The 56,381-nt window shown below is 73.1% G+C and carries 50 protein-coding genes and 1 pseudogene (2 of these 51 cut by a window edge); 23 read left to right on the top strand and 28 right to left on the bottom strand.

Annotation, left to right across the window (positions count from 1 at the left end):
• Positions 1-667: the 5' portion of a hypothetical protein gene (locus C6W10_RS11125; protein WP_107257996.1), read on the bottom strand. Its footprint begins 62 nt before the window's first position; 667 of the gene's 729 nt are visible here — the first part of the coding sequence; its start codon is at positions 665-667; its stop codon lies off the left edge, out of view.
• Between the two features lie 109 nt (positions 668-776).
• Positions 777-3,062, bottom strand: coding sequence for a UvrD-helicase domain-containing protein (locus C6W10_RS11120; RefSeq protein WP_107257995.1), 2,286 nt, complete (start codon positions 3,060-3,062; stop codon positions 777-779).
• Positions 3,063-3,329: 267 nt separating this feature from the next.
• On the opposite strand from C6W10_RS11120, the gene C6W10_RS11115 reads away from it, so the two are divergent.
• Both C6W10_RS11115 and C6W10_RS11110 read left to right on the top strand, forming a co-directional pair.
• On the top strand, positions 3,330-3,695 hold the full coding sequence (locus C6W10_RS11115; protein ID WP_107257994.1) for a hypothetical protein: 366 nt from the start codon (positions 3,330-3,332) through the stop codon (positions 3,693-3,695).
• Positions 3,688-4,131: a hypothetical protein gene (locus tag C6W10_RS11110; protein ID WP_369938233.1), complete on the top strand. Its 444-nt coding sequence runs from the start codon at positions 3,688-3,690 to the stop codon at positions 4,129-4,131. Before C6W10_RS11115 ends, C6W10_RS11110 begins: the two co-directional genes overlap by 8 nt.
• A 22-nt stretch (positions 4,132-4,153) precedes the next feature.
• Here C6W10_RS11110 and C6W10_RS11105 read toward each other — a convergent pair whose 3' ends face one another.
• Positions 4,154-5,809: an alpha-amylase family protein gene (locus C6W10_RS11105; RefSeq protein WP_107257993.1), complete on the bottom strand. Its 1,656-nt coding sequence runs from the start codon at positions 5,807-5,809 to the stop codon at positions 4,154-4,156.
• A gap of 162 nt (positions 5,810-5,971) precedes the next feature.
• Here C6W10_RS11105 and C6W10_RS11100 point away from each other — a divergent pair, with 162 nt between their 5' ends.
• Positions 5,972-6,634 (top strand): DedA family protein, encoded by a 663-nt coding sequence (locus tag C6W10_RS11100; RefSeq protein ID WP_107257992.1) that lies wholly within the window; start codon positions 5,972-5,974, stop codon positions 6,632-6,634.
• Between the two features lie 80 nt (positions 6,635-6,714).
• Here the strand turns inward: C6W10_RS11100 and C6W10_RS11095 are convergent, their stop codons facing one another.
• Together C6W10_RS11095 and C6W10_RS11090 are read right to left on the bottom strand one after the other, a co-directional pair.
• Entirely contained in the window at positions 6,715-8,106 is a 1,392-nt protein-coding gene (locus C6W10_RS11095) for a chitinase (protein WP_107263850.1), read from the bottom strand.
• Positions 8,107-8,373: 267 nt separating this feature from the next.
• Positions 8,374-9,804, bottom strand: a complete 1,431-nt coding sequence (locus tag C6W10_RS11090; protein WP_107257991.1) for a carbohydrate-binding protein — start codon at positions 9,802-9,804, stop codon at positions 8,374-8,376.
• Between the two features lie 334 nt (positions 9,805-10,138).
• Between C6W10_RS11090 and C6W10_RS11085 the strand changes: the two genes are divergently transcribed.
• The 3 genes from C6W10_RS11085 to C6W10_RS11075 are packed head-to-tail and all read left to right on the top strand — an operon-like array spanning position 10,139 to position 13,305.
• Positions 10,139-11,299, top strand: a complete 1,161-nt coding sequence (locus tag C6W10_RS11085) for a glutamate--cysteine ligase (RefSeq protein WP_107263849.1) — start codon at positions 10,139-10,141, stop codon at positions 11,297-11,299.
• Positions 11,292-12,662, top strand: a complete 1,371-nt coding sequence (locus tag C6W10_RS11080) for an FAD-dependent oxidoreductase (RefSeq protein ID WP_107257990.1) — start codon at positions 11,292-11,294, stop codon at positions 12,660-12,662. The genes C6W10_RS11085 and C6W10_RS11080 overlap by 8 nt, the downstream gene beginning before the upstream one ends.
• Positions 12,663-12,705: 43 nt before the next feature.
• Positions 12,706-13,305, top strand: coding sequence for a DUF1707 domain-containing protein (locus tag C6W10_RS11075; protein WP_107257989.1), 600 nt, complete (start codon positions 12,706-12,708; stop codon positions 13,303-13,305).
• Positions 13,306-13,318: 13 nt separating this feature from the next.
• Here C6W10_RS11075 and C6W10_RS11070 read toward each other — a convergent pair whose 3' ends face one another.
• Complete coding sequence (locus C6W10_RS11070) at positions 13,319-14,590, bottom strand: ArsB/NhaD family transporter (RefSeq protein ID WP_107257988.1); 1,272 nt, start codon at positions 14,588-14,590, stop codon at positions 13,319-13,321.
• 201 nt (positions 14,591-14,791) lie between these two features.
• Here C6W10_RS11070 and C6W10_RS11065 point away from each other — a divergent pair, with 201 nt between their 5' ends.
• The 3 genes from C6W10_RS11065 to C6W10_RS11055 are packed head-to-tail and all read left to right on the top strand — an operon-like array spanning position 14,792 to position 16,754.
• Positions 14,792-15,151 (top strand): GntR family transcriptional regulator, encoded by a 360-nt coding sequence (locus C6W10_RS11065; protein WP_107257987.1) that lies wholly within the window; start codon positions 14,792-14,794, stop codon positions 15,149-15,151.
• Complete coding sequence (locus C6W10_RS11060; protein ID WP_234361698.1) at positions 15,133-16,065, top strand: ABC transporter ATP-binding protein; 933 nt, start codon at positions 15,133-15,135, stop codon at positions 16,063-16,065. The genes C6W10_RS11065 and C6W10_RS11060 overlap by 19 nt, the downstream gene beginning before the upstream one ends.
• Positions 16,062-16,754, top strand: coding sequence for a hypothetical protein (locus tag C6W10_RS11055; protein ID WP_107257985.1), 693 nt, complete (start codon positions 16,062-16,064; stop codon positions 16,752-16,754). Before C6W10_RS11060 ends, C6W10_RS11055 begins: the two co-directional genes overlap by 4 nt.
• 30 nt (positions 16,755-16,784) lie before the next feature.
• Here the strand turns inward: C6W10_RS11055 and C6W10_RS11050 are convergent, their stop codons facing one another.
• Positions 16,785-17,618 carry an Fpg/Nei family DNA glycosylase gene (locus C6W10_RS11050; RefSeq protein ID WP_107257984.1) on the bottom strand — a complete coding sequence of 278 codons (834 nt, stop codon included), beginning with the start codon at positions 17,616-17,618 and terminating at the stop codon, positions 16,785-16,787.
• A gap of 35 nt (positions 17,619-17,653) precedes the next feature.
• Entirely contained in the window at positions 17,654-18,064 is a 411-nt protein-coding gene (locus C6W10_RS11045) for a VOC family protein (protein WP_107263848.1), read from the bottom strand.
• 176 nt (positions 18,065-18,240) lie between these two features.
• Here C6W10_RS11045 and C6W10_RS11040 point away from each other — a divergent pair, with 176 nt between their 5' ends.
• On the top strand, positions 18,241-18,621 hold the full coding sequence (locus tag C6W10_RS11040; protein ID WP_107257983.1) for a hypothetical protein: 381 nt from the start codon (positions 18,241-18,243) through the stop codon (positions 18,619-18,621).
• 46 nt (positions 18,622-18,667) lie between these two features.
• Here C6W10_RS11040 and C6W10_RS11035 read toward each other — a convergent pair whose 3' ends face one another.
• Positions 18,668-20,398, bottom strand: a complete 1,731-nt coding sequence (locus C6W10_RS11035) for an ABC transporter ATP-binding protein (protein ID WP_107257982.1) — start codon at positions 20,396-20,398, stop codon at positions 18,668-18,670.
• On the bottom strand, positions 20,395-22,293 hold the full coding sequence (locus tag C6W10_RS38475) for an ABC transporter ATP-binding protein (RefSeq protein ID WP_234361697.1): 1,899 nt from the start codon (positions 22,291-22,293) through the stop codon (positions 20,395-20,397). Before C6W10_RS38475 ends, C6W10_RS11035 begins: the two co-directional genes overlap by 4 nt.
• 96 nt (positions 22,294-22,389) lie before the next feature.
• Between C6W10_RS38475 and C6W10_RS11020 the strand changes: the two genes are divergently transcribed.
• Positions 22,390-22,776 (top strand): glyoxalase/bleomycin resistance/extradiol dioxygenase family protein, encoded by a 387-nt coding sequence (locus C6W10_RS11020; RefSeq protein ID WP_107257981.1) that lies wholly within the window; start codon positions 22,390-22,392, stop codon positions 22,774-22,776.
• 128 nt (positions 22,777-22,904) lie between these two features.
• Here C6W10_RS11020 and C6W10_RS11015 read toward each other — a convergent pair whose 3' ends face one another.
• The gene (locus tag C6W10_RS11015; RefSeq protein WP_107257980.1) at positions 22,905-23,504 is read right to left on the bottom strand and encodes a GNAT family N-acetyltransferase; all 600 of its coding nucleotides are present in this window, start codon (positions 23,502-23,504) and stop codon (positions 22,905-22,907) included.
• Between the two features lie 175 nt (positions 23,505-23,679).
• Here C6W10_RS11015 and C6W10_RS11010 point away from each other — a divergent pair, with 175 nt between their 5' ends.
• The 3 genes from C6W10_RS11010 (at position 23,680) to C6W10_RS11000 (ending at position 27,122) form a co-directional block, all read left to right on the top strand.
• Positions 23,680-25,839 (top strand): glycosyl hydrolase family 28-related protein, encoded by a 2,160-nt coding sequence (locus C6W10_RS11010; RefSeq protein ID WP_234361696.1) that lies wholly within the window; start codon positions 23,680-23,682, stop codon positions 25,837-25,839.
• Positions 25,840-26,010: 171 nt separating this feature from the next.
• Positions 26,011-26,655, top strand: coding sequence for a hypothetical protein (locus C6W10_RS11005; protein ID WP_107257979.1), 645 nt, complete (start codon positions 26,011-26,013; stop codon positions 26,653-26,655).
• On the top strand, positions 26,652-27,122 hold the full coding sequence (locus C6W10_RS11000; protein WP_107257978.1) for a hypothetical protein: 471 nt from the start codon (positions 26,652-26,654) through the stop codon (positions 27,120-27,122). The genes C6W10_RS11005 and C6W10_RS11000 overlap by 4 nt, the downstream gene beginning before the upstream one ends.
• Before the next feature lie 164 nt (positions 27,123-27,286).
• Here the strand turns inward: C6W10_RS11000 and C6W10_RS10995 are convergent, their stop codons facing one another.
• The 3 genes and pseudogenes from C6W10_RS10995 to C6W10_RS10985 form a co-directional block, all read right to left on the bottom strand.
• Positions 27,287-27,613: a hypothetical protein gene (locus C6W10_RS10995; RefSeq protein ID WP_107257977.1), complete on the bottom strand. Its 327-nt coding sequence runs from the start codon at positions 27,611-27,613 to the stop codon at positions 27,287-27,289.
• Between the two features lie 86 nt (positions 27,614-27,699).
• Positions 27,700-27,906 carry a DUF397 domain-containing protein gene (locus tag C6W10_RS10990; protein WP_107263845.1) on the bottom strand — a complete coding sequence of 69 codons (207 nt, stop codon included), beginning with the start codon at positions 27,904-27,906 and terminating at the stop codon, positions 27,700-27,702.
• Positions 27,906-28,797 (bottom strand): annotated as a pseudogene (locus C6W10_RS10985) (helix-turn-helix domain-containing protein). Before C6W10_RS10985 ends, C6W10_RS10990 begins: the two are co-directional and overlap by 1 nt.
• 254 nt (positions 28,798-29,051) lie before the next feature.
• Here C6W10_RS10985 and C6W10_RS10980 point away from each other — a divergent pair.
• Positions 29,052-30,632: a nucleotidyl transferase AbiEii/AbiGii toxin family protein gene (locus tag C6W10_RS10980; RefSeq protein ID WP_107257976.1), complete on the top strand. Its 1,581-nt coding sequence runs from the start codon at positions 29,052-29,054 to the stop codon at positions 30,630-30,632.
• 305 nt (positions 30,633-30,937) lie between these two features.
• On the opposite strand, the gene C6W10_RS10975 is transcribed toward C6W10_RS10980, so the two are convergent.
• Positions 30,938-31,825, bottom strand: coding sequence for a helix-turn-helix transcriptional regulator (locus C6W10_RS10975; protein ID WP_107257975.1), 888 nt, complete (start codon positions 31,823-31,825; stop codon positions 30,938-30,940).
• Between the two features lie 165 nt (positions 31,826-31,990).
• Here C6W10_RS10975 and C6W10_RS39685 point away from each other — a divergent pair, with 165 nt between their 5' ends.
• Positions 31,991-32,422: a hypothetical protein gene (locus C6W10_RS39685; RefSeq protein ID WP_369938223.1), complete on the top strand. Its 432-nt coding sequence runs from the start codon at positions 31,991-31,993 to the stop codon at positions 32,420-32,422.
• Positions 32,419-32,751 (top strand): hypothetical protein, encoded by a 333-nt coding sequence (locus C6W10_RS10965; RefSeq protein ID WP_107257974.1) that lies wholly within the window; start codon positions 32,419-32,421, stop codon positions 32,749-32,751. Before C6W10_RS39685 ends, C6W10_RS10965 begins: the two co-directional genes overlap by 4 nt.
• A gap of 177 nt (positions 32,752-32,928) precedes the next feature.
• Here the strand turns inward: C6W10_RS10965 and C6W10_RS10960 are convergent, their stop codons facing one another.
• On the bottom strand, positions 32,929-33,312 hold the full coding sequence (locus tag C6W10_RS10960; RefSeq protein ID WP_159104541.1) for a hypothetical protein: 384 nt from the start codon (positions 33,310-33,312) through the stop codon (positions 32,929-32,931).
• A gap of 82 nt (positions 33,313-33,394) precedes the next feature.
• On the opposite strand from C6W10_RS10960, the gene C6W10_RS10955 reads away from it, so the two are divergent.
• From C6W10_RS10955 to rocD, 3 genes are all read left to right on the top strand, one after another.
• Positions 33,395-34,141 (top strand): DUF4190 domain-containing protein, encoded by a 747-nt coding sequence (locus C6W10_RS10955; RefSeq protein WP_234361695.1) that lies wholly within the window; start codon positions 33,395-33,397, stop codon positions 34,139-34,141.
• A gap of 434 nt (positions 34,142-34,575) precedes the next feature.
• The gene (gene ddaH, locus C6W10_RS10950; RefSeq protein ID WP_107257972.1) at positions 34,576-35,433 is read left to right on the top strand and encodes a dimethylargininase; all 858 of its coding nucleotides are present in this window, start codon (positions 34,576-34,578) and stop codon (positions 35,431-35,433) included.
• Positions 35,434-35,471: 38 nt separating this feature from the next.
• Entirely contained in the window at positions 35,472-36,698 is a 1,227-nt protein-coding gene (rocD, locus tag C6W10_RS10945) for an ornithine--oxo-acid transaminase (RefSeq protein WP_304598419.1), read from the top strand.
• A gap of 50 nt (positions 36,699-36,748) precedes the next feature.
• Here rocD and C6W10_RS10940 read toward each other — a convergent pair whose 3' ends face one another.
• Positions 36,749-37,897 carry an FHA domain-containing protein gene (locus C6W10_RS10940; RefSeq protein ID WP_107257971.1) on the bottom strand — a complete coding sequence of 383 codons (1,149 nt, stop codon included), beginning with the start codon at positions 37,895-37,897 and terminating at the stop codon, positions 36,749-36,751.
• Positions 37,894-38,187, bottom strand: coding sequence for a 4a-hydroxytetrahydrobiopterin dehydratase (locus C6W10_RS10935; protein WP_107257970.1), 294 nt, complete (start codon positions 38,185-38,187; stop codon positions 37,894-37,896). The genes C6W10_RS10940 and C6W10_RS10935 overlap by 4 nt, the downstream gene beginning before the upstream one ends.
• Before the next feature lie 253 nt (positions 38,188-38,440).
• On the opposite strand from C6W10_RS10935, the gene C6W10_RS10930 reads away from it, so the two are divergent.
• Positions 38,441-39,208, top strand: coding sequence for a hypothetical protein (locus C6W10_RS10930; RefSeq protein WP_107257969.1), 768 nt, complete (start codon positions 38,441-38,443; stop codon positions 39,206-39,208).
• Between the two features lie 75 nt (positions 39,209-39,283).
• Here C6W10_RS10930 and C6W10_RS10925 read toward each other — a convergent pair whose 3' ends face one another.
• From C6W10_RS10925 to C6W10_RS10905, 5 genes are all read right to left on the bottom strand, one after another.
• Entirely contained in the window at positions 39,284-40,345 is a 1,062-nt protein-coding gene (locus C6W10_RS10925; RefSeq protein ID WP_107257968.1) for an acyl-CoA desaturase, read from the bottom strand.
• 143 nt (positions 40,346-40,488) lie between these two features.
• Positions 40,489-44,184 carry an SCO7613 C-terminal domain-containing membrane protein gene (locus C6W10_RS10920; protein WP_107257967.1) on the bottom strand — a complete coding sequence of 1,232 codons (3,696 nt, stop codon included), beginning with the start codon at positions 44,182-44,184 and terminating at the stop codon, positions 40,489-40,491.
• Positions 44,185-44,288: 104 nt separating this feature from the next.
• Entirely contained in the window at positions 44,289-44,609 is a 321-nt protein-coding gene (gene cutA / locus C6W10_RS10915; protein WP_107263842.1) for a divalent-cation tolerance protein CutA, read from the bottom strand.
• Between the two features lie 10 nt (positions 44,610-44,619).
• On the bottom strand, positions 44,620-45,681 hold the full coding sequence (locus C6W10_RS10910) for a 1-acyl-sn-glycerol-3-phosphate acyltransferase (protein WP_107257966.1): 1,062 nt from the start codon (positions 45,679-45,681) through the stop codon (positions 44,620-44,622).
• Complete coding sequence (locus C6W10_RS10905; RefSeq protein WP_107263841.1) at positions 45,681-46,517, bottom strand: patatin-like phospholipase family protein; 837 nt, start codon at positions 46,515-46,517, stop codon at positions 45,681-45,683. The genes C6W10_RS10910 and C6W10_RS10905 overlap by 1 nt, the downstream gene beginning before the upstream one ends.
• Positions 46,518-46,796: 279 nt before the next feature.
• Here C6W10_RS10905 and C6W10_RS37235 point away from each other — a divergent pair, with 279 nt between their 5' ends.
• Entirely contained in the window at positions 46,797-48,788 is a 1,992-nt protein-coding gene (locus C6W10_RS37235) for a serine/threonine-protein kinase (RefSeq protein WP_159104540.1), read from the top strand.
• Positions 48,785-48,925, top strand: a complete 141-nt coding sequence (locus tag C6W10_RS10895) for a hypothetical protein (protein ID WP_199853909.1) — start codon at positions 48,785-48,787, stop codon at positions 48,923-48,925. Before C6W10_RS37235 ends, C6W10_RS10895 begins: the two co-directional genes overlap by 4 nt.
• A 61-nt stretch (positions 48,926-48,986) precedes the next feature.
• Here the strand turns inward: C6W10_RS10895 and C6W10_RS10890 are convergent, their stop codons facing one another.
• The 5 genes from C6W10_RS10890 to C6W10_RS10870 form a co-directional block, all read right to left on the bottom strand.
• Positions 48,987-50,315 carry an ABC transporter ATP-binding protein gene (locus tag C6W10_RS10890; RefSeq protein WP_234359490.1) on the bottom strand — a complete coding sequence of 443 codons (1,329 nt, stop codon included), beginning with the start codon at positions 50,313-50,315 and terminating at the stop codon, positions 48,987-48,989.
• 225 nt (positions 50,316-50,540) lie between these two features.
• On the bottom strand, positions 50,541-51,533 hold the full coding sequence (locus C6W10_RS10885) for a hypothetical protein (RefSeq protein WP_107257964.1): 993 nt from the start codon (positions 51,531-51,533) through the stop codon (positions 50,541-50,543).
• Between the two features lie 86 nt (positions 51,534-51,619).
• Complete coding sequence (locus tag C6W10_RS10880) at positions 51,620-51,835, bottom strand: hypothetical protein (RefSeq protein WP_107257963.1); 216 nt, start codon at positions 51,833-51,835, stop codon at positions 51,620-51,622.
• Positions 51,836-51,844: 9 nt separating this feature from the next.
• Positions 51,845-55,267: a cyclic nucleotide-binding protein gene (locus tag C6W10_RS10875; protein WP_159104539.1), complete on the bottom strand. Its 3,423-nt coding sequence runs from the start codon at positions 55,265-55,267 to the stop codon at positions 51,845-51,847.
• 129 nt (positions 55,268-55,396) lie between these two features.
• A protein-coding gene (locus tag C6W10_RS10870) for a glycosyltransferase family 4 protein (RefSeq protein ID WP_369931390.1) crosses the window boundary here: on the bottom strand, positions 55,397-56,381 show its 3' portion. 128 nt of this gene lie beyond the right edge of the window; only the last 985 of its 1,113 coding nucleotides appear in the window; the start codon falls outside the window, past its right edge — the gene reads right to left on this strand; it ends in the stop codon at positions 55,397-55,399.

Here is a 56,381-nt window from a genome sequence, read left to right as displayed (position 1 = left end):
CGGTGTGGTAGGCCTCCCGCGCCTCGGCGACCGACCGGTTCGCCTCGGAGAGCAGTTCCCAGGCGGCCGCCTCGGCGCTGCTGACCTCCTGCTCGGCGCGCCGGGCCAGCGCGGCGGTCCGGTCGTACGCCCGGCGCGCCTCGGCCAGCCGCATCCGGGCGAGGTCGAGCAGCCGCTCCCGCTCCTCCTGCGCCGGGTCCCAGTTTCCGGTACGCCGGAACACCTCACGAAGTTGCGGCAGTGAGAGATCCCCGCGCCGGTACGCCGCCAGCGCCGCCCGGCCCACCGCCCGGTCCCGTTCCGGATCGGATCCGGTGTCGGCGACCGGCGCCCTGCTCGCCTCCTCCCGACCGGCGAGTACCGCCTGCCAGGCCCGGTCGTACTCCCGCTCGGCCGTCTCCTGGTAGGCCCACGCCTCGTCCCGGTGCCGTTCCGCCTCGGCCAGCGCCACCCGGGCGGCGGCGGCGATCGCGGCGGCCCGGCCGGCGTCGGTCTGGGTCGCCACCGCGTACGCCTCCAGCTCCTCGGCGGCGGCGCGCAGCCGCTCCGGGTCGGGTCGCGGTGTCCTCGGCCGGTCCGCCACCACGGCGAGGACGAGGAGGGAGAACAGCACCACACCACCGGCGATCAGCAGCGCGGAGAGCGCGTCGATGCCGGACAGGTCCACGCGGAGGGGCTCCCGGTGAGGTGGCGGTCGGGGTGCCGCCAATCATAGAAGGTGCTGATAATCCGGTCATGATCGCCCGGTCCCCCGGTACGCCCCGAACCGGTCGACGTCACTCCCGCAGGGCCTCGGGCAGCGGCTTGCGGTGCAGCACCACCAGGCCGGCGACGGCCCGGGTCAGCACGACGTAGAGCCGGTTGAGACCGCGCGGTTCGGCGGCCACGATGTCGGCCGGCTCGACCACGACCACGTGGTCGTACTCCAGCCCCTTGCAGAGGCTCGCCGGCACGACGGCGACACCGGGAGCGTCGACGAGCCCGGCGAGTTCGTCGGCCGTCTCGTCGGCGGCGATGACCGCGACCGTCGTGTCGGGCGGGGCCTGCCCGGCCGCCGCCCGGACCGCCGCGTGGAGATCGTCGACCTGCCGCACCGACAGCGTCCCGCCGGGCCGGTACGAACGGGTCGGCGCGATGCCGGGGGCGAGGACCCGGGCCGCGTACTCCGCGACGACCTGCGGTACCCGGTATCCGGTGTTCAGCTCCAGTGTGCGTACCTCGCGCTTGGCGAGCCGGGCGAGCAGTGCCGGCCAGGAGTCGACCGCCAGCGGGTGGGTCGCCTGCCCGAGATCGCCGACGACCGTCATCGAGGCGTACTCGGCCCGGCGGGCGATCATCCGGCACTCCATCGGCGACAGGTCCTGCGCCTCGTCAAGGATCACGTGCAGGTAGGGGTCGCCGACCGACGACTCGTCCTCGGGCTCCGGCACCGGCAGCGGTTCGGCGAGCACCGGCACGTAGCCCTCCTCGCCGTGCGGGTCGTACCCGTCGGTCCAACCGACCACCCGGTGCCCCTCCCGGAGGATGACGGCCTCGGCCCAGCGCTGGGCGGCGCCGACCGCGTCGTTGTCGATCCCCGGTCCGGCGAGGGCGATCGGGGTCGGGTGCCCCGGCGCGTACAGCTCCCAGCCGTCGCGCAGGCCGGTGCCGAGCACGAAGGTGTGCACGACCCGGGTACCGGTACTCAGCTCGCGCAGCCGCCACTCCGGCTCCGGTGCCCTCGGCGCGGCGGGCGGCTCGCCGAGCAGTTGGGTCAGCTCGTCGAGGAGCGGCACGTCGTCCACGGACCAGTCGCCGGGCCGGCTCCGGTAGGAGTCGGCGAGCGTCTCGGCGGCCCGGTCGTCCAGCCCGACCACCCGGGCGGGGTCGGCGAGCCAGCCGAGTACGGCCGTCGGGGTCAGCACCGGCCACCAGGCCTGGAGGAACCGGCGGAACTCGCCCCGGTCGCCGACCTCCTCGGTGAAGAGTCGCCGGTCGAGGTGGTCGCCGTCGACCCTGCTCCAGAGGGCGTCCAGCAGAACCGCGGCGGCGGCCTGGCGGGCGGCGTTCGGCAACGTGCCGGTCGCCTCGCACCGCTCCCGTACCCGACGGCGGGCCGCCGGCAGGTCGTCGCCGTCCACCGTGAGCACCTGCCCGGCGTAGACGAGGCGCAGCCGGTCCGGCGCCGTCGGCGGCGTCTGCCAGATCAGCTCGGTGAGCACGTCCCGGATCCGCTCGCTGCCCTTGATCCGGGCGACCTCCGCCCGGTCCCGGCGGGTGGCGGTCACCCCGTCGACGAGTTCGCCGAGGGCACGCAGGTGCACGCTCTCCTCGCCGAGCGAGGGCAGCACCCGGCCGATGTAGTTGGTGAAGACCGTCGAGGGGCCGACCACCAGGATGCGACCGTCGGTGAACCGGCCCCGGTCGGTGTAGAGCAGGTACGCCGCCCGGTGCAGGGCCACCTGCGTCTTGCCGGTCCCCGGCCCGCCGGTGATCAGCGTGACGCCCCGGGCCGGCGCCCGGATGGCCTCGTCCTGTTCCCGCTGGATCGTGGTGACGATGTCGCGCATGTGCGGGCCACGGGAGCGGCGCAGCGCGGCCAGCAGTGCACCCTCGCCGAGTACCCGGAGGTTGCCGGCGTCGTCCGGGGAGAGCACGTCGTCGTCGAGGTCGACGACCTGCGGACCCCGGCAGATGATCACCCGGCGGCGTACCACGCCGAGCGGCTCTCCCGGGGTGGCCCGGTAGAACGGCGCGGCGGCGGGTGCCCGCCAGTCGATCAGGAGCGGTTCGGTGCCCTCGCGTACGCCCAGCCGCCCGATCCGGTAGGTCTCGCCGTCGTCGAAGTCGAGCCGGCCGAAGACCAGGCCCTCCGCCTCGGCGTCGAGCGCCCGCAACCGGGTGGCGGCCCGGTGCGCCATGGCGTCGCGCTCCACCAACCCGGTGAGCGGGCCGGCGGCCGCCCGCTGCCTACCCTCGTCGGCGAGGGCTGCGGCCTGCTTCCGCAGCACGTCGAGCCGCGCGTAGACCCGGTCGACGACCTGTTGTTCGGCGGCGATCTCCTGAGTTCGGGCGTCGGACACAGTGCTCCCCCGGTGAGTCCAAGCGTGGCTTCCGGCGAGCATATGTACGGTTCAGGGCTGAGAAATCATCATTCGCGCCGACGCGAACCGGCTTGCCAGGCCGATATCATGAGAGTGGCCCGAGGAGATCGGATAGGCGGTCGACCTGTGCCTCCGCCCCGGTCACCGGCGCTACTACGCCGGTTAGTAGACTGCGGCGGTGAGCCGAGACCGGTCCCGCGCCGCCGCGCCGCCCTCGCGCACCGGCGTACACCCCGGGGCCGGCCGATGAACGACTTCCTGGTCGCGTCCTCGATCGTGCTCTCGCTCGTACTCGCCGGCTGGAGCCTGGTCACGACCATGCGCAACCGGCCGCCGGACGTCTCCCACCTCGCCGGCCTGGCCGTGCTGGAGCTGGTGCTGCTGGCGCTCGCCGCCGCGGCGGTGGTCGCCTGGATCGGCGGCGAGCAGCCCGCCGAGGCCGGCACCTTCGCCGGCTACCTGGTCACCCTGGTCTGCCTGCCGCCGCTGGCCGGCGTGCTGGCCCGGATGGAACCGACCCGCTGGGGCTCGGTGATCGTCACCGTCGTCTGCCTGGTGATCCCGGTGGTCGTGGTACGCCTGCAACAGACCTGGCAGCTCCCCGGTGGCTGAGCCGGTGACCACCGAGCCGGCGACCTCCGGCACACCGCCCAGGCGGGTCAACAGCGGTCCGGGGCGGGCGTTGGTCGCGGTCTACATCCTCTTCGCCATCGCCGCGAGCTGCCGGGCCGGTGTGCAGATCATCACTAAGTTCGACGAGGCGCCGGTCGCGTACCTGCTCTCCGCGCTCGCCGCGGCGATCTACATCGTCGCGACGATCGGGCTGGCCCGGGGCGACCGGGTCGGGCGTCGCACCGCGCTGGTCTGCTGCACCGTGGAACTCGTCGGGGTGCTCAGCGTCGGGGCGTTGAGCCTGCTCGACCCGGCACTCTTCCCGGACGACACCGTCTGGTCGGACTTCGGCGGCGGCTACGGCTACATCCCGCTGGTGCTCCCGGTGCTCGGCCTGCTCTGGCTGCGCCGCACCCGTTCCGCCCGACCCGCCTGAGCCGCCGCCCGCCGGGACCGGATCACTCGACCAGGTCGGAGCGGTACAGCCGGATCCAGCGGTAGCCGTACCCGGCCAGTTCCAGCGCGTCGAGCTTGCCCACCGGCGGGTACTCCCGGTCGGCGAGTACGTCGATCGGCATGTCCGCCTCCGGCAGCAGCGCGCCCAGGTTGACCACGGCCGGCCGGGTACCGAGGTTGTGCAGGAAGAGCATGCAGCCGGTCGGGCCGTCGGCGCGGTGCGCGAGCACCCCGTGCGGCATCTCCTGGTCGACGTGCGTGCACGAGCCGGAGCCGACCTCGGGCGCCTCCCGCAGGGTACGGATCATCCGCTCGAACCAGGCCAGCAGGGACTTCGGGTCGTGCCGCTGCGCGGTGACGTTGACCCGCTCGAAGCCGAACTCGCCGCTGTCGATCACCGGCCGGACCAGCTTGTCGGCCGGGGCGCTGGAGAAGCCGGCGTTGGGCTTCCCGGACCACTGCATCGGGGTACGGATCGACTCCCGGCCCGGCAGCGACAGGTCCTCCCCCATCCCGATCTCCTCGCCGTAGCGGAGCACCGGCGTGCCGCGCAGCGAGAACTGGAGGGCGTACGCCATCTCGATCCGGCGCCGGTCGTTGCCGAGCATCGGGGCGAGCCGGCGCCGGATGCCCCGGTCGTAGATCCGCATGTTCTCGTCCGGGCCGAACTCCGCGTAGACCTGGGCCCGCTGCTCGGCGGTGAGCCGGGAGAGGTCGATCTCGTCGTGGTTGCGCAGGAAGGTGGCCCACTGGGCACCGGCCGGCAGCGCCGGGGTGTCCCGCAGCGCGTCGACGATCGGCTCCGGATCCTGCCGGGCCAGCGCGAGCATCAGCCGGCCGTTCAGCATGAAGTCGAAGAGCATGTGCAGCCGGTTGGCGGAGCCACCGCTGTCGCCGAAGTAGTCGACGAGCTGCGCCGGCTGCACGTTCGCCTCGGCCAGCAGCAGCGCGTCGGCCCGCCGCCACTGGACGTGCTGGCGCAGCTCGGTCAGGAACTCGAAATCCTTCGGCGAGTCCGGGTTGCCGGGCTCGGTCAGCTCGATGATGAACGGCGCCGCGTCGATCCGGAATCCGGCCACCCCGAGCTGGAGCCAGAACGACATGATCTTCTTGACCTCGGCCCGTACCGCCGGGTTGCCGAAGTTGAGATCCGGCTGGAAGCGGTAGAAGCGGTGGTAGAACCACGCCTTCGCGGTCCGGTCGTAGCTCCAGGTCTCGTCCTGCTCGCCGGGGAAGACCATCCCCTGACGCCGGTCCGGTGGCGCCTCGTCGGACCAGACGTACCAGTCCCGGTACGGCGAGTCGGGCGAGGAACGGGCGGAGACGAACCACGGATGCTGGTCCGAGGTGTGGTTGACGACGAGGTCGATGATGACCTTGATGCCCCGGTTGGCGGCCTGGTGCAGCAGCTCCGCGAAGTCGCCCAGGGTGCCGAGCCGGGGGTCGACGCCGTAGAAGTCGGTGGCGTCGTAGCCGTCGTCGCGCTGGGTCGAGGGATGGATCGGGTGCAACCAGAGACAGGTCACCCCGAGCCGGGCCAGGTAGTCGAGGCGGCCGATCAGGCCCCTGATGTCGCCGATCCCGTCGCCGTCCGAGTCGGCGTACGTGTCGATGTCGAGGCAGTAGACGACCGCCTCCGCGTACCACCGGTCCGTCATGACGGAAGCTCATTTCCGATCTGCCGGCTCGGCAAACCGGATCGGTGTGCCGGACCGTCGCGGCGGCGGGTGTAAGCGGGGCGATCTCGGGGTACGCAGACCTCTTCTCCCGGGCTTTCCCTGAGCCGACGACCGACGAGCCGACGAAGGAGTGGGTGCGCCGTGGCCCTCGCCCAGGACGTGGACCCGACGCAACTCGGCGGACTGACCGGCTGGATAGCCGGGGTGATCGACGCGATGGGCGTACCCGGAGTGGGTCTGCTGGTCGCGCTGGAGAACATCATCCCGCCGGTGCCGAGCGAACTGGTGCTGGCGATGGCCGGCTACCTGGCCGGCGAGGGCCGGATGAACGTGGTCCTGGTGGCGCTCTCCGCCACCGCCGGATCGGTGCTCGGCGCGCTGCTGCTCTACTGGCTCGGCGCGGCGCTCGGCGAGGACCGGCTCAAGCGCTGGCTGGACCGGATTCCGCTGGTCGACACCGACGACCTGGACCGGGCCGACCGCTGGTTCGAGCGGCACGGCTCGTGGGCGGTCTTCTTCGGCCGGATGATCCCGGTGTTCCGCAGCCTGGTCTCGATCCCGGCCGGCGCCGACCGGATGCCGTTGGGCCGGTTCCTGGTGCTGACCACGCTGGGCAGCGGTCTCTGGAACGCGATCTTCGTCGGCCTCGGCTACGGCCTCGGGTCGCGGTGGCAGCAGATCGACAAGTACGCCAGCTACTTCGACTACGGGCTGCTGGCCATCTTCGCGGTCATGATCGGGCTGTGGGTGGTGAAGAAGCTGCGCCGGCGCTCGCACCGGCGCCAGGCCGCCAGCACCCGCTGACGACCCGGCACCGGTGCACCGACGGTGCACCGACGGTGCATCGGCGGTGCATCGTCGGTGCACCGCCGGTGCGTCACCGGTCAGGGCAGCGTGTTCAGGTGCGGCCGGACGGTCCGGGCGAAGCTGTTGCCGTTGGCGACGTCCCAGTTGATCGACCAGGTCATCGCGCCCCGGATCCCGGGATAGGTGCGCGGCGGGCGGAAGCTGCCGCAGCTCGTCCCCCTGGCCAGGCAGTCCAGCGCCTGGTTGACCAGGCTCGGTGCGACGATGCCGCCGCCGGCCGCGCCGGGACCGGCGGGCAGCCCGAGCGCCACCTGGTCGGGGCGGAGTCCGGCTTCGAGTTGCAGGCAGGCCAGCGCCGTCATGAAGTTCACCGTGCCCTGGGAGTACGCGAAGGACTGGTCGCAGCCGAGCATCGAGCCGGAGTTGTAGAACTGGGTGTGCACGACGGTGAGGATGTCGCGGATGTCCAGGGCCAGCTTGAAGTACGACACCGACGGCGACTGCATGTCGATGGTCTGCGGTGCCATCGTGATGATCAGGCCGGACCCGACCCGGCTGCGCAGTGACCGCAGCGCCTGCGCCATGTACGTCGGGTTGAGCCCGTTCTCCAGGTCGATGTCGACGCCGTCGAAGCCGTACTGCTGGATCAGGCTGTAGACGCTGTTGCTGAAGTTGGTCGCCGAGGCCGCGTCGTTGACGGCGACCCGGCCGGTCTCGCCGCCGACCGAGAGGATCACCTTCTTGCCCCGTGCCTTGACGGTCCGGACGTCGGCGGTGAAGTCGGCGTTGGTGTAGCCGCCGACCGAGGCCGACAGCCCGGGGTCGATGCCGAAGGTGACCGCGCCGGGGGTGCTGGTGGCCTCGGCGAAGGCGACGGCGATCAGGTCGTACTCGGCGGGCACGTCCCGCAGTCGCAGCTCGACCGCCGGGTTGTCGAAGTTGTGCCAGTAGCCGGTCAGGAAGTGCTTGGGCAGCCCGGTCGCGGGCGGGTTGGTCGGCGGGGTGGTCGGTGTCCCGGTGCTGGGTGGCGTCGTCGGCGGGCGGGTGGCCGGCGGGGTGGTCGGCGTGCTGCCGCCGCCGCAGGCCGCGCCGTTGAGGGTGCAGTTGGCCGGGGTGCCGGAGCCGGTGGCGAGGAAGCCGAACGACACCGAGGCGCCGGGCGCGATGCTGCCGTTCCAGGACCGGTTGGTGAAGGTGTGCCGCTGGCCCGAGGAGGTCAGCAGCGCGTCCCAGTAGCTGCCCATCGTGGTGCCGGCGGGCAGGTCGAAGGCGACCGACCAGCCGTTGATGGCGCTGGTGCCGCCGTTGGTGATGGTGTACTTCCCCTCCCAGCCGGAGCCCCAGTCGGAGGTCTTGACGAAGGTCGCGGTCGGCCCGGCGGCGTACGCGGGCAGCGCTCCCCAGGCGACGCCGACCGCCGCCACGAGGCCGGCGACTACGGACAGGACAAGGCTTCTGCGGCGTCTCATGTGGTCCTCCACCGAGCGGTCGGGCATCCACAGCCATCGACTGTCCGCCAATTATTAGGAAGGTTAACTGTTTCACGCAAGAGGGTGGACTGCGGCCTCCACACGAGCCGGAAGACGGTTGCGCACGGGATGGGGACGATGGCGCACGGGTTGGCAGACGGTCGCGCACGCCCGAGGCCGGCGTCTCCGGTGGGCCGAGAAGCCGGAGACGCCGGCCGGACCCGGTCCTGACCGCTCGCGCGGGTCAGCGACGGGACCCTCCCGGGCTCAGCGCCGGAAGGTGAACCAGTTGAGGTTGACGAAGTCCGCCGACTGGCCGCTGCTGAAGGTCAGGTAGACCGTGCGTACCCCGGTCACCGCCGAGACGTTGCCGGGAATCGACTGCCAGCTCTGCCAGCCGCCGGTGTTGCCGACGGCGAAGCTGCCCAGCACCGGACCGGTCGGGCTGTCCACCCGGACCTGCACCAGGCCGCTCACCCCGCCACCGGCACCCGAGGCGACCCGGGCCACGAAGTCCCGGGGCGGCGTCGAACCGAAGTCGACCCGGTCGTAGCGGGCCCAGTCGCCGTTGGCCAGCCAGGCGATGTTCTGGCCGCCCTCGCTGCACGCCTCGACGCCGACGCCCTGCTGCCCGTTGTGCGCCTCGGCCTGGATCGTCGAGTACGCGCTCACCGTGCCGCCGGGCGGCGGCGTGGTCGGCGGCGGCGTCGTCGGCGGGTTGGTCGGGTTGGTGCCACCGCCCCGGCTGTACACCGCGACGTAGTCGACCAGCATCGGCCGGCCGGAGACGGTCGCGGAGGTCGGGGTGGTGCCGCCGGCCACGCCGTTCGGGAACGAGCCGCCCATCGCGACGTTGAGCAGCAGGAAGTAGCCGGCGTGGTCGGTCATCTGCGACCAGTACGAGCCGACCTGGGACTGGGTGACGGTGTGGTAGTGCTGGCCGTCGACGTACCAGCGCAGTTGCTGGGGGCTGACCGAGGCGTCCCACTCGAACCGGTAGGTGTGGAACGCCGCCTGGCAGGTCGAGCCGGGGCAGGCCCGCTGGGCGCCGATGCCGTTGAACTCGTTGCACGGCCCGCCGGGCGCGACGCCGCAGTGCAGTACGCCCCAGACCGAGTTGATCCCGTTGACGTTCTCCATCACGTCGAACTCGCCGATCCCCGGCCAGTTCTGGTAGTTCCCCCGGTACGGCGCGCCGAGCGCCCAGAACGCCGGCCAGTAGCCGGCCGCCGCCGCGCCGGTCACGTTCGGCATCTGGATCCGGCCCTCGATCGCCAGCACCCCGCCGGACGGCGGCTTGAAGTTGCTGCGGACCGTCTCGATCCGGGACGAGGTCCACTGGCCGGAGGCGCTGCGGATGGGGGTGATCCGCAGGTTGCCGCTGCCGTCGTGGCTGACGTTGGCGGTGCTGTTGGTGTAGGTCTGGATCTCGCCGGTGCCCCAGTTCGGCGGGCCGCCGGGATAGCTGGTGCCGGTGTCGATGATCCAGTTCGCCGACGAGGGCAGGGTGTTGGCCGCGCCGGTGAAGTCGTCGCCCCAGACGAGGCTCCAGCCGGAGGCCGGGGGCGGGATGGCGGCCCGGGCGGTCACGGTCACGGTGGCGAAGACCGTGGCGAAGAGGGTGGTCACGGCCACCAGCAGCGCGAGGCGCCTTCTGGTGCTCCGGCCGGCGGGTTGGGCGATCCGGGTGGTGGACATGTGCGGGGCCTCTCTACAGGGGACGGGGAGCCCCACGCCGGGACGGGGAGCCCGGCGTGGAGACGGAGCCGAGAGAGCGCTCTCTCAGGAGTTGTACGTCCCCCGCCCCCACCTGTCAACACCTGTCGATGCCTCGCCCCGGTACGCCCACCGCGACCGTCCCGGCCGCCGGCCCACCCGAAGCACGGGGACAGAAGCACGGAGACAGAAGCACGGGGACAGCCGGATGCCGCGATTGGTCTGCCGGGGAGTTTCCCGGCATCGACACTGAGGGTAATGAACAACCGGTCGCGCCAGCGACGCTGTTCGGATCGAACGACGGGCGGTGATGGTGATGGTGATGCTCGACGGGCTGACCGCACCGGTGCAACCTCTGCCGAACGATGGACCGGAATCGCTGACGGTCGGGGTCGAGGAGGAGTTCCTGCTCGTCGACCCGGTGACCGGCGCGGCGGCACCCGCGGTCGAGGCGGTACTGGCCGAGGTGCCGGACGAACTGCGCGGGCAGGTGCAGCGCGAGTTCCAGACCAGCCAGATCGAGATCGGCACCCCGCCCGGGCTGGAGCTGACCGCGCTGCGGCACTCGCTCGGGCTGCTGCGTACCGGGCTGGCCGACGCCGCCGAGGCGGCCGGCGTACGCCTGGTCGCGGTCGGCACCGGCCCGGTCGACGGCCCGATGCCGCCGCTGGTGGAGAACCCCCGGTTCGACCAGATGATCGAGCGGTTCGGACTGCTGGTCCCGTCGCCCGGGGTCAACGGCATGCACGTGCACGTCGGGGTGCCCGAACCGGAGACCGCCGTGCAGGTGCTCAACCACCTCCGCCCGGCGCTGCCGATCCTGCACGCCGCCACCGCGAACTCGCCGTTCTACCAGGGTCGGGACACCGGCTACGCGAGCTGGCGCTCGGTGCTCTGGGAGCGCTGGCCGTCGGTGGCGCCGACCCCCTTCCTGGAGTCGCACGCGCACTACGAGAGCCTGGTCGAGGACCTCATCGGCACCGGGATGATGCTCGACGAGGGGATGCTCTACTGGTACGCCCGGCTGTCGTCGAAGTATCCGACGGTGGAGGTCCGGATCGGCGACGTCTGCCCCGGCCTGGACGACACGATCCTGATCGCGGCACTGGTCCGGGCCCTGGTCGACACCGCCCTGGCCGACATCGCGGCCGGGGTGCCGGCGCCCCGGGTGTCGCACCACATGCTGGTCGGCGCGCACTGGCGGGCGGCGCACGACGGGCTCGAAGGGCTCGGCGTGGACCCGGTCGACGGCAGCGTACGGCCCGCCTGGCAGCTCATGCGCCGCCTCCTCGACCGGCTCCGGCCGGCCCTCGAACGCCACGGCGACCTGCCGCTGGTCACCGAGCTGCTGAGCCGGTTGCAGGCGCACGGCACCGGCGCCGCCCGGCAGCGGGCCGCCTACGCGCGGCGGCACGAGATCTCCGACGTACTGGACGACCTGGTCCGGCGTACCAGGGGCAGCGCGGGACATGGCTGAGAAGCTGGTGGTGGTCGGCGGCGACGCGGCGGGGATGTCCGCCGCGTCGCAGGCCCGGCGCCGCCGCGACCGGTCCGCGCTGGAGATCGTCGCGTTCGAACGCGGCCACTTCACCTCCTACTCGGCCTGCGGCATCCCGTACTGGGTGGGTGGGCTGGTCGACGACGCGGACCAACTGGTCAGCCGCGACCCGGCGACGTTCCGGGAGGAATTCCAGGTCGACGTCCGGCTCCGGCACGAGGTGGTCGGCATCGACCTGGACCGGCGCGAGGTGGTGGCCCGGGATCTGGAACACGGCGGGCGCGAGGTCCGGGAGGGCTTCGACCAGCTCGTGTACGCCGCCGGCGCCGTGCCCGTCACCCCGCCCTGGGCCCGCACCGACGCGGCCGGGGTGTTCGGGGTGCAGACCCTGGACGACGGCGCGGCGCTGATCGACTGGCTGGACGGCGACCCGGCACCCCGCCGGGCGGTGGTGGTCGGCGGCGGCTACATCGGCGTCGAGATGGCCGAGGCGATGATCCAGCGCGGTCTCTCGGTCAGCCTGGTCGAGCGGAGCCCCGAGCCGATGTCGACCGTCGACCCGGACATGGGCGCCCTGGTCCGCAAGGCGCTGGGCGGGCTGGGCGTGGACGTGCGCAGCGGGGTCACCGTGACCGGGCTGGAGACCCGGCACGGCCGGGTCGCCGCCGTGGTCACCGAGGACGGCACCCTGCCGGCCGACATCGTGGTGCTGGGTCTCGGGGTACGCCCGAACGCCGCACTCGCGGCCGAGGCCGGGTTGCCGATCGGTCCGACCGGCGGAATCCGGGTCGACCTGCGGATGCGGGTGGTGGACACCCCCGGGGTCTGGGCGGCCGGTGACTGCGTCGAGTCGGTGCACCGGGTCTCCGGGCAGCCCGTCTACGTGCCGCTCGGCACGCACGCCAACAAGCAGGGCCGGGTCGCCGGGATCAACATCGGCGGCGGGTACGCCACCTTCGCCGGGGTGGTCGGCACCGCCGTGACCCGGGTCTGCGACCTGGAGGTCGGGCGTACCGGGCTGCTCGAGAAGGAGGCGACGGCGGCCGGCTTCGAGTTCGTCGCCGTACGGGTCGAGTCGACGAGCCGGGCCGGCTACTACCCCGGGGCGAAGCCGATGACGGTGAAGCTGATCGTCGAGCGGCGCAGCGGGCGGCTGCTCGGTGCGCAGATCGTCGGCCGTTCCGAGGCGGCGAAGCGGATCGACGTGCTGGCGGTGGCGCTCTGGAACCGGATGACCGTGGACGAGATGTCCGGCCTCGATCTCGGCTACGCGCCGCCGTACGCCCCGGTCTGGGATCCGGTACTGGTCGCCGCCCGCAAGGCGGTCGACGCGATCCGATGAGCGGGCGCCAACGGGTACCCGATGGCCGATAGGCTGTGCCGCCATGGAGCGGGAACCGCAGGACGACGCCGACCGGATCCGGGTCTCCGACCGGGAGCGCGAGCAGGTCGTCGAGTTGCTGGGTACGGCGGCCGCCGAGGGCCGGCTGACCCTGGACGAGTACGCCGACCGGGCCACCGCCGCGCACGCCGCCAAGACCCGGGGTGAACTGGCCCGGCTCACCGACGACCTGCCGACCGGCTCGCCGGCCGCCGCGGTGCCGGCCCGCCGGTCGGAGTCCGCTCTCGCCGGGTCGGCTCCGGAACGGCTGGTCGCGATCTTCGGCAACGAGTCCCGCAAGGGGCGCTGGCCGGTGCCGGCCCGGCTGGAGGCGCGTGCGGTCTTCGGGGACTGTCACATCGAGTTGCAGGACACCACGCTGCCGCATCCGGTGGTCACGATCGAGGCGACCGCGATCTTCGGCTCGGTGACGATCTTCGTGCCGGAGGGGGTGGAGGTCCGGCTCACCGGTACGGCGGTCTTCGGCAGCAAGGAGTCCAAGCTGCGCGGCGATGCCCCGCCCGGCGGTCCGGTGCTGGAGGTGCACTCCAAAGTCATCTTCGGTTCGGTGACCGTACGCCCGCCGAAGCGCCGCTGGTTCTGATCCCGCCGTTCCCTCAGGCGGACTGGGTCAGGTGCAGCGCGGCCCAGAGCGCGACCACCCCGGCGACGAGTCCGGCGGGCGTGCTGAGCACGCCGAGCCGCAGGAAGGTGCCGGTGGCCGGCGGGTCGTCCCGCAGGTGCAGGATGCGCCGCCAGAGCAGGGTGGCCAGCGAGCCGACGTAGTAGAGGTTCGGTCCGACGTTGACCCCGATCAGCACGGCCAGCACCAGGCCCGGCGAGTGGGCGACCGCCGGCACCAGGACCAGGGTCGCCGGCAGGTTGTTGACCAGGTTGGCCAGCAGCGCGGCCAGCCCGGCGACCGCGAGCAGGCCGAGCAGGTCGGCCCGGTGCGGGGCGAGCCGGCCGACCATGTCGTCGAGGCCGTTGCGGCGTACCGCCAGCACGACGACGCCGAGGGCGAGGACGAAGACGCAGAACAGCGGCTGCGCCTCGGCCACGATCCGGCCGGCGGTACGCAGCCGTTCGGCGCGGCGGGCCCGGACCACCAGCGGTACGCCCAGCAGCACCGCGCCGATCCCGGCCACCCAGCCCGGGTGCAGGTGCAGCGGCTCGGCCGCGACGAAACCGGCCAGCGTCGCGCCGAGTACCCCGAGCGCGTACCGGGGTGGCGGCACCGGTTCGACCGCTCCGGGCCGGGCCGGGGCGGCCAGGTCGGCCCGGAAGAACCGCCGGAACACCAGGTACTCGACGGCGATCACCGCCAGCCAGGGCAGCGCCATCGTGGCGGCGAAGCCGGCGAAGGTCAGCCCGCTGGCGGCGAACGCGAGCAGGTTGGTGAGGTTCGACACCGGCAGCAGCAGTGACGCCGAGTTGGCCAGGTGGGCGCAGGCGTAGACGTGCGGGCGGGCGCGTACCCCGCTGGCGGTGGCGGTGGCCAGCACGACCGGGGTGAGCAGGACCACCGTGGCGTCGAGGCTGAGCACTGCGGTCACCGTCGCCGCGATGCCGAAGACCACCGCGAGCAGTCGGGTGGCCGGACGCCGGCCGGAGCCGCCCCGGGCCACCCGTGCGGCGACCGCGCCGGCGTAGCCGAAGACGCCCCAGGCGTCGGCGAGGTGCGCCAGCACGAGGATCGCGGCCAGGAACCCGACCGTCGGCGCCAGCATCGCCAGCTCCGCCCGGGCGGCGGGCCACGGCACCAAGCCGACCGCGACCACCAGGAGCGCCGCCGGCAGTGCGACGGCGGCTTCCGGCAGCCGGCGGGGGCGCAGCACGGCGAATCCGAGTACCGCCGCCAGCAGCATCGCGGCGGTGAGGGTGGGCATCAGGTCGGCAGCCTATGGCCACGGCTCGGCGGCGGCCCTGGCCGGAACCGGCGATGTGGCCGGGGCAACCCCGCTGGTCGGCTCTCCGACCTTGACAGCGAGCCGGGTTGGTTGGATGGTTAATTACATGAGTAATGAACCCACGAGGCCGGATCCGGCCGGTCCGCCCGGACCCCGCCGGCCGGCGGGCGGGTCCGGCTGATGGAGGACGGGCGACCGATCTTTCTCCAGATCGCCGAGCTGATCGAAAACTCGATCATCGACGGCACGCTCGCCGAGGAGACCCAGGTCCCCTCCACGAACGAGCTGGCGGCATTCCACCGGATCAACCCGGCGACCGCGGGCAAGGGCGTCAACCAGTTGGTGGACGACGGGATTCTCTACAAGAAACGAGGTATCGGCATGTTCGTCGCCACCGGCGCCCGCGCGAGACTGCGGGACCGCCGTCGCGAGGAGTTCGCCCAGCAGTTCCTGCACCCGCTGCTCGCCGAGGCAGGCAAGCTCGGCATCGACGCCGACGAACTCAAGCGCATGATCGACCGATGGGAGCAGGACCGATGACCACGGTGGTCCGCGCCGAACACGTGAGCAAGCGGTTCCGCGACGTCACCGCCCTGGACGACGTCAGCTTCACCCTCCAGCAGAACCGGATCCACGGCCTGCTCGGCCGGAACGGGGCCGGCAAGACCACCCTGATGCAGATCATGACCGGACAGCTCCTGGCCAGCTCGGGCGGGCTGACCATCGACGGGACGCCGCCGTACGAGAACGAGTCGGTGATGTCCCGGGTCTGCTTCATCAAGGAGAGCCAGACCTACCCGCAGTACTTCAAGGTGCGGCACGCGCTGGAGTCGGCCCGGCTGCTCTTCCCCGGCTGGGACGAGGACTTCGCGCAGACGCTGCTGGCGGACTTCCGGCTGCCGCTGGGCCGGCAGGTCCGGAAGCTGTCCCGGGGCATGCACTCGATGCTCGGCATCATCATCGGGCTCGCCTCCCGGGCCCCGCTGACCCTCTTCGACGAGCCGTACCTCGGTCTCGACGCCGTCGCCCGGCACCTCTTCTACGACCACCTGCTCACCGACTACGCCGAGCACCCCCGGACCGTGGTGCTCTCCACCCACCTCATCGACGAGGTCGGCGAGCTGCTCGAACACGTCCTCCTGCTCGACCAGGGCCGGGTGCTGCTGGACACCACCGCCGAGGCGCTGCGTGGCCAGGTGGTCACGGTCGCCGGACCGGCCACCGCCGTCGACGAGTTGGCCGCCCGGAACGAGGAGCTGCACCGCGAGACCCTCGGCCGGTACGCCCGGGCGACCCTGCGCGGCAGTTTCGGCACCGCCGAACGCGCCCAGGCGAAGGCGCTCGGGCTGGACCTGGAGGCGGTCTCGCTACAGGAGATCGTCATCCGGCTCACCACCGCACAGGCCCGGTCCGGCGGCGACGCCACCGGTACCCGGAAGGAGACCACCCGATGAACCGCGTGCTGACCGTGACCCGGGTCCAACTGGTCGGCTGGCAGAACACCGTGGCCTGGCCCTGGCTGCTGCTCCTGATGGTCTTCACCGTCAACTACGCCGTCTTCCTGGTGATCGGCGACCGGGACGTGAACCCGACGACCGGTGCGATCGTCTCGATCTACATCGTCGTCTTCGTCACCAGCATCAACTGGATCACCCAGTTGCTGCCCTTCAGCATGGCGCTGAGCGTGATCCGGCGGACCTTCTACCTGGCCTCCGCGCTCTTCCTGACGGTCCAGTCCGTCCTCTTCGGCGTACTGCTCTTCTGCTGCCAACTGGTCGAGGACGCCACGGACGGCTGGGGCATCCGGCTGCGCTTCTTCGGGCTGAACTTCATCGACGACCTGAACCCGCTGCTCCAGATCGCGATCTACACGGTGCCGTTCGTCCTGCTCGGCTTCCTCGGTATCTTCGTCGCGGTCTTCTACAAGCGGTTCGGGCTGACCGGGATGTGGCTGCTGAGCACCGGCACCCTGCTCGTGCTGGCCGGCGTCGCCGTACTGCTCACCTGGCTGGACCTCTGGTCCGGCATCGGCGGCTGGTTCGCCGACCAGCCGGTGGCGGCCTGGATCGTGGGCTGGCCGGCGCTGCTGGCTGCCCTGCTGGCCGGGGTCGGCTACCTGACCATCCGCCGCGTCACGCCCTGACGGTCGCCGAGTCCGCCGAGCCGGGCCCGCTCACCGTCCGGCCCGGGATCGGCGCGGCGCCCGCTGGCAGCGCGGGCACCAGTACGAGTTGCGGCCGGCCTGGTCCGCCCGGAGGACCGCCGTACCGCAGAGGTGGCAGGGCAGTCCGGCACGGCGGTAGACGTACACCTCGCCGCCGTGCCGGTCTACCCGGGGCGGCCGGCCCATCGCCTCGGGCAGATGCTGGGGGTGCACGGTGTCGATCCGCCCCGTCGCGACGGCCGCCGTCATCAGCTCCACCAGGTCGGCCCAGATCCTCCGCCACGCCTGCGGGGTGAGATCCCGGCCCGGAGTGGTGGGTGGCAGGCCGGCCCGGAACAACGCCTCGGTGACGAAGATCAGGCCGGTGCCGGCGACGATCGACTGGTCGAGCAGGAGTGCGAAGAGCGGCGTCGGGCTGCGCCGGATCCGGGCGTACGGGGTGTCCGGGTCGGCGTCGGCGCGCAGCGGGTCGGCACCGAGCCGGTCCCGCAGGGCGTCGACCTCGGGCGGGGAGAGCAGCTCGCAGGCGGTCGGGCCGCGCAGGTCCAGCCAGTGCAGGTCACTACGCAGCCGCAGCCGGACCTGGCCGACCGGCGCCGGCGGTTCACCGTCGCCGTCGGTGAACCTCCCGTAGAGCCCGAGGTGTACGTGCAGCGTCTGCCCGCCGCCGTAGTGGTGCAGCAGATGCTTGCCGTACGCCTCGGTCTGCTCGAGTACGGCTCCGGAGAGCAGCGCGGCTCCCTCGGCGAACCGCCCCTGCGGGCTGCTGGCCAGCACCTTCTCCCCACCGAACAGCTCCCGGTGCCGGGCGGCCAGCCGGTGGATGGTGTGACCTTCGGGCATGGTCGCCAAGCATAGACTTCCGGGCCCGTCCGGCCTCAGCCGCGCGGCGGCGAGATGTTGACCATCCAGGGGGTGCCGAACCGGTCGGCGCAGGCGCCGAACTCGTCGCCCCACATCTGCCGCTCCAGCGGTACCGAGACGATGCCGCCCTCGGAGAGCGCGTTCCAGTAGCCGCGCAGCTCGTCGCTGTCGTCCCCGCTCAGGCTCACCGTGATGGCGTTGCCCGGGGCGTGCTCCATCCCGGGCGGCACGTCGGAACCCATCAGGGTGAACCCGCTGTCCGTTTCGAGCATGGCGTGCATGACCTGGTCGGCCTGGTCGCCCTCGGTGCCGAACTCCCCGAAGGTGCTCAGCACCAGGTTGCCGCCGAAGAGGCGCTGGTAGAACTCCATCGCTTCCCGGGCGTTCCCGTCGAAGCTGAGGTATGGGTTGAGGCGGGTCGGCACCGGATGCTCCTTGGTCGCGGAAGAGGCCGTCACCGGGGACCAACGACGCAACGCCGGCTCGGGTTCGAGTCACGGGGAACCTCTGGCGCCGGGCCGAGGCGTCGATGTCCCTCGTCAAGGCGGCCTGACGTCAGGGCAGCTTGACGTCAAGGTGACTTGACGGCAGAGTGGCGTACATGAGTACTCCCGAAGAGCTGGAACAGCGCTTCACCCTGCTGACCGCCGCCGCCCGCTACGACCACCTCCGGCTCCGGGACGCGCTCGCCCCGCCGACCGACGACCCGGACGACGAGACCGAGCCCGATCCGGACGCCCGGCCGCTGAGTCGGGAGGAGGCGTTGGAACTGCTCGCCCTGGGCGAGGTGATCATGCGCAAGGCCAGCTACGGCCGGCAGTTGACGGTCCGGACCGCCCGGGCCACCGGCGCCTCCTGGACGCAGATCGGCGCCGCCCTGGCCACCAGCAAGCAGTCGGCCTGGGAGACGCACAGCCGCTGGCTCGGCGAGCAGGAGACCGCCACCGGCACGCGGCGACACTCCGACGGGGAAGGGTCCTGACCGGTCACGGCACCAGGAGCGTCTTCGGGGCACTCGGCGCAGGGGGTCAGCCGTGCCAGGAGCGCCAGAGGGCGGCGTACGCGCCGTCGGCCCGGAGCAGCTCGTCGTGGCTGCCCAGCTCGGTGATCCGGCCGTCCTCCATCACCGCCACCCGGTCCGCGTCGTGCGCGGTGTTCAACCGGTGCGCGATCGCGATCACCGTACGCCCGGCGAGCACCGCGGCCAGCGCCCGCTCGGTACGCCGGGCGGTGGTCGGGTCGAGGGCCGCGGTCGCCTCGTCGAGGATCAGCGCGTGCGGGTCGGCGAGGACCAGCCGGGCCAGTGCGAGCTGCTGCGCCTCGGCGGGACTCAGCTCCCGGGCCCCGTCGCCGAGTTCGGTGTCGAGGTCGTCGGGAAGGTCGGCGTACCAGTCGGCACCGACCGCGACCAGCGCGGACCGCATCTGTGCGTCGGTGGCGTCCGGGGCGGCGAAGGCGAGGTTGTCCCGCAGCGAGCCGATGAAGACGTGGTGCTCCTGGGTGACCAGGGCGATCCGGCGCCGCCGCTGCGCCGGGTCGAGGTCGGTGACCGGGCAGCCGCCGAGGCTCACCTCGCCGTGCCGGGGGCGGTCGATCCCGGCCAGCAGCCGGGCCAGCGTCGACTTGCCGGCCCCGGACGGCCCGACGATGGCCAGCCGCTCGCCGGGCCGGACCGTCAGGTCGATCCCGTGCAGCACGTCGGGGCCGTCGGCGTAACCGAAGCGGACACCCCGGACCTCGATCTGCTTCCCGGCCGGCGAGGCGCCCCGCCCGCGCGGCTCCGGCGGCACCTGGCCGACCCCGAGCACCCGGGCGAAGGAGGCGAGGCCACGCTGTGCCTGCTCCATCCACTGGAGGATCTGGTCCAGCGGACCGATCGCCTGTTGCAGGTAGAGCGCGGCGGCGACCACCTCGCCGAGGGTGACCAGCCCGTTGTCGAGACAGAGGCCGCCGACCAGCAGTACCGCCGCGATCGGCAGCGGATAGCTCGACTCCACCACCGGATAGAAGACCGAACGCAGCCGCAGGGTACGTCGCCGGGACGTCCAGACCCGCCCGATCCGGGCCCGGCCGTGCGCGACCCGTTCGCCGCTGAGCCGGAGCGCCTCGACGGTCCGGGCGCCCTCGGCGGTGGTGGTCAGCGCCTCGGTCAGCTCCGCCGACGCGGCGCCCTCGGCGAGGTACGCCGTGGAGGCCCGCCGTAGATACCAGCGGGTCACCGCGACGATCGACGGCAGCCCGGCCAGCGCGGCGACGCCGAGCACCGGATGCAGCACGAAGATCACTCCGAAGAGCAGGGTCAGTTGTGCCGAGGCGATGACCACCACCGGCACCACCTGGCGGACCGTGACCCCGACCGTGGCGACGTCGACCGAGCTGCGGGTGGCGAGGTCTCCGGTGCCGGCCCGCTCGACGACCGAGACCGGCAGCGCCAGCGTGCGGCGTACGAACTCCTCGCGGAGCTGGGCGACGGCGCGCTCCCCGAAGCGGTGGCCGGCGTACTGGGCGTACCGGGAGATCACGGTCTGCACCACCACGCAGCCGACGATGGCCAACGCCAGCCGGTCCACCGTGCCGGTGCCGGCGCCGGCCACCACCTCGTCGACGATGACTCCGAGCAGCCAGGGCGCGGCCAGCCCGGCGAGGGTCGCCGCCACGTGCAGTACCAGGATGACGGCGACCGCCCGCCGGTCCCGGGCGATCAGGTCCCACCCCGCCCGGCGTACCGTGCCCAGGTCCGCCACCGGCAGCCCGGTCACCGCAGCGCCCCCTCGCCGTCGACGGCCCCGCCGGCCGCCGCCAACGGCTCGCCGTCCCGGGAGACCAGCGCCCGGTAGCCCGGGTCGCGGTCGAGCAGCTCGGCATGGGTGCCGGTGTCGACGATCCGCCCGTCGCGCAGGTGCGCCACCTGCTCGGCGTGCCCGAGCAGCAGCGGCGAGGTGGCGAGCAGGATCGTGGTGCGACCGGCCCGGGCGTCCCGGAGCCGCTGCGCGATCCGCGCCTCGGTGTGCGCGTCCACCGCCGAGGTCGGGTCGACCAGGATCAGCACCTCGGGTTCGACCAGCAGCGCCCGGGCCAGGCGTACCCGCTGCCGCTGGCCGCCGGAGAGCCGGCGGGCCCGGGTGTCGATCGGGGTGTCCAGCTCCTCCGGCAGGGCCTCCACGACGTCCTCGGCGGAGGCGACCCGCAGGCCGGCCCGCAGCTCGGCGTCGGTGTGCTGCCGTCCACTGTGCAGGATCTCCCGCAGCGTCCCGGCGAAGAGGTAGGAGTCGTGGTCGGCGACCAGGATCCGGGACCGCACCTCGGGCAGCGCGATCGCGGTCAGCGGCACCCCGCCCCAGGTCACCTCGCTGGGTCGGTAACGGCCGAGCCGGTCGGCCAGGGCGGTCGCCTCGGCCGGGTCGGCGGCGGCGACCCCGATCAGCCGCCCGACCGGCACGGTCAGCCCGGTGACCGGATCGTGCAGTTCGGCGGGACCGGCCGGGGCAGGCCGGAGCGCCCCGGCACCGACGCCGTCCCGCCCCGCGCCTCCCGCGCCGTCCGGCTCTCCGCCGCCGGCGCCGTCCGGCTCTCCGCCACCCGCGCCGTCCCGCTCTGTGTCACCGGTTTTTCCCCGCCTCGCGCCAGCCGCGTCGTCCGGCTCCGGGCCGGTGACGTCGTCCGGGGTCAGCCGGAGCAGGGCGATGATCCGGCGGGCCGCGACCCGACCCCGGATCACCTGGTAGCTACCCTGCATCAGGAACCACACCGGGACGATCAGCACCGCGACGTAGCCGTAGACGGCGACGAGTTGCCCGATGGTGATCTCGCCGTGCACGGCCATCCGGGCGGCCAGCCAGATCACGGCGGCGAGGAAGCCCGCCGGGATCGCGGTGGTCAGCGCCTCGATCCAACTGCTGACCGCACCGACCCGGTAGCCCTCGGCCCGCAGTTCCTGGGAGCGGACGGCGTACCGGCGGGCGAATAGGTCCCGGCCGCCGACCCCGGCGAGGACCCGCAGCCCGGCGACGATGTCCCCGGCCCGGGTGGTGAGCACGCCCTGCCGCTGCCGATAGACGGACTCGGCCCGGTCCAGCCGGCGCAGCAGCGGCCCGATGAGGATCGCGACCGCCGGCACGCCGAGCAGCACGCAGAGGGCGAGCCGTGGCGAGATCGACCAGAGGATGACCGCGACGACCGTGTACGCCAGTACGGCGCCGACGCCCGGCCCGGTCAGCGTCAGCACGTGCGAGGTGTTGGTGATGTCCGAGCCGCCGACCGTGGCCACCTCACCGGCGGCGAGCTTGCGCGGCAGTACCGCGCCGATCCGGGAGAGCTGCCGCAGGAGTACGGCGGCGGAGCGGGCGCTGGCGTCCTCCCGGATGAAGGTCATCGTCCGGTGCCGCTGGATCCCGAGCTGGGCCAGCCCGAAGCCGGCGACGACGATCGTGGCGGCCCAGAAGAGCAGGGCACGGGTGTTCCCGGTGCGCAGCCCGTCGTCGATCGCCCGGGAGACGAGGTACGGCCGCAGCGAGAGCCCGACCATCCAGGCCGTGCCGAGTAGGCTGCCCCGCAGCACGCGTACGGGTTGGCTGCGCACCAGCCACCAGATGTAGCGCAGTGGTCCCCGGGTGTCCGGCACCCCCGGCTCGGGGTGCGGGAGCTGCGGGGACACCGCCACAGGCTACCGAGGCGGGAATGGCCGACCCAGCCATTTCAGCCGTGGGCGCAGGGATCGGCGGCTCCGGCGGTCGACTGCTAGCGTCGCCGGATGCCGGTGTTACGCAGCCCGCAGGTCATCCTGTTCAGCGAGAACGTCGAACGGGCGGTGCGGTTCTATCTGGGTCTGGGCTTCGCGGAGACCTTCCGGGTGCCGGCCGAGGGTGACCCGATTCACGTCGACCTGGTGCTCGACGGTTACCGGATCGGCATCGCCTCGGCGGCATCCACCCGGGACGACCACGGCCTCGACCCGATCGCCGAGGGTCAGCGGGTGGCCGTGGTGCTCTGGACCGACGACGTCCCGGCCGCGTACGCCGCGCTCACCGCGAGCGGGGCCCCGGCATTGGCCGCACCGCACGAGTGGCTCGGCCGGCTGCTGATCGCCTGGACCACCGACCCGGACGGCAACCCGGTGCAGCTCGTGCAGAACCGCTGACCGCCGGCCCGGCCAGCGGCACCGCCGGTCAGCAGCGGCGCCGGTCAGCCGCACCGCCGATCGGCAGCGGCACCGCTGTCAGCGGCGGCACCGCTGTCAGCAGCGGCGCCGGCAGGCAGCGGCGCCGGTCAGCAGAGCAGGCCTAGGTAGGTGAGCGGGCCCGGGTCGGCGACGTCGACGACGTGGAAGCCGAGCCGGTCGTAGAAGGCCCGGGCCGACCGGTTGTCGGTGATCATTCCGACGTGCAGCCCGGGTACGCCGGCCCGGCGCAGCGCCCCGACGAAGGTGTCGACCAGGGCCCGGCCGTGGCCGGCGCGCTGATAGCCGGGGAGCAGGTCGATGTGCAGGTGCGCGGGATACTCCTTCAGGTCCGGCAGGATCATCCGCTCCGGGGTGTGCAGCAGGTGCGCCATGACCTCGTCCGGGGTGGCCGGCTCACCGGCCGGTGCCGGATAGCGGTCCGCCACCCGGGGCAGCCACTCGTCCCGGAACCGCCGGACGAAGGCGGCGGTGTCGGCGGTGCCGAGGACATAGCCGACGGCCTGCCCGGCGTCGTCCAGCACGAAGGCGAGTTCCGGCTCCAGTTCGGCGTACGGGTGGGCGAAGATGTGCGGCAGGATGCCCGGGTCGGCGTACGAGCCGGAGGCGTCCTGCCCCGCGTCGGCGGTACGGATGCAGATGTCGTGCACGGCGGCCCGGTCGCCGGACCGGTACGGGCGGATCTCCATCCCGGCAACATATCTACTGGTACCGCTCTCACACCTCCCCTCGGCGGGGGCCGGGCCAACCCGGGGCAAGACCGTCCCGACCGCCGCAAGTGCCGCACGATACGCGACAAACAGACGCTTGAATGTGGACAGTTTTCTGCAATAACATGACGGCCCCCACAGAAACGAGTTCCCGATGTCACGGAGCATTCTCGGAGTTCCGTCGCACTGGTCCGGTCGACCGTCCCGCTGGCTCGCGGCAGCCGCCGTGCTGGGAATCGGCCTCTCGACCATCACCCCCGCGCCCGCCCCCGCCGCCGCCGAGCCGACCGGCCTCGCCGTCGCCAAGCCGACCAACCTCGCCACCGGCAAGCCGAGCGGTCACGGCGCCGCCAAGCCGACCGGCCCCGCCACCCCCAAGCCGAGCGGTCACGGCGGATCCGCTCCGGTCGTCACCCGGGCCGGGCTCGACCCCGCGCTCGTCGCCGGCCGGGGCGCCGCCGTCGACTTCCTCGAACAGGAGGCGGAGCACGCCCGCACCACCGGTACCGTCATCGGCCCGGACCGGACCGCCTACACGCTGCCGGCGGAGGCGTCCGGCCGGTCGGCGGTACGGCTGCACCCGGGGCAGTACGTCGAGTTCACCCTGCCCAGGGCGGCCAACGCGATCACGGTCCGCTACAGCATCCCGGACTCGCCGGACGGCGGCGGGATCACGGCACCGCTGCACGTCACGGTGAACGGCAAGGGCCGGCAGACCATGACGCTGACCTCGGAGTACTCCTGGCTCTACAACCAGTACCCGTTCAGCAACGACCCCGACGCCGAGCTGCTGCACCCGGACTGGTGGATCACCGAGTGCGGCTGCGTACCGGCGGCCACCACACCGTCTCCGACGATCACCAAGCCGTTCCGGCCGATGCACTTCTACGACGAGCAGCGGCTCCGGCTCGACCGCACCTACCGGGCCGGCGACCGGATCCGGCTGACCGCCCCGACCGGCAGCGACGCCGCCTGGACCGTGATCGACCTGCTCGACTCGGAACTCGTCGGCCCGCCGAGGGTGCGACTCCTCGCCGCGAACGTGCTCGCCTTCGGCGCCGACCCGACCGGCCGGCGGGACTCCGCCGACGCGATCGACCGGGCGATCGCCTTCGCGAAGCGGACCCGGCTGACGGTCTACCTGCCGCCGGGGACCTACCAGGTCAACCGGCACATCATCGTCGACGACGTGACGATCGAGGGCGCCGGCAACTGGTACACGGTCGTCAAGGGCCGTCAGGTGGCCCTCGACCCGCCCGCGCCGGACGGCTCGGTGCACACCGGGGTCGGCTTCTACGGCAGGGACGCGGCCGACGGCGGCAGCCGCAACGTCCACCTCTCCGGCTTCGCCATCTCCGGCGACGTACGCGAGCGGATCGACACCGACCAGGTGAACGGCATCGGCGGCGCGATGAGCGACTCGACCATCGACGGGCTGCACATCCAGCACACCAAGGTCGGCATCTGGTTCGACGGCCCGATGCGGAACGTCCGGGTCACCGACAACATCGTCGTCGACCAGATCGCCGACGCGCTGAACTTCCACACCGGAGTCACCGACTCGACCGTCCGGAACAACTTCATCCGGAACACCGGCGACGACGCCCTGGCGATGTGGTCGGACAGGGTGGCGGACGCCCGCAACACCTTCGACCGGAACACCATCCAGACCCCGACGCTGGCCAACGGGATCGCCCTCTACGGCGGCACCGACAACACGGTCTCGAACAACCTGATCGCCGACCCGGTCCGGGAGGGCAGCGGCATCCAGCTCGGCTCCCGGTTCGGCGCGGAGCCGTTCGCCGGCACCACCCGGATCACCGACAACACGGTGGTGCGGGCCGGGACGTACGAGCTGAACTGGAACATCGGGCTCGGCGCCATCTGGATCTACGCGCTGGAGCGGGACATCGACGCGGACATCCGGGTGACCGGCGACCACTACCTCGACAGCACGTACAACGCGATCATGCTGGTCAGCGAGTGGTCGGTGAAGGACCTGTACTCGATCGACGGGGTGAGCTTCGCCGACATCCGGGTCGACGGCACCGGCACCTCGGTGCTCAGCGCGCGGGCGGCCGGCGGCGCGTCGTTCGCCAACGTCGACGCCCGCAACGTCGGCGCGGTCGGGGTGAACAACTGCGGCTCGTTCAACTTCCCGCCGACCGGCTCCGAGTTCCGGCTGACCGACCTCGGCGGCAACGACGGTGGCGGCACCACCGGCCCGTGGCTGGCGCCCTGGCTGCTGCCGAACACCATCACCTGCGACGACCGCCCGCCGGTCGTCCCGCCACCACCGCCGTCGCGCTGGTAGCAGCGCCGTCGCTCCGCCCGCAGCGCCGTCGGGCCGCCCGCAGCGTCGGGGCGGGCGTCCGGGACATCGACGTCCGGGCGCCCGCCCCGGATCGGCGGCCCGTCACGCGTACCGTGGGGTCGTTCCCACCGGCCCGCGATCCGGGCCCCGACCTCGCGGAAGGCGGAGGCGATGCACATCCCCGCCCGGTTCAACGGGCCGCCCGGCTCCGGCAACGGCGGCTACTCCGCCGGCCTCTTCGCGCACGGCAAGACCTGCGAGGTCACCCTCCGGATGCCGCCGCCGCTGGACACCCCGCTGTCGGTGCTCGACTGCCAGGTCCGCACCGCCGACGGCGCCGTCGTGGCCGAGGTCGCGTCGGACGCCGAGGTCGACACCGTGGTCCCACCGATCGGGTACGCGGACGCGGTCGAGGCCGCCAAGGGGTACCCGGGATTCGCCGACCATCCGTTCCCGACCTGCTACGTCTGCGGCCCGGACCGCACCGACGGGTTGGGCATCTTCCCCGGGCGGCTCGCCGACGGCAGCACCGCCGCACCGTGGACCGTCCCGGACGACGTCTCGGACCCGACCGTCTGGGCCGCGTTGGACTGCCCCGGCGGCTGGTCGGTGATCGGCGCCGGCCGCCCGTACGTGCTGGGCCGGATTGCCGTACGCCTGGACCGGCTGCCCGCCCCCGGCGAGCAGTGCGTGATCCGGGGCGCCCTCGCCGGCACCGAAGGCCGCAAGGCCCTGGTGTACACCACCCTGTACGCCCCGGACGGTGCCGAGTTGGCCCGCGCCCGGGCCACCTGGGTCGCCCTCCCGGCGCAATGACCGGCACCCCCGAGCCCGCGGACGAGGTGGTCCTGACCGCGGAGGAGTACGACGGGGTGTATGCCGCCGTCGCCGCCGGCGCCGGTCCCCGCCCCGGCGGGCAGCGCCCCACCCTCAACTCGTTGCTCGAAGGCTGGGACCTGATCGTCGACGAGGTGGCCGAGGGCTACTCCTGGAGCGATGCGGAGTTCCGCAACGACATCGCCTGCCGGGGCATCCTGGCCCGGGTCTGGCCGCTGCTGCCGCCCCGGGTCCGGGCGATCCGGCAGCCGGAACTGGACACCATCGACGACCGGTTCCGGGCGGTCACCGTGCCCTGGCCCGGCCGCCCGTCCGGGGAGGCGTGGTGGGAGTGGCGGATTCCCCGACTCCTCGATTTCGGTACCGGTGGGCTGACCGCCCACGGCTGGCCGCCGGACTGGAACCTGCCCTTCCCCCGGCCGGACACCGTACGCCTCGCCGAGTGACGGCGGGGGCCACCCTGCTCACCTGGACAACAGAGGCGTTTACCGCCTCGGGTAACGCCTCTGTTGTCCAGGTCCAGCGCAAGGCCGGTCGCGGACGCGGGCGTGACCCGTCACGCGTCACCCGCCGGGTGCGGGCGTGACGGGGTGCTGTGGGTGCCTGGCTGTCAGCGGGCGCGGAAGCTGCTGAAGCGTCCGGCCTCGTAGGTGCGCAGGGTGCCGGTGCTGGTCGCCTGACCGGTGCAGTCGGCGGTCCGGTAGAGGACGACGTCGGTGAAGCCGCTCCAGCCGACGTGGCCGCGCGCGGTCGCCGGCAGCGGCGCGCACTCGCCGGTCGGGGCGGCGACCTGCGCCACCTCGACGCTGAACGGCGTGCTGTAGAAGGTGAGGCCGCTAGGCTCTGCCGAGGCGGGCGACGCCGCGACGCCGAGTCCGGCGGCCAGGCCGATCGCCGCGAAGAAACCGGCCCCGACCCTCGCGCGTGCTCGCCGCATCAGTGACCTCCAAGGCATCGATGATGATGTCTTGATCGTGGTCTACTTTTGTTGCGTACGCAAGCATTCCGGTCGGAGCGAGAAGGTCAGCGGTCGGGGGTCGGTGCGGCGCCGCCGGCCACGGCAGCCACGAACGCCGCCCAGGCGTGAGGCGGGAACGCCAGTACCGGCCCGGTCACGTCCTTGCTGTCCCGCACCCCGACAACCCCCACCAGGTTGTCCGCCACCTCGACACAGTTGCCGCCCCCACTTCGGCTGCTCTTCCGCCAGTCGGCCCGGCACAGATCGATCATCATGCTGGATGCTCCTCCGCGATCGACTCGATCAGCTCTCGTGACTCTGCCTCCGTCAAGCTATCTTCCTCAATATCTCGCCAGACCGCGAGATGGGCTTCCACCTCGTGCGGCCTCTCCAGGTACAGCGCCCGTCAACCCCTCGCTGTAGACGATCGGCGGTTCGGTCCGGCGGCCGATGCCGTCCTTGGGAAACTCAAGGATCGCGAAACCGCCATTAGCGCGCTCCGCCCGGTAGAGCCCGACCGAGAACGGCAGCACCCGCACCGACACATTCGACTGCCGACTGACAAGGGCCAGGTGCCGCAACTGTTCAGCCATTATTGATCCGGCACCGGGCGCGCGGCGCAGCACCGCCTCGTCGAGGATCACGTCGAGCTGCGGGGCCGACGGGTGGCGACGGCCCAGGATCGCCTGCCGTCCGAGCCGGACCTTGACCGCCCGGTCCCGCTCGACCGGCCCGAGTTCGGGACTGCCGATCCGAAAGACCTCGCTGGCGTATGCCGAGGTCTGTAGGAGTCCCGGCACGAAGTGCGGCTCGTACATCCGCAGGTGGGAGGCGGCGGCTTCGAGGCCGACGTACAGCTCGAACCACTCGGGGATGGCATCGCCGTAACAGTGCCACCAGCCGCGGGCCTTGGTCTCCTTGGCCAGCCCGGTCAGCGCCTCGGTCATTTCCGGGGACGCGCCGTAGATCCGGCACATCGCCTCGACGTCCGGCGACCGCATGCTGGTCGCCCCGGTCTCGATGCGCCAGATCTTCGGAGTCGACCACCGCAGGGTCGTGGAAACGACCTTGATGGTGAGTCGGGCCTCCTCGCGGAGTTGACGCAAGTGACGCCCGAGTTGCCTGCGCGGAACGGTGGAGTCGACCTCTGCCCGCACCGTCATCCCCTTTCCGGAATCATCGCCGCACCAATCTTTCAGTCGATCTGTAATACCGACCCCAAGACCGATGACGGATCGTCAGCAATAGAAGAGATCAATAAGAACCGTTCGGACCAAGAGGTAATATTGCATTACTTCCCGCGCTGGTAAAGCACCAATTCGGCCCCACCCGCCCGGGTGGGCCGAGGTGGCGGCGGGCGGGACGCGCACCGGAAACCGCGTTTCCCGGCCCGGTGTCCCGGCCGTACGCTACGCCGGTGTCTGAGGTGTCGGGGGACTTCGAGATCCACGTGACGGTGCACGCGCAGCATGCCGAGAAGCTGGCGGCGTTCGCGGCCGAGCACGGGGTGAAGTTCCTGCACATCGTGCTCGACCGTGGCACGTTCGCCTCCCAGCCCATGCTCACCCTGACCGGCCGGGGCACCCTGCGGGAGCAGCACGCCGTGGTGGAGCATTGGCGGCAGCGGCTGCGCCGGGCCGGCATCCCGGAGTGCCGCTCCAAGATCGAGGCAGCGCCGTGGTGCACCGGCCTGCCGCAGTCCGACGAGGAGGCGGCGACCGAGCCCGCGGGGCGGTACTTCGAGCACCACGTCAAACTGCTGCTCCCCGACGCGTCGGTGCGGACCCTGCTGGCGGTCACCGACGTGATCACCCCGCACCACGCCCGGCTCTCCCGGAACGCCCGCCGGAAACGGAGCGGCGGCGCCGAGGAACGGTTCGTCACCCAGCGCTGCCACGGCGTCGGGCTCGGCACGGCCAGGCAGCGGCTCGACGCGCTCGTCGAGGCGCTCCGGTCGGCCGGGCACGAGGTCGTGACCCTCGAGCAGGAGTACGTGGTGTCCGACAGTCACCTGTCGCACGACGAGGGCTGGCTCAGCGACGCCCCGATCTGGGCCGCCAGAGACTGGGCGCACAGCCGGGAGGACGAGATTCGGACCGCACCGGCCGGCAGCCCGCACTATCCGCCTACCTATCGGCCGCTGCCCGCCGACCCGACCGTCCGGCAGCGGGCGGCGTTCGACCCCGCGCTGAAGCAGTACCCGAACGCCTACCGCGCCGGCGAGCCCAGCTTCCTGGTCGCGGAGACCGGCCGGCGATGGGCCGGCGCCCGGCACACCGCGATGAACCGGATCCTCGCGGCGGTCGCCGCGACCCGGTGGGGAAGCGAGCACCTGGTGCTGCGCGGCAGCGTCACGATGGGGGCCTGGGTCGGCGACGCGGCCCGGGAACCGGGCGACCTCGACTTCGTCGTCACCCCGCACACCATCCGGAGCGACAGCGCGGACGCCCGTGCGCTGCTCCACGACGTCAGGGCCGCCGTCCGGCGCATCCCGGACGCCGTCGGCCTGCGGGCGGACCAGATCTCCGAGTCGGCCATCTGGACCTACGAACGCGCCGACGGGCGGCGGCTGGTCGTCCCCTTCGACACGCCGGAGGCGCCGGAGGGGTACGTGCAGCTCGACATCGTCTTCGGCGAGCGGCTGCCCCTCGCGCCGGAGGCGCTGGTGCTGCCCGGCGTCGACGTGCCGGTGCTGGCCGCGCCCGCCGCGCTCTCGCTGGCCTGGAAGCTGCTCTGGCTGGCCACCGACGCGTACCCGCAGGGCAAGGATCTCTACGACGCCGTGCTCCTCGCCGAGCACACCACTGTGGACCGGGACCTCGTCCGCACGCTCCTGCGAGCCGAACTCGGTGCCGAGGCCGACGACTTCACCGCCGAGACCGTGCTCGGCTGGGACGTCGACTGGCACAACTTTCTCGACGAGTACCCCGGTGTCGCCGGCACCGCGCGGCAGTGGGCGCGGCGGCTGGCGCTGGCACTCGACCGTGCCTGGGGCTGAGACCGCGCCCGCCCGCGGAACCGCACCCCACGTGGTGCGGTGCCGCATCGGCGGAGTCGGTGTCCCGTCGGGTACGGACGCGGAGGTGGAGGCGGTCGTCCGCACTCCACCCCCACCGGCCCGGTCCCGGGCAACGGCGGGTCACCGAACCTCGCCCGACGGCTCGGCCCGACATTCCGACCGCCGTCCCGCCCGTCGCCGCTGTCTCCCCACATCGGCGACGTACGGCAGGCTGCCGGTTCTTTCTCCCCCTCCCCGTGATGCTGCTGACCCCGGCTGTCACGGCCGGGCCGTGCTCGACGGCGTCACCCGCCGTACTCCTCCGCCACGGTCGTGATCAGTTTTCGGGACAGCTCCTCGGTGAGGCTGATCTCCTCGAAGTCACGCCAGACGGCGGCGTGGCTGTCCACCTCGTGCGGCTTCTCCAGATAGAGCGCGCCGGTCAGACCGCCGCTGTAGACGATCGGCGGCTCGGTGCGGCGCCCGAGGCCGTCCTTCGGGAATTCGAGGATGGCGAAGCCGCCGTTGGCGCGCTCGGCCCGGTAGAGCCCGGCCGAGAACGGCAGCACCCGGACCGAGATGTTCGGCTGCTGGCTGACGGCCACCAGATGCCGCAACTGCTCGCCCATCATCTGGCCGCTGCCGGCGACCCGACGCAGCACCGCCTCGTCGAGTACGACGTCGAGCTGTGGAGCCGGCCCGCGCCGCCCGTCGAGGATCTCCTGCCGGGCCAGTTCGACCCTGACCGCCCGCTCACGTTCGGCGGGTGCGAGTTCGGGACTGACCACCCGGCAGACCTCCGTGGCGTACGCCGGCGTTTGCAGTAGTCCCGGAACGAACTGCGGCTCGTACATCCGCAGATGGCTTGCCGCGGCCTCCAACCCCACGTACGGCTCGAACCAGCCGGGAATGGCCTCGCCGTAGCAGTGCCACCACCCCCGGGCCCTGGTTTCCTTCGCCAGCCCGGTGAGGGCCTCGGTCATTTGCGGTGACGCACCGTATATCCGGCACATCGCCTCCACGTCCAGCGACCGCATGCTGGTCGCCCCGCTCTCGATGCGCCAGATCTTCGGCATCGACCACTCCAACGCCTCGGACACCACCTTGATGGTGAGCCGGGCCTCCTCGCGGAGCTGGCGTAGGTGCCGCCCGAGCTCTCTGCGAGGAACGGTGGAGTCCACCCCTGCCTGCACTTCACTCCCCCTCTCCAGTATTACCTTTCGAGTGAACCTTTCATTTGATTTGTAATGTCCACTGAGTACTCTCCGTGATTCAGGTAATTACAGATCGTTAGAGGGAAATCGTTCAGCCAAGACGTAATATTGCATTGTTTCGCGCTCTAGTAAAGCATCGATTGCATGGCAGCCGAACCTCTGACGACCCAAGCGGGGGGAACGGAAATGTGGGACCACGATCCCGCCGCTCCGCTGTGGACCTGCACCGGATGCGGCGACGACTGGCCCTGTGCGGTCCGAAGACGACAGCTACGGGCCGAGTTCGCGGGCAGCATCGTCTCACTCAGGTACTACCTGGCCCACCATCTCGTCAACGCCGCCGAGGATCTACGACATGTTCCCGCCGGCTGGTTACACAATCGTTTCATCGCCTGGACCGACCGGGCCGCCGATCCACCGCCGTACACGTCGGCCGACATCCTGGTCAACAGCTATCTGCTGGCCGACTCGCACAGCCCCGATCGGTTCGGCAGGTGCCCCGTCTGCGGCGATGCCGTCAACTGCTGGGTACGACTCGATCCCAACGGACCCGGCTTTCTCATCCCGGTCCCATGATGCAGGAGCCACCCCGCCCCGGAATGGTGGTGCAGGTCGGGGCGGCGGCGAGCGTACAGTTCGGCGGTCGGCGGGCCATGCTGTTCCGGGTGACCCGGGTGAGCGAAAAGCCCACCTATCACGGCTGGTGCTGGCTCACCGGCTACAGTCTGGACGAGTACGGCAACGCCGTTCGACGTCGGGAAATCTACGTCCAGTTGGCCGGCTTGCAACCGGTGCACTGGCGCCCCGCGCAGCGGGCCCGGGTGGCCACCCCGCCGCGCCGAAGGTCGCAACCGGTACGCCGAGCCAACCCGAAGCCGAGGCGTCTGCCGGCCGCGCTGATCTGAAGTCGGAATGAGGCCCCGCCGCCGCGCACGATCCGCAAGGACCACATCGACCGGAAATGCCGGCAGAAGAAGACCTCTACTCGGCTTCCCCTCGTTCCACTCGACTTATCGACACCCACTACGCATGTTCTACGCCGTTTTCTGGTGATCGGTAGCCCGGCAATCGCCGGTTCCGTATCACGGCGGCGGCCGGTCTCCGCGCGACAGCGGTACCGGCGGCCGAGGCGGCGGCGCCCGCACAGGAACCCGGTCGGCAAAACCATGGGAGGGGGCGACCGGGCTCAGGGACGGGCGCCGCCGCCCGGCTGGATCCGGCTGGATCCGGCTGATCAGGTCGGGCATCGGCTTCGTGCCACCGCCGACGATGATTTCGATGACGATGCCGTCGACCCAGACCGGCAGCTCCGTCCATTCCGGCCCGGCAATCGGGTGCAGCGGATGGAAACCGCCGGCGGTGGAGGCGAGCGCCGCGACCGCGTCACCCTCACCCAGTCCGACGACGACTGAGGGCGGCCCCACCCACCTCGCCCGATGTGTGGCGGATCGCACATCGGGGTACACCGATCCCAACGCTGCGTAGGCGCCATCAATGAGGCTCCACGCATGGATCAGGAGGTGTGTTGTGGTCAGGATTCCATCACTGATGCGCCAATCGGAGCCGGCGCCGACGCGGGACAAGAACCGCGACGGACACGTCGACAGCCGCGACGAGCACGTCGACGGCCGGGAGGACCGCGTCGACGGCCGGGACGAGCGGTCGACCGGCACGGCCACGGCGGCTGACGCCGCGCGCACCCGTACCGGAGCATCCGACCGGACCGAGGAGCGGGGCGACGCCACCCGGACCGACGACCCGGCGAAGCACCGGGCCGGGAGCACGGTCACCGAGCCCGACACCGCGCCCCGGACGGCTCCCCCGGTCACCGCGACCGCACCGGCGGCGACCCGGACCGAGACCCGGCGCGACACCGACCGCACGAGCGAACCGGAGCGCGGGCTCGGCGAGCGTACGCCGGACGTCGACCGTACGCCGGAGAGCGAACCGGTCGTGGTGGACCGCGGTCCGCGTCCCCGGGCCAGCATGCTCGCCACGCTGAGCCTGGTGTTCGGGGTAGCCGCCGCCGCGTTCGTGCTGTCCGGCGCGCTCGCCGGGTACGGCATCGTGCTCGGCACCATCGCCCTGCTGCTCGGCGTCAGCGGCGTCTCCGCGACCGCCCGCCGGCACGTCGCCGGCAAGACCGACGCGCTGATCGGGATCGTCCTCGGGGTCGGTGCCGTCGTCGTCGCCGTGCTGGCGATGACCGGCCAGTTCGACTGGCCGACCACCGACGGCGACACCGTGGTCCGGTTCCGCGAGTGGCTTGATTCACAGTTTGTGGACCGGTTCTGATCGGGTAAGGACCTGCGCGGAGCGGTGGTGCACCGCTCTGGCCCCGCCAGCCGGTGGTGGTTCACCACCTGAGCGCACATGTTCGGGGGCGGCGACGACGCCGCCCCCGAAGTGCGTCTTCGCCCCGCCTGACTCCCTTCGGCGGTCCCGGCTCCCTCCCTGACGTAGCAGCCTCCGCCGTCGGGAGACCACTACTTACCCGAGGCGGCTTGTTATCCGAGGCCGCTTGTTATTCGAGGCGGCTTCGCGCCGCCGGGCGGCGCGTCGGTCGGGGCGCAACGGATCGCTGGTGGGTGCGCGTGGAGACGCAACGATCGGCCGGGGGAAGCAAAGCTCAGACGTGGTTTTCGCCGGTGGGGGCCGCATAGCGTTGGGTCGGCGCCAGCTCGTGAGCCGTACGGAGGCCGGGCGCGCCCGACCCCAGGAGCAGGACCATGACGTTGGACGCCATCGCCACCAGCGGGCGTACCCCGGCCGGCCCGGCGCAGACGCGGCACTACCTGATGTGCCGGCCGACGTACTTCACCGTCGAGTACGCGATCAACCCCTGGATGGACCCGGCCGCCCCGGTCGACACCGCCCTCGCGCTGCGGCAGTGGGAGACGCTGCGCCGGACGTACCTCGACCTCGGACACACCGTCGACGAGATCGAGCCGCTGCCCGGGCTCCCCGACATGGTCTTCGCGGCGAACGGCGCGACCGTGCTCGACGGCCGGGCGCTGGCGGTGCAGTTCCGCGACCCGGAGCGCGCCGACGAGGCACCGGCGTACGCCGGCTGGCTGGACCGGGCCGGTTTCGAGGTGCACGAGGCGAAGCAGGTCAACGAGGGCGAGGGCGACATCCTGCCGGTCGGCGGGCTGTTGCTGGCCGGTACCGGGTTCCGCACCTCGCACGCCGCGCACGCCCATCTCCAGGAGGTCTTCGGGCGGCCGGTGATCACCCTGCAACTCGTCGATCCGCGCTTCTACCACCTGGACACCGCGCTCTGCGTGCTCGACGACGAGACCGTGGCGTACCTGCCGGAGGCGTTCTCGCCGGGCAGCCGGGCGGTGCTGCGTCGGCTCTTCCCGGACGCGGTGCTGGCGACGATGGCCGATGCCGAGGTGCTCGGCCTGAACGCGGTCAGCGACGGCCGGCACGTCGTACTTCCGGCGCAGGCCACCGGGCTGTCGGCGGCACTCCGCGACCGTGGGTACGACACAATTGGTGTTGATTTGTCCGAGCTGCGAAAGGCCGGCGGCGGACCGAAGTGCTGCACCCTGGTGCTGCGGGAACGAGAGGCGACCAAGTGATCGTGGACGACGTGCTGCGCCCCCAGGAGGCGGACGACATGCCGGGCACCCCGGCGGCGGACGAGATGTCGCGCACCCCGGCGGCGGTGCGCGACGCGGAGCGCTGGACCGCGCACAACTACCACCCGCTGCCGGTGGTGATCTCCTCGGCCGAGGGCGCCTGGGTGACCGACGTCGACGGCCGGCGCTACCTGGACTGCCTCGCCGGCTACTCGGCACTGAACTTCGGGCACCGGCACCCGACGCTGATCACCGCCGCGCACGCCCAGCTCGACCGGCTCACCCTGACCAGCCGGGCGTTCGTGCACGACCAGTTCGCCGACTTCTGCCGCGAGCTGGCCCAGCTCTGCGGCAAGGACCTGGTGCTGCCGATGAACACCGGCGCCGAGGCGGTGGAGACCGCGATCAAGGTCTCCCGCAAGTGGGGCTACCGGGTCAAGGGCGTACCGGACGGGCAGGCCACGATCGTGGTCGCGGACGGCAACTTCCACGGCCGCACCACCACGATCGTCAGCTTCTCCACCGACCGGGAGGCCCGGGACGACTTCGGGCCGTACACCCCGGGGTTCCGGATCGTCCCCTACGGCGACCTCGCCGCGCTGGCCGAGGCGGTCGACGAGACCACCGTCGCCGTGTTGCTGGAGCCGATCCAGGGTGAGCAGGGTGTCGTGGTGCCGCCGACCGGCTACCTGCCCGGGGTACGCCGGCTCTGCACGGAACGGAACGTGCTCTTCGTCGCCGACGAGATCCAGTCCGGACTGGGCCGCACCGGCGAGACCTTCGCCTGCGACCACGAGGACGTCAAGCCCGACATGTACGTCCTCGGCAAGGCGCTCGGCGGCGGCATCGTGCCGGTCTCGGCGGTCGCGGCCGACGCCGACGTGCTCGGCGTGCTACGGCCCGGCGAGCACGGCTCGACGTTCGGCGGCAACCCGCTGGCCTGCGCGGTCGCCACCGAGGTGGTCCGGCTGCTCGCCACCGGCGAGTTCCAGCGCCGCTCGGCGGAGCTGGGCGCGCGGCTGCACGCCGGGCTGCGCGGGCTGGTCGGCGAGGGGCTGGTCGCGGTACGCGGCCGGGGGCTCTGGGCCGGCATCGACATCGACCCGGCGCTGATGACCGGGCGGCAGGCGTGCGAGCGGCTGGCCGAGCGCGGCGTACTGGCCAAGGACACCCACGGCTCCACGATCCGGCTCGCGCCGCCGCTCGTGGTCGAGGCGCACGAACTCGACCACGTGCTGGAGCAGCTCGCCGCCGTACTGCGCTGAGCCAGCCGGGCCGGTCCGTCCCACCGGGGACGGGCCGGTCCGCCCGTTCGTCAGCCCCGGCCGGGCAGCCGGATCGCCATCGTCGGCGCCTCGGCCATCACCGAGGTCGGGTTCGTCATGCCGCCGGAGTTCCAGGTGCTCGACCGCCCCACCTGTACGCCGGGATAGAGCTCCACGATGTCGCCGCCGCGCATCACCCGGGACTGCTGGTGGGCCAGCGCGACCCGCTCCGCCTCGTCCATCGACCCGCCCGGCCGTACGCCGGAGCCGTTGGTGCTGACGTCCTGCGCGACCAGGTCGCCGCCGCGCAGCTCGAACCGGACGTGGCTGCGGCTGATCCAGCGCCGCGCCTCGTCGTTGAGCCACTGGCCGAGCCGGATCCCGCCGGAGTCGTCCGGCGCCCGGCCGACCACCACCGGCCGCTCGGCGGTCACCACGAACCGGCGCCGCACCATGCCGCCGATCCGGACCGACAGCACCTCCTCGTTCGGCCTCGGGCCGGCGTCGCTGAGCCGCTGGTCGTGCCGGGGACAGGTCGGCATCCCGGTGCGCAGCGTCGGTGGCGGCTGGCCGCTCGGCTTGCGGTCGATCTCGGCGAGGTCGGCGAAGGCGCCACCGCCACCACCGCCGCCGAAGAGCACGCAGCCGGGCTCCTTGCACCGCCAGGTGCGGGCGAGCAGCTTCCGGCCGGTCGGCGACGGCCCGGTGGCCGCCACGTTCCCCTTCACCCGCTGCGCCAGCACCGGGCCGCCGGCACCCGGCAGCGGGGCGAGCAGCCGGCCCGGCGCGCTGGTCACCCACGGGAAGCGCCCGGACATGCCGTCGAAGCGGCCCCGGCTCAGCACCGGCAGGCCGAGCAGGTCGGCCACCTCCAGCACCCGGTCGCCGGGGTTGACGAGCACCTCGACCAAGCCGTTGTCGGCCCAGCGCCGGAGCACCATCCGCTCGTTGGAGGTGAGGTCGGCGTCGCTGAGCAGCGCGCGGTGCACCACCGCGTACACCGGGACGTTGTCCTCCTCCAGGTGCCGCCCGAGCGCGTCGATCACCATGCCCAGTCGCATGGTGCTGGCCGGCCGGCCGCCGTCGAGGTCCTGGTAGCGGACCACCTCGGCGAGGTCCAGCACCGCGCGTACCAGCGACGGGTCGGTGCTGACCCGGTCCTCGATCGCGTCGAGGACCTTGCTTATCTCGAATCTCACGCCGCTCCCCGGGCTATCTCGTCGATCCGCCGCGCCAGCTCGACGTCACGTCGGGTCACCCCACCTACCGAATGGGTCGCGCAACGGAAGGTCACTGTGCGCCACCGGATGTCGATGTCGGGATGGTGGTCGAGTTCCTCGGCGACCACCGCCACCCGGTCCACCACATCGATCGCGTCACGGAAGGCGGGCAGTTCGACGGTACGGGCGATGCCGGCCGGATCGCCGGACCAGCCCTCCAGCTCGGCCAGCTCGGTCCGCACCGCCTCCGCGTCCAGCACCTCTGCCATGGCCAGACCTTACCGCCGAGGCCGGTGGCCGTGGGATACAACCGGGCGCCCCGGCTGCGGGCGGAGCGCGGCGGCGGTCGACCACGACCACGGTCCGGCGCACCGGGGTACGCCGCGCGGCGTCGCGCCGCAGGCCGGGTAGGCCACCGGCGGAAATCGGTGCGCCGCCGCTGGTGGCCGCCCGCTACGCTGTCCGGCGTCCGGCCACGGCAGGTGACTGCGCGTGGCCTTTGTCACGGGGAGGAAACACCAGATGAAGACTCGACGGCTGGCGATCGCCGGCCTGGCCCTCGTCACCGCGTTCGGTGTCGGCGTCGCGGGCTGTGCGCTGCCCGGCACCGAGCGGCGTGGCGACGGGAACGGCGCGGCGGCCGCGCCGGAGACGAGTGCCGCCGACGCCCTGGCCGCGTCGGTGCGGAAGCTGAACGAGGACACCTTCACGGTGAGCCTCAAGATGTCGGTGATGTCGGCGCAGGGCGCGATGGACCCGAAGGGCAAGAAGGCCAACCTGGCCATGAAGCTCGACGCCCCGGGGCAGTCGATGGACTTCAAGATCATCCTGCTCGACGCCGACCTCTTCGTGAAGTACGCCGGCCTGCCGGGGCTGCCCAAGGAGTGGATGCGGGTCGACGCCGCGAAGATCAAGGACGGCAGCACCCTGGACATCATGCCCGAGGACGACCCGATGGGCGTGAACAACCTGATGAAGGGCATCGTCAGCGTCGACCGGGTCGGCGAGCGCGAGTTCAAGGGCACCCTCGACCTGGCCAAGTCGCCGACCGCCGACCCGGAGTCGTTGAAGGTCTTCGGCGACAAGGTGCACGCGGTCCCGTTCACCGCCACCGTCGACGCCCAGGGCCGGCTGGTCGAGATCGTGGCCGACACCATGACCGTCTCGCCGCTGATCGGCGACATGAAGGTCAGCTACGACAACTTCGGCAAGCCGGTCGAGATCACCCCGCCGAAGTCCTCCGAGGTCGTCGAGATGCCGGCGGAGATGCTCGGCCTGATGGACGCCTGAGGCACAGCTCTCCGGATCGCCCGCGTGGGGCGGCCCCGCACAGGGCCGCCCCACGATCCCCCCGGCCACCGTGGCCTATCCGGCGCTGCTCCGCGCCGCCGCGGCCTCCGCCCGCAGCGGGGCGCCGACCGAGTGCAGGTGCCGCAGCGCCTGCCGGTACGAGTCGAAGAGCCCGGTCTCCTCGTACGGGATGCCCTGCTCCGCGCAGTACCGCGCGACGATCGGCTGGGCCCGGCGAAGGTTCACCCTCGGCATGCTCGGAAACAGGTGGTGCTCGATCTGGTAGTTGAGGCCGCCCAGCGCGAAGTCGACCAGTACCCCGCCCCGGACGTTGCGCGAGGTCAGCACCTGCTTGCGCAAGAAGTCGAGGTCGTCCTCGGCGGTCATCACCGGCATGCCCTTGTGGTTGGGCGCGAACGAGCAGCCCATGTAGAGCCCCCACAGCCCCTGGTGGACGGCGAGGAAGACCAGCGCCTTACCCGGGGAGAGGACGGTGAAGAGCGCACCCAGGTAGCCGACCGCGTGCAGGGCCAGCAGCACCGCCTCGGCCCGACGTCGCCGGATCGGCGTACCGTCGGTCAGCGCCCGGACGCTGGAGACGTGCAGCGCCAGCCCCTCCAGCAGCAGCATCGGGAAGAACAGGTACGCCTGCCGCCGTGCCAGCCACCGGCCGAAGCCCCGGGTGGCCAGCGCCTGCTCGTCGGTCCAGACCAGCGCGCCCGCCCCGACGTCCGGATCGTCGTCCTCGTGGTTCGGGTTGGCGTGGTGCCGGTTGTGCTTGTCGATCCACCAGCCGTAGCTGAGCCCGACCGCCAGGTTGCCGGCGAGTAGCCCGGCCACCTCGCTGGCCCGCCGCTGCCGGAACATCTGCCGGTGTCCGGCGTCGTGCCCGAGGAAGGCGACCTGGGTGGTGGCACCGGCCAGGAAGACGGCCACCAGGATCTGCCACCACGAGTCGCCGACGACGGCGAAGGCGACCCAACCGGCGACGAAGAGCCCGACGGTGAGCGCGATCCGGGCCACGTACCAGCCGGTCCGGCGTTCCATCAGACCCGCCGCGCTGATCCGCCGAGATAACCGTGAGTAATCACTTCCTCGACGGGTCTCCGGTTCGGTCACGGCAGCGAGGACCGCCATCTGTAAGCTCCCAACGTCGCTCTTCGCCACGCCGGTCGGCGGAGCGCTGATCTCCAGTCTCCTGCGCAGGGTTGCGCACAGTAACCCCGGAAACCCCCGTATCGGGGGTAGTGCTAGCACCACCGTTCCGTTCCGCCGACGGCTCAGCTCATCCGGTTGACCGCCGCGCGGAGCCGGCGCAGGTCGCGACGCCGCCGCTCGTACGTCATGCCCAGGCCGATCAGGACGAAACCGCCGACGGCCAGGAAGACCCACCGGGGCAGCCGGTCCCAGACGTCGACCATCTCCCGCACTGCCAGTACGGCGAGGACGGTACCGCCGAGGAGCACCGGCGCCTGCCGGCGCCACCGGGCACCGGCCAGCACCGCCAGCAGTGCACCGGCACCGAGCAGCAGCCGCCGCCACGGCTGGTCACCGGCGACGAGGACCGAGACCAGGCTCGGCAGCAGCGCGGCACCGAGCCCCGGGCCGTACGCCACCCAGCTGGTCAGGGCCGGCCAGGCCCGCAGCGCCAGCCAGCCGGCCAGCAACCCGAGCACCGCCGCCGGCAGGGTGTACGCCTCGACCAGCGCCACCCGGGCGGAGCCGAGCAGCAGCCAGGCGGCGACCAGTTCGGCGCCACCCGCCGCTGCCGCCCGGGCCCAGCGGTGCGGCAGCGGCTCGGCCGGACGCAGGGCACGCAGGCCCAGCGCCACGCCCCAGAGCGTGCAGACCGCCGCCGCGTACCGGATTTCGCCGACGGTCAGCAGCAGCGCGATCGCGGCAGTCGCGTGGCTGGCCGCCTCGACGGCGACCGCCTCGGCCCGGCGGCCCGGCACCGCCGGACGCGGCCGGTCCCCGGACGCCCCCTCCCCGGGCAGCCCGGGCCCGCTGCCGGCCGGGAGCCCGCTGCCGGCCGGGAGCCCGCTGCCGGCCGGGAGCCCGCTGCCGGCCAGCAGCGTGCTGCCGGCCAGGGCCAGCGCGGCGACGCCCAGCACCGCCAGGGCGGTGATCCGCAGCGGCAGGTCGGCCGCGACCGTGGCGGTGGCGGCCAGCGCCGCCGCGCCGCCGACACCGGTCAGCCAGCCCGCCACCCGGGCCGCCGAGCTGCGCCCGAACGCACCGGCGGCCAGCCCGGCCGCGCCGACCAGCGCCAGCCCGGCGAGCGTGCTCGGCCTGGTCGCCAGCAGCCCGGCCAGGCCCGCCGCCCCGAACGCGACAGCTACCGGCACCAGCCAGACCCGACGGCCGACGTCGCGCCGCAGCGCCACCACGAGCGCACCGGCCACCCCGGCGAGCAGGCTCGACGCGGGTACGGCCGGCCAGGGCGCCCCGGCGGCGACCAGCCCGACCAGCGCGGTACCGACCGCGAGCGGCGCCACCACCAGCGCCGTGCCGGACACGCTCCGCCACCGGACCCAGCCGACCACCGCCGCCGCCCCGGTGAGCAGCAGCAGGGTCAGCGTGCCGGCGCCGTCGAGCCGCCAACCGGCCGGGTCGACGCCGATCCAGGCCGGATACAGCCCGACCCCGGCCGGCGGGCCCGACCAGATCCGGCCCAGCCAGCCGTACGGGGCGACGAGCACGGCCAGCACCGCCGGTACCGCCACCACGGCCGCCCGGAGCAGCAGGATCGCCCCGGAGACCAGGGCCGGTACGGCGGCCGGGGCCGGTACCGCTCCCGCCGGCCGTTCGACCGTCTCCCCGACGTCCTCCCGGCTGATGGCACCGGTCGGTCCCGCCGGTCGGCCCCGCCCCGACAGCCACCCGACGATGTTGAGCAGCAGCGCCCCGGCGGCGTACGGGCCGGCGGGTTCGCCGACGCCGGGCAGCCCGGGTGCCAGGCCGACCGCCAGCGCGACGGTCGCCAGCGCCGCGTTGGCGTACGGCTGGTAGTGCGGAACCGCCCGGCGCACCGGTACCAGCCCGACGGCGAGCAGCACGGCGGTGCCCAGTACGGCCCGCGCCTGCCACCCCGGCGACACCCCGGCGGCGAAGAGGGCGAGCAGGACGGTCGCCGGAGCGGCGAGTACCGCCGTCGCGAGCCCACTGCCGCCCAGCACCCGCCGCATCGGCGAGACCGCTGCCGTGGCAGTACCCTCCGGTCCCGGCTCGGCGACGGCGACGGGCCGGAGTGCGGTCAGCGCGACCGCCACGCCGAGCAGTACCAGCGCGCCGCAGACGGCGGCGGCACCGGCCGGCCGGGCCAGCCCGACGAGTACCGCGTGCCCGGCCAGCGGTACGGCGGCGAGCGCCATCGGCACCGCCGAGCGCGGTGGCCGGCCCGGCCAGCCGGCGGCCAGCGCGAGCGCGCCCGCCGGCGCCAGGTCCAGGACCGCGACGAGCCACCAGGGCAGGGCGAGCGCGGCCGGCGCGGCCAGCACCGTGAGGACCGCACCGGCCAGCAGCACCAGCGACCGGTCCCGCCGCCGGCCGAGCAGCACGATCGCCACGGCGGCCAGCGCCAGCGCCAGCGGAAGCTGCCAGTCGAACGGCCCCGACCGGGCGGCCAGGTCCGCCCGCCAGGCCGGCTGCGAACGCAGCGCCACGGCCAGCGCGACCACCAGCGCCATCGAGCCGGTCAGCACCGCCAGGGCGCCGGCCACGACCAGCCCACCGGCCCGGGGTCCGACCCGGAGCCCGGCCGGCAGCAGCCGGGCGGTGCCGACGATCGCGGCCGCCAGCAGCACGACGATCCCGGCGGCCGAACCGAGCAGCGGCCACGACGTCTCGGCTACGGCCCGGACCAGCGCCACCGCGAGCACCACGACGAAGACGACGGACGCAGCGACCCCGGCGGCGGTGCTGCGCAGCCGGAGGGCACCGGCGATCGGCAGCAGGGCGGCCACCAGCAGGGGCCCGCCGGCGAGTACGGCCAGCGGACCGTCGGTGGTGACCACCGCCAGCGTCCCGCAGAACGCCGAGGCGAGCCCGGCCAGCCCGTACCCGACCCAGGCGACGGACCGGCGGACCCCGCTGCTCGGGTCCACCGGTCCGTCGCCACCCCGCCCCCGGGTCATGGTGAGGTTGAACGCCGCCAGCCCGGCGAGCGCCAGCGTCCAGCCGGCGGCACCGAACCCCGCGTCGTAGCCGAGCAGCGGGATCACCGGCTGGGCCAGCAGCAGGCCGGCGAACGCGGGTGCGGCGAGCCGGGTCAGTCGGTGGTAACCCCCCGCCACCACCGCGCCGACCCCGAACACCAGTGCCGCGTACCGGGCCGCCGGCCAGCCGGCCACACCGAACAGGTCCACGCTCCACCCGGCGTAGCCGTCGAGTACCACCAGGAGCAGGCCGATCGCCGCGAACGTCTCGGCGGTGGCGGTCAGCCCGCGCCGCTTCGCCAGCACCGGCGCGGCCAGGGCCAGCCCGGTCAGCGTGCCGAGGATCAGCGCCCGGCCGCCGACCCCGACCGTGGCCCAGGCCCACACCGTGAAGACGATCGCCGCCGTGCCGACGAGCAGCCCGCCGAGGACCAGGAGGAGGTTCTGCACGGTCCGGGTGGAGGTCTCCGGGCGTACCGGAGCGGGAGCCTGCGGCGCCGGCCACCCGGAGCCGGCGACGGCGGCCGGTGCGCCGGTGGCGACGACCGCCGGGGCCCGGACGGACGCGGCCGCCGCCGCCCGGACCTGCTCGGCCAGCGCGTCGCGGCGCCGCCGGAGCTGCCACAGGGCGGCGTCGAGACCGAGGTACGCCTGCCGCGCCCGCTCCACCCGCCCGCCGAGCGCGACGATCTCCGCGCCGAGCCGGGTCACCTCGGCGGCGGTCGGATCCGGTGCCCGGCCACAGCCGGGACATCCGGTCGCAAGGTTGGCACCGGCTCCACAGACCGGGCACGGGTACGCGTTCGCGGAAGCGTTCACGCTGTCATGGTCGGCCGCCGCCGACCCGGTTCACAGAGTGCGCGTACCTATCCCGACCCGGGTATCCCGACCGGGTCGGCCGGTCCGGTCGGCCGGTCCGCTGCTCAGGGGCGGGTCTGCTCGTGCAGCCAGGCCGAGTAGTCCGGGTTGCCGCCCTCCACCCAGGTCACCAGCACCTCCGGCACCTCGTACGGGTGCGCCGCCCGTACCTGGTCGATCAGGGCCTCCGCCCGGTCCGGGGCGGTCTTGAAGACCACCGTCCACTCCCGGGTGGTCTCCATCCGCGACTCCCACCAGTAGGTGCTCTCCACCGGCCCGGTCACCTGCGCGCACGCCGCCAGCCGGCCGGCGACCGCGGCGGCGGCGAGCACGTCGGCGACCGCCCGCGCGTCCACCACGGTCGTCACGATGCAGATCTGGTCCACGCCGGGCACCCTACGCCGGATCGCTGTCGCCCCGATGCGCATCGACCCACTCGTCGATCCGGGCCCACCAGTCGAAGAGCCAGTCGATCCGCTCCTCGCGCTCCTTCGGCACCTCCTCCGGCGGTACGGACCAGAACCGCATCACGATCCGCTTGTCCATCGGCAGTTCCCGCCACACGTCGGCCACGGTGAGCATCCGGTCCAGCCCGGTGTGCGCGACGAAGATGACCCCGGCGTCGGGTGCGGCGTCCAGTGCGGCCAGCATCCCGCCCGGCTGCGGTGCCAGGACGTGCCGCATCGCCTCGGCCCGCTCCGCCATGTCGTCGAGGCCACGGGCCCGGAGCAGGTCGATGGCGCGGCGCCGCCGCCGGGGCGTGAAGTTGCCGCCCTCGGGAAAGATCACGAAAGCGTCGTTCTCGTCGAGGTTGCGGGCCAGGTGGCCGATCTGCTCGACCAGGCTCTCCCTCGGCGGGCCGACCTGCTCGGCCGGGCCGACCCGGGTCTCCCGGCGGTGCCGGGGCGCGATGAACCGGTTGGGCAGCCGGTTGAGCAGTACGTCGACCGCCGGATCCCACTGGAGGGTGTCCTTCAGCACGATCCTCGGTTCCCGCTTGAACCAGTTGACCAGCGCGTGGATCAGGATGAACGAGTCGCCGGGCCCGGCGTGCCGGCAGAGCACCAGCTCGGGGCGGCCCGGCAGCGCCGTGTCCGGGTCGGTGCCGACGACGTCGATGCGTAGCCGCAGTGTCCACCGGGCCTGCCAGAACAGCACGGTGAGAAACCATCCGGCGAGTACGTAGTGTGCCCGCTGGAACCCCGGGGACCGCTTGTGCCAGCCGAAACCGGAGCCGACCCAGAGCCCGAACATCGCGACCAGTGCGGTGGCGTCCCAGACCAGGTAGACGATTCCCACCCAGAGCACCCGGAGCGGGCGCAGGTAGCCGGGGACCAGTGGCGAGGCCGCCGCAGCGATGATCAGCCAGATCGGCAGGGTCGTCACCACCAGTACGGCGAGCAGCACCGTACCGGGAGCGAGCAGGACCCGCCGGACCCACCTCGGTGGCAGCGGCATCAGCCGTGGCTCACGTGTTCGCTGAGATAGCGCCGGGACGCCGTGTACGCCCGACTGATCCGTCGGCCCACCGCCGCCATGTCCCGGTACGCCCACGGGGTGTCGTCCCGGGGCCCCAGCCCGCCGGTCGGCAGCACGTGCACGTCCACGTCGTCCGGCAGCGCCGCCATCTCCCGGGCGAACCGGTGCCGGCGGGCTATCTCGAAGGCGACCTGGGCGATCTCCCACGGCCGCCGGGGCGGGGTCAACGGCCGCTCGATCCGGCCGACCTGGAGCACGAAGATCTGCTTGGCGCCCGCCTGCACCGCCTCGCCGATCGGGATCGAGTTGACGATCCCGCCGTCGACGTAGTGCTCGCCGTCGATCCGGGCCGGCGGCAGCAGCCCGGGTACGGACGCCGAGGCGAGTACGGCCGGCACCAGCGGGCCGCTCCGGAACCAGTGCTCGGCGGCCCGCTCGATGCTCGCCGCGCAGCACCGGAACGGCACCTTGAGATCCGCGAAGGTGGTGCGCTCGCCGAGTTCGGCCTCCAGCAGCCGGCGCAGCGGGCGCGGCGAGTGCAGATGCGTCCGGGCGGCGAAGCGGCGCAGTTGCCGGGCGATCGAGTCGCCGTAGACCTCGCTCGCCTCGGGTGAGGCCCAGAGCCGGACCAGCCGGTCGGTGACCGCCTCGGAGGGGTCGGCCGCGACAAGTGCGCCGTTGACCGCCCCGATCGAGGTGCCGAGCACCAGATCCGGGTGGATGCCGGCCCGGAACAGCGCCCGCAGCATGCCGACCTCGACGGCGCCGAGCACCCCACCACCGCCGAGCACGAACGCCACCGGACCGCTGACCATGACCTTCATCCTGACACGGGCCGCCCACCCCGACCCGCCGGGCGGCCCGGGAGCCACCGGCATCGATGACCGTTCGGCGCACCGGAGGTACCGCCCGTCGATACCTGCCACCGGTCGCCGGTGAAAACGGCCACCGCTGGCGTTCCGCGGGTGGCTCGACAACCTGGCCGCGTCCGGCTGCTGGTCCGTCGTTGACAGGAGGTAGCCAGTCACGGAGCCTGATACGACCCCCCACACAGCCTGATGCGACCCCGACTTTCCAGGCAGGTGCGACCAACAATGGCAGCGTTGCAGGCGGGCGGCCTGCTCGCCCGGAGGTATCGACTCATCGACCGGATCGGTGCCGGCGGTATGTCGGTGATCTGGCGTGCTCGCGACGAGGTGCTCGACCGGGTGGTGGCGGTGAAGGTGCTCGCCGCGTCACTCGCCGCCGACGCCAAGTTCCGGGAGATGGTGCGTGAGGAGGCTCGGGCCGCCGCGCAGCTCGTACACCCACACGTCACCGCCGTGCACGACTACGGCGAGACCCTCGGGCCGGACGGCGGGATCACCGCCTTCGTGGTGATGGAACTGCTGACCGGCGAGGAGCTGAAGGCCGAACTCACCGCCGGCCCGCTTCCCTGGCCGACGGCGGTGGAGATCTGTGCCCAGGTGGCCGAGGCACTGGCGGCCGCGCACCGGCTCGGCATCGTGCACCGGGACATCACCCCGGCCAACATCATGATGACCGCGACCGGGGCGAAGGTGCTCGACTTCGGCATCGCCACCCAGGTCGGCGCCCCGGACGAGGACGAGGACGGCGAGACGTTCGGCACCCCGGCGTACGTCGCGCCGGAGCGGCTGGACGGACTTCCGGCCCAGCCGGCGACCGACACGTACTCGCTCGGCGTGCTGTTGCACGAGACGCTGACCGGCCGGGTGCCGTTTCCGGCCGAGACCTGGGAGGAGCTGACCCGGGCGCTGGAGGCGGGGACGGAGCCGACGCTGGCCGGCGTACCCGATCTGCCGCCGGCGGTGGCGGACGTCTGCCTGCGCTGTCTGGCCCGCGATCCGGTGCAGCGGCCGACGGCCGCGCAGGTCGGCGAGTTGCTGCGCCACCAACTGCTGGCCACCGATCCGCGCCGTGCCGTGCTGAGCCACCTCCGGCCCGGTGCGGTACCGGTCGCGATGTCTTCGTCGGCAGCCACGGGTGCGCTGCGCACTCCTGCGGCGGCGCAGCCGACGCCGATGGATCCGGCGCGGATCCAGTCGACGCCGGTAGATGCTACGGCGGCGCAGCCGACGGCGGTGGATGCGACGGGCGCGCAGGCGACGCCGGTCGATGCCACGGCGGCGCAGTCGACGCCGTGGGATGCGGTGGGGGTGCAGTTGACGCCGGTGGATGCAGCGGGGGTGCGGTTGACGCCGGTGGATGCGGCGGTAAGGGCGGTCGCGGTGGGCCCGGCGCCGGTGAACCCGGCGCCGCCGGACGTGGCAGCGCCCCCGACGTCGGTGGGCGCGACGGCGCCTCCGACGACCGGACAGCCGAGTCCGGCGGGCCCGCGCGACGAGGCGGCAGCCCGGCCAGGCGGCGCGCCGCCGCAGCGGCAGGGAGTTCCCGGGGCCCGGCCGGACGCTCCGGCGGCTCTGCCGGGGCCGCGTCCGCCGGCCGAGCCGGCCGGGCCAAGGGTGGCGCCCAGGGATCGACCCGCGACGGATCCGGAGCGGCCGTTGTCGCCGCCCGACCGGTCGGGGGCGGCCGGCGAACCGCCCCGGCCCGGCCGGGTCCTGCTGGTCGCCGCGGCCGTGCTGGTCGCGCTCACTGCCACCGTCGTGATCATCTCCGCGCTCGGCGACGAGCCGGGGTCGCGGCCGACGACCGGGGCGACGACCGCCGGGCCGGCCGGGATCGGGCCGCCGACCCCGGCCGGCACCCCGGCACCCGGGGCGTCCACGGCCGGGCCACCGTCCACACCGGCCTCCGGCGGGCAACCGGACGCGGAAGACAATCCCAACATCCCACCGCCGCCGATCAGCGAGGTCATGGCACAGCTCTACCGGATCGTCGACGACGGGGTGGCGGCGAACGAGATCCGCGACCACGCCGGAGTGGACCTGCGCAACCAGCTCCGCAACCTCCGCGCCGACGCGGGAGGTGCGCCGGCCGACCTGTCCGGTCAGGTGACGCTGCTGCGCGACAAGGTCACGGTCCGTCGTGACGAGGGCTCGATCTCGCCCGAGTACGCGGAACTGCTCGACGACGCCCTGGTCCGGCTGGCCCGCGCGGTGTGAACCCGCCCTGGCCGGAGCCGCCTCCGGCCAGGGTTCCCGACCGGGAGCGGTGGCGCGGGCTCAACCTGCTCGGGTTCGCGCTGATGCGAGCGCGGCACGAACTCGCGGGCGCGGCCGGGCCGACGCCGCCGGACTGAACGGCTCGGGCTGGCCCGGCCTGACCGGCCGAGGCCGCCCGGGGATGGCGGGTGCGGCCCGTCAACCGAGCCGGATCCGCGCGCCGGAGCCGTCGAAGAGCAGCAGTTGGTCCAGGTCGACCGCGAGCGTGATCGCTTCTCCGACCCGGGGCAGCACCGGCATCGGCACCCGGACCACCACCTCACCGGCCTCGGCCGGATCGTCGCGCAGCTCCGGGTCGTACACCGGATAGAAGCCGTACTCGGTGCGGGCCGTCGCGGGCGGCTGTTCCGGTCGGGGGTGCGGGATCATCCGGGCCAGCCGGTCCCGCACCGGGTGCCCGGTCGGCAGGTCGTCGGCGAGCAGTTCGGACAGGTGCGCTCCGCTGGTCGGCTGCTCCAGGCTGGCCTGCCCCGACGGGGTCGGCACCGTATCCGTCCTCACGTGCACCAGCGCCTCGTGGCCGAGGTTCTCCACCAGCCGGACCACCCCGCGCAGCACCGGCGCCGCACCCGACGGCTCCGGCACCGGGCTCAGCGCGTCGGCCCGCAGGGCGCAGGTGACCCGCTCGGTGTGTCGTTCGCGCAGCGGACGTACCCGGGGGTCGTCGGGCGGCAGCTCGATGAGTTGCGAGCCGAGGTCGAGCAGTACGCCGCCGTCCGGTGCGTAGATAGCGGCCTGGAGCAGGTTCGCCCGGGGCGTACCGAGGAAGGCCGCCACGAAGAGGGTGTGCGGATCCCGGTAGACCTCGCCCGGCGGCCCGATCTGCTGGAGCCTCCCCCGGCGCAGCACCGCCACCCGGTCGGCCATGGTCATCGCCTCGACCTGGTCGTGCGTCACGTAGAGGGTGGTCATCTCCAGGCGCCGGGCGAGGGCGGCCAGCTCGGTACGCAGCTCCGCGCGGAGCCCCGCGTCCACGTTGGAGAGTGGCTCGTCGAGCAGGAAGGCCCGGGACTCCCCGGCCATCGCCCTGGCCATCGCCACCCGCTGCCGCTGCCCGCCGGAGAGCTGCCCGGGCCTCCGGTCGAGCAGGCCGGTGATGCCGAGCTGGTCGGCGATCTCGGTGACCCGGGCGGACGCGTCGGCCACGGCCTCCGGGTTGAGGCTCAGCGGGAAGCGGATGTTCTCGGCGACCGTCAGATGTGGATAGAGCGCGTAGTCCTGGAAGACCATCGACAGCTGCCGATTGGGGCCCGGTCCGGCGGTGACCGGCTCGCCGTCGATCAGCACCTGGCCGCTGGTCGGTTCCTCCAGCCCGGCGACGAGTCGCAGGATCGTCGACTTTCCGCAGCCCGTCGGACCGAGCAGGGTGACGAACTCCCCCGAGCCGACCTCGATGCTCACGCCGTCGACCGCGACGGTGCCGTCGGGAAAGACCTTCGTCAGCCGGTCGGTGGTGATGCTGACCACGGCGACCACCTCCTGTCGCCATCGTCCGGGGCCGGCGGGACATCCGCCAGTCCCGTTGCGCCGGACGGGCACGCGCGGTGCGCCGGACGGCCGGACCGGTTGCGCCGGACGGCCTCTGCGCGCTGCGCCGGACGGCATAATGCCACGCCGCCGCAAGGCGTGCTGTCCCGCACCCGGAGCGGGTCGGTGGCCGGCAGCCGCAGGGGTGAGCGTCGCGGCGGAGGGTCAGTACGTGTTGTCGGTGGGTGGCGGTTCGACGCGTACCGTACGGTCCATCCAGCCGTCGCCGTCGTCGTCGTACATCCGCTTCTCGAAGAAGCCGTCGCGGTTCCGGTCGTACTCGCTGATCTCGACCAGCCCGTCGGCGTCCAGGTCGTGCCCGACGAAGTCGGTACGGCCGTCCCGGTCGAGGTCGACCAGGATGTCCACCCCACCGTCGGCCCGGCCCAGCAGGGTGTGCCGGTCCCAGTCCCCGTCCCCGTCGACGTCGACCCGGGTCCGGTAGCCCTCCGGTACGGCCGACTCGGTCCGGGTCTCCGGAGCCGGTCCGGCCGGTCCGAAGCCCACCTCGGCCGGCGGCCCTGCCCCGGGGGCGGGACCGAACCCGGCCTCCGGCGCCGGCCCGAACCCGACTCCGGGCGCCGGTCCGAACCCGGTTTCGGCGCCGGCCAGCGCGGCGGCGAGCCCGTCGTTCGGGTCGGCGAGTGCGCCGGCCAGCCCGCCCGCCGGCTGCGCCAGCGCCCCGTCGGTGGCCGCCCCGATCTCCCGGCCGATCTCGTCGCCGAGCCCGGTCAGCCCACCCACCGGTATACCGGCGCTTCCCGACCCGGCCGGGGCGGCGCAGCCCGGCGCCTCGGCGAGCGGTGGCACCGAGGCGCCGGGGTCGGCCGCCGCGCCGAAGCCGTGGGCGAGAGCCGATCCGGCGGTACCGGAACTTCCGGCCGGTCCGAGGCCGGTGGTGCCGATCTCGCCGACGCCGGGCAACGCACCGGCCAGCCCGGTGAGCGGGGTGAACATGCCGAACACGCTGGACTGGTTGGCCCGGGTCTCGACGCCGTGCTGCCCGTCGGTGCCGCCACCGATCTGGAGCTGGAGCAGCGCCAGCTCGTCGGCGTCGAGCCGGTAGCCGGCCAACGCGTCGACCGGATTCGCGGCGAGCGAGGCGGCGAACGCCGGATCGGTGACCAGCCGTTCCAGTACGTCGTCGAAGTCACTCACGGTCGCCTCCTCAGCACGCCGGGCGTCCTTAGGCTAGCCGCGTACCGCCACCTGCCGGCATCATCCGGCCGGCCGGGGACGACCGGTCAGTCCAGCTCGGGCATGGGTACCGGCTGCGGCCGGGGCCGGCAGGTGCCGCACTGGAGGGCGTCCTCCACCACCAGTGCCTCGGCCCGGCCCCGCGCCTCGGAGCGGTGCACCTGCAACAGGTATGGGCCGAACCGGGCATGGTCCTCGCAGACGCCACGCCCGCAGAACCGGCACCCGCCCCGCGCCGCCTTGGGACAGAACCAACAGAGCACTGGCACTCCTCACCTGATGGTCACCTGGGTGCAGCCGGCCACGGTGATCGGGCTGCCCTGCACGGTGGACTCCGCCTTCTGACTGTCCGACGCGGTGACCCAGACGCTGAGGGTGCCGCCCCGGTTGTCCTGCCCCGGATACGGCACCGGACCGATGGTGCCGTGGTAGGCGCCGTCCGGGGACATCCGGGCCGACCCGCTGGTGAAACCGCTCCAGTGCACGGTGACCACCAGGGACTCGCCGGAGTCCCGGTCGTCCGAGACGTCGACCACGGCCGCGGTCGTGGTCGGATGATCGGTGCACCCGCCGCTCGCCGTCTGCTGGCTCAGCGTCCCGCCCGGGTCGCGCTGCCAACGGATCACCGGTGGCCTGTTGGTGGGCGTCGTCGGCGGGGCGGTGGTGGGTGGTGGGGTGGTGCGGGGTGGGGTGCGCGGTGGACCGGTGGTGGTCGGGACGGTCCCCGGCGTACCGGCGGTCGGGGTCGGAGGGCTGCCGGGAGTGCTCGGGGTCGGCCCCGGCGTGCCGGGCGACGCGGTCGGGGACGGCGTCGGCGAGGGAGTCGGTAGCAACGGGCCGGGGGTCGTCGACGCCGGGTCGTCCGGGGTACCGGTCGGGGCCGGGCTGCCCTCCGGTGTCGTACCGGCACCGCAGGCCAGCGGCCGACCCTGCTCCGGCTGGCGTATCCCGGTGACCCGTACCTCGCCGGTGGAGACCTCGATGCCCCTGGTCCAGGCCGCGTACCGGGCCGCACCACGGTTGCCGATCCCGCCACCGGCCCGGTCGACCAGCAGCGACAGCGGCGCGAAGGCGCTGCTCGGACTCTCGGTGTCGGCGAGCATCCGGCCGGTGTCCAGGGTCAGCCGGCCGTGCGGGGTGACCTCGCGCACCCCGTCGCTCCACAGTGGTCCGAGCACCGCCCGGGAGCCGGCGCAGAACACCGTGGTGGCGCCGCCCCGGAAGGTCAGCAGGGCGCGGGACCGGGCGGAGACCCGGATCTGGTCACCCTCCGAGACGTAGAGCCGGTCGCCCTCGGCCAGCCGTACGCTCCGGCCGTCCACGGTCGCGTCCACCCGACCGGACTCGGCGGCGAGCAGCGCCCGGTCGCTCGGCATCTCCGCCCAGGCCGGGCCGGGGATCAGGTTGCTCGCCGTGCTGAGCAGGGCGAGCAGCAGCAGGAGCAGGACCAGCCACCAGAGCTTCCGCTCGAACCGGCGGTCCACGTCGGGATCCGCGTCCGGCGGTGGCGGTCCGGGTGGCGCGGCCAGCGGCGGATAGCCCCCGTCGGGATGTACGCCGGCCCGGGGCGCGCTGCCCGGCGCGCCGGGATCGGCCGGCGGGGGCGGGGCGCCCGGGGTGCCGAAGAGCAGCGGCAGGCCGGTGACCGCCGGCAGCGCCCAGACCCGGACCGGGGTACGGGCGGTCGCCACCGTACCCGGCTCGCCCTCCCCGGCAGGGCCGATCATCGTCCCCCGGCGGAGCTGGGTACCGTCCGGCAACTCGATCACCCCGGACTCGACCACCACCGCGTCGTTCGGCCCGGCGAGGACGATCGGGTCACCGGCGGCGACCGCCGACACCCGGGCACCGGAGACCAGACCGAGCCGGTCCTCGGGGCTCAGCCCGCGCAGCGCCGGCGCCTCGGCGAAGAGCGCCTCGGCCTCGGCCCGGTCCGCCGGTGGTGGCCCGGGCAGCGGCCCGACCCCGGTGACCACCGCCGAGGTCGGCAGCCCCAGCAGGAGCGTCCCGGCGGTGTGCCAGTCGAGGGTCGCCGGAGCCCCGGTGAGCGCGCTCGCCAGCCCGATCACCCCGCCCGGGCCGAGCCGCTGCCGGACCAGGCCGCCCGGGTCGCCGGGCCGCCGGCCCTCCATCGCACCGTCGACCACCAGGAAGACGGTCGACTGCGCGGCCCCGGCGAAGACCAGCTGCGTTCCGGTACGCGGCCGTACCCAGCGGGCCCGCGCGGCCAACTCGGCCAGGGTCGCCTCGGGCAGCCGGCCCAGCGGCGAGTTCCGCAGCGCGTCGAGTCGACGGGGCAGGTCGAGCCGGTGCCGCCGCTGCACCCAGTGGGCGCGTACCCGCCGGACCCGCCGGGCGAGCCAGCCGGCCACCAGGTAGACCAGCGGGGCGGCCAGGCCGGCGATCACGGCCACCAGCAGCAGCCGGGCCGGCCAGCCGGAGCGCCAGAGTCCGAGTATCAGCCCGGCGACCCGGTCGGTCCAGATCCGCCAGCCGATGTTCACCGCGATGACCACCCAGAGCACGGCCAGGGTGCCGTACAGGGCGACGATCCGGCCCTCCCGGTCGAGCTGCGCCCAGCTCGGCGGGCGGCGACGCAGCCGGGCCAGCACGTAGGCCAGTCCCCGGGCGCGCAGGTTGGGGATCTCCAACCAGTCCATCAGCAGGTAGTAGCCGTCCAGCGCCAGGAACGGGTTGAGGTTGAACAGCGCGTTCAGATACCAGGCGAAGGCGAGCTTGAACGTCCACGGCGCCGCCTCCGGCACCAGCAGCCCGACGAGCTGGGCGAGCCCGGCCAGGATCAGCCCGGCCGCCGGGCCCGCCGCCGTGCTGAGCATCCGGGCCCGGCGACCGGCCATCCAGACGTCGGTGGTGTCGACGAAGACCGACGGGATGCCGAAATAGACCAGGAAACCGGCGGCCGGCACCCGCCGTCCGGCGTGCTTGGTGGCGAGCGCGTGACCCAGCTCGTGGCAGGCCAGCGCGAGTACGTTCAACCCGAGCAGTACCGCCGCGCCGGCCGCGTACGAGCCGTCGGTGAGGAAGAGCGACTGGTCGCCGGCCCACCACGTCCAGCCGAACAGCAGCAGCCCGGCCACCGCCGCCGCACCGAGCAGCCCGGCGGCGACCCGGGTGAAGAGCAACCGGCCACCGGCCCGGTAGGCGAGGTCGACCAGCCAGTCCACGTCGGCCACCACCGTGCGCTGGCCTTTCGCGGCGGCGAGCAGCCCCCGGCCGAGCCGCAGCGGCCAGGGCCGGCGGTGCACCCGGTCCAGCGGCCGGAACGCGTCGACCGGCAACTCGGCCAGCATCCGGTTGCCGGCCAGGTCGGCGACGACCCGGGTGACCTGGTCCGGGGCGAGCCGGCCGGCGATCCGGGCGAACTCGGCGACCAGCCGGGCCACGGTACGGGACCCGTCCATCAGCTCGGCCAGCCGCCACTCCTCGGGGGAGAGCCGCAGATAGCAGGCGTCGCCCCGGGAATCCGGCGAGCGGAGCATCACATAGGAGACCCCGCGCACCGAGACGAGTTCGGCGCGCTCGATGCCGGGGCGCAGCACCGGGCGGGCCCGCGCCGGGTTCAACCGCTCGACGACGGCTGTCCACAGGCCCGAGTCGGCCGGTCCCAGTGGCCTGCCCGGAGCACGGCCGGCCAGAGCCTCCCAGACGCTCACCCGGCTCTCGACGACGGCCACCGACCCCTGCCCTCCGCGTCCCGCTGCGGCATGCAGAGTAAGGCGTCGATGCCACCCTGACGCGCTCGCGTCCACTATCCGACGCAGAGCGTGGCTGACCTCGTACCCGAAATCAAGCGGCGGCCGGCGTCACCAGGCGCCGGTCGGCGCCGTCGCCGGCCGGACCGGCGATTCGAGACCCGGCTCGACGAGGGCCAGATAGACCCGCTCGTAGTCGTCGGCCATCCGCTCGGCCGAGAACTCGCGGCGGACGTGCGCCACGCAGGCGGCCGGGTCCAACCGGGACACCTCCCGCAGCGCCGGCCCCAGCTCGGCCGGGTCCTCGCAGATCAGCCCGGTCTCGCCGTGCCGGACCAGCTCCGGCACGGCACCCCGGTCGAGCGCCACCACCGGCGTGCCGGTGCCCATCGCCTCCACCATCACCATGCCGAACGGCTCCTCCCAGCGGATCGGCATGATCAGGCAGCGGGCGGCGAGCATCAGCCGCACGGTCGCGTCCCGGTCCGGGTTGCGCAGCACCGTCACGTCCGGCCCGAGCATCGGCTCGATGACCTGTTCGAGATAGCGCAGCTCCGACCGCTCGTCGCACTTGCCGGCCAGCACCAGCGGCAGACCGGCGGCCCGACACGCCTCGATGGCCAGGTCCGGCCCCTTGTCGGCGCTGAACCGGGCGAGCCAGAGCACCGGACCCATCCCCGGCACCGACTTGGTCAACAGGTTGCCGGTCGAGATCCCGTTGTGCACGGTGGCGACCCAGGGCAGTTCCGGCGCCAGCCGGCGCTGGGTGTGCGAGATGGCCACCAGCCCGACCTTCGGGTCGACGTCGGCGAGCACCTCCCGCAGCTCGCCGGTCGGCTTGCCGTGCACCGTGGAGACGGTCGGCACGGCGCGGTCGGCGGCGTACGGGCCGACGGTGGTGTGGTCGTGCACGATGTCGAACGACTCCGGCGAGATCATCCGGTTGACCCGGGCCAGATGCGCCAGCTCCGGCAGGGCCTGGCCGAGCCGGTGGTGCTGCAACTCCGGTACGGTCCCGACGAAGTGCGCGGCGGTGCCCGTACCGGTACCCGCGCCGAAGAGGGTCACCTCGTGCCCCTTGGCCGCCAGCCCGTCG

It is taken from the genome of Plantactinospora sp. BB1, from assembly GCF_003030385.1.
Taxonomy (GTDB): Bacteria; Actinomycetota; Actinomycetes; order Mycobacteriales; family Micromonosporaceae; genus Plantactinospora.
Note: the sequence above shows the minus strand (reverse complement) of the source record. Positions and strands in the feature narration are given on the sequence as shown.

What these genes read in the sequence shown, in the direction of transcription:
- C6W10_RS11065 (WP_107257987.1), top strand. Translation starts at nt 14,792, where the DNA reads ATGGAGGACGGGCGACCGATCTTTCTCCAGATCGCCGAGCTGATCGAA.
- C6W10_RS37235 (WP_159104540.1), top strand. Translation starts at nt 46,797, where the DNA reads ATGGCAGCGTTGCAGGCGGGCGGCCTGCTCGCCCGGAGGTATCGACTC.
- rocD (WP_304598419.1), top strand. Translation starts at nt 35,472, where the DNA reads ATGCCGGGCACCCCGGCGGCGGACGAGATGTCGCGCACCCCGGCGGCG.
- C6W10_RS11080 (WP_107257990.1), top strand. Translation starts at nt 11,292, where the DNA reads ATGGCTGAGAAGCTGGTGGTGGTCGGCGGCGACGCGGCGGGGATGTCC.
- C6W10_RS11000 (WP_107257978.1), top strand. Translation starts at nt 26,652, where the DNA reads ATGACCGGCACCCCCGAGCCCGCGGACGAGGTGGTCCTGACCGCGGAG.
- C6W10_RS10965 (WP_107257974.1), top strand. Translation starts at nt 32,419, where the DNA reads ATGATGCAGGAGCCACCCCGCCCCGGAATGGTGGTGCAGGTCGGGGCG.
- C6W10_RS11005 (WP_107257979.1), top strand. Translation starts at nt 26,011, where the DNA reads ATGCACATCCCCGCCCGGTTCAACGGGCCGCCCGGCTCCGGCAACGGC.
- C6W10_RS11105 (WP_107257993.1), bottom strand. Translation starts at nt 5,809, where the DNA reads ATGACGGACCGGTGGTACGCGGAGGCGGTCGTCTACTGCCTCGACATC.
- C6W10_RS10910 (WP_107257966.1), bottom strand. Translation starts at nt 45,681, where the DNA reads ATGCCGCTGCCACCGAGGTGGGTCCGGCGGGTCCTGCTCGCTCCCGGT.
- C6W10_RS11010 (WP_234361696.1), top strand. Translation starts at nt 23,680, where the DNA reads ATGTCACGGAGCATTCTCGGAGTTCCGTCGCACTGGTCCGGTCGACCG.
- C6W10_RS10905 (WP_107263841.1), bottom strand. Translation starts at nt 46,517, where the DNA reads ATGGTCAGCGGTCCGGTGGCGTTCGTGCTCGGCGGTGGTGGGGTGCTC.
- C6W10_RS11085 (WP_107263849.1), top strand. Translation starts at nt 10,139, where the DNA reads ATGGTGATGCTCGACGGGCTGACCGCACCGGTGCAACCTCTGCCGAAC.
- C6W10_RS10925 (WP_107257968.1), bottom strand. Translation starts at nt 40,345, where the DNA reads ATGGCGGTCCTCGCTGCCGTGACCGAACCGGAGACCCGTCGAGGAAGT.
- C6W10_RS10995 (WP_107257977.1), bottom strand. Translation starts at nt 27,613, where the DNA reads ATGCGGCGAGCACGCGCGAGGGTCGGGGCCGGTTTCTTCGCGGCGATC.
- C6W10_RS39685 (WP_369938223.1), top strand. Translation starts at nt 31,991, where the DNA reads ATGGCAGCCGAACCTCTGACGACCCAAGCGGGGGGAACGGAAATGTGG.
- C6W10_RS10930 (WP_107257969.1), top strand. Translation starts at nt 38,441, where the DNA reads ATGAAGACTCGACGGCTGGCGATCGCCGGCCTGGCCCTCGTCACCGCG.
- C6W10_RS11090 (WP_107257991.1), bottom strand. Translation starts at nt 9,804, where the DNA reads ATGTCCACCACCCGGATCGCCCAACCCGCCGGCCGGAGCACCAGAAGG.
- C6W10_RS11115 (WP_107257994.1), top strand. Translation starts at nt 3,330, where the DNA reads ATGAACGACTTCCTGGTCGCGTCCTCGATCGTGCTCTCGCTCGTACTC.
- C6W10_RS11020 (WP_107257981.1), top strand. Translation starts at nt 22,390, where the DNA reads ATGCCGGTGTTACGCAGCCCGCAGGTCATCCTGTTCAGCGAGAACGTC.
- C6W10_RS10935 (WP_107257970.1), bottom strand. Translation starts at nt 38,187, where the DNA reads ATGGCAGAGGTGCTGGACGCGGAGGCGGTGCGGACCGAGCTGGCCGAG.
- C6W10_RS10955 (WP_234361695.1), top strand. Translation starts at nt 33,395, where the DNA reads ATGCGCCAATCGGAGCCGGCGCCGACGCGGGACAAGAACCGCGACGGA.
- C6W10_RS11015 (WP_107257980.1), bottom strand. Translation starts at nt 23,504, where the DNA reads ATGGAGATCCGCCCGTACCGGTCCGGCGACCGGGCCGCCGTGCACGAC.
- C6W10_RS11095 (WP_107263850.1), bottom strand. Translation starts at nt 8,106, where the DNA reads ATGAGACGCCGCAGAAGCCTTGTCCTGTCCGTAGTCGCCGGCCTCGTG.
- C6W10_RS10990 (WP_107263845.1), bottom strand. Translation starts at nt 27,906, where the DNA reads ATGATCGATCTGTGCCGGGCCGACTGGCGGAAGAGCAGCCGAAGTGGG.
- C6W10_RS11050 (WP_107257984.1), bottom strand. Translation starts at nt 17,618, where the DNA reads ATGCCCGAAGGTCACACCATCCACCGGCTGGCCGCCCGGCACCGGGAG.
- C6W10_RS11060 (WP_234361698.1), top strand. Translation starts at nt 15,133, where the DNA reads ATGGGAGCAGGACCGATGACCACGGTGGTCCGCGCCGAACACGTGAGC.
- C6W10_RS11040 (WP_107257983.1), top strand. Translation starts at nt 18,241, where the DNA reads ATGAGTACTCCCGAAGAGCTGGAACAGCGCTTCACCCTGCTGACCGCC.
- C6W10_RS11055 (WP_107257985.1), top strand. Translation starts at nt 16,062, where the DNA reads ATGAACCGCGTGCTGACCGTGACCCGGGTCCAACTGGTCGGCTGGCAG.
- C6W10_RS11075 (WP_107257989.1), top strand. Translation starts at nt 12,706, where the DNA reads ATGGAGCGGGAACCGCAGGACGACGCCGACCGGATCCGGGTCTCCGAC.
- C6W10_RS11070 (WP_107257988.1), bottom strand. Translation starts at nt 14,590, where the DNA reads ATGCCCACCCTCACCGCCGCGATGCTGCTGGCGGCGGTACTCGGATTC.
- ddaH (WP_107257972.1), top strand. Translation starts at nt 34,576, where the DNA reads ATGACGTTGGACGCCATCGCCACCAGCGGGCGTACCCCGGCCGGCCCG.